This is a genomic window from Staphylococcus sp. HMSC65H10, from assembly GCF_001839185.1.
Lineage (GTDB): Bacteria > Bacillota > Bacilli > Staphylococcales > Staphylococcaceae > Staphylococcus > Staphylococcus simulans.
Window position 1 is genome coordinate 13,730 of the sequence record NZ_KV840375.1, and the last position, 57,671, is coordinate 71,400.

The 57,671-nt window shown below is 36.1% G+C and carries 57 protein-coding genes, 1 tRNA gene and 1 CRISPR repeat array (1 of these 59 cut by a window edge); of the genes, 11 read left to right on the plus strand and 47 right to left on the minus strand.

Translation table 11 applies throughout. From position 1 onward, the window contains the following. A CRISPR array of direct repeats spans positions 1 to 230; the repeat unit is 33 nt; unit sequence TTACTTCATTCTAAAAGATCACAATTCTAAAAC. Positions 231 to 280: 50 nt separating this feature from the next. From HMPREF3270_RS09535 to bshC, 25 genes are all read right to left on the minus strand, one after another. After that, positions 281 to 1,132 carry a P-loop NTPase family protein gene (locus tag HMPREF3270_RS09535; RefSeq protein WP_070848773.1) on the minus strand — a complete coding sequence of 284 codons (852 nt, stop codon included), beginning with the start codon at positions 1,130 to 1,132 and terminating at the stop codon, positions 281 to 283. Continuing rightward, positions 1,129 to 1,446, minus strand: coding sequence for a CRISPR-associated endonuclease Cas2 (gene cas2, locus HMPREF3270_RS09540; protein ID WP_083326831.1), 318 nt, complete (start codon positions 1,444 to 1,446; stop codon positions 1,129 to 1,131). The genes HMPREF3270_RS09535 and cas2 overlap by 4 nt, the downstream gene beginning before the upstream one ends. 24 nt (positions 1,447 to 1,470) lie before the next feature. Next, on the minus strand, positions 1,471 to 2,346 hold the full coding sequence (cas1, locus tag HMPREF3270_RS09545) for a type II CRISPR-associated endonuclease Cas1 (protein ID WP_070848772.1): 876 nt from the start codon (positions 2,344 to 2,346) through the stop codon (positions 1,471 to 1,473). After that, positions 2,336 to 6,370 (minus strand): type II CRISPR RNA-guided endonuclease Cas9, encoded by a 4,035-nt coding sequence (cas9, locus tag HMPREF3270_RS09550; protein ID WP_070848771.1) that lies wholly within the window; start codon positions 6,368 to 6,370, stop codon positions 2,336 to 2,338. The genes cas1 and cas9 overlap by 11 nt, the downstream gene beginning before the upstream one ends. Positions 6,371 to 6,627: 257 nt before the next feature. Then, positions 6,628 to 7,545, minus strand: a complete 918-nt coding sequence (locus HMPREF3270_RS09555) for an RluA family pseudouridine synthase (protein WP_023015765.1) — start codon at positions 7,543 to 7,545, stop codon at positions 6,628 to 6,630. Positions 7,546 to 7,557: 12 nt separating this feature from the next. Next, positions 7,558 to 8,040 carry a signal peptidase II gene (gene lspA, locus HMPREF3270_RS09560; protein WP_002480607.1) on the minus strand — a complete coding sequence of 161 codons (483 nt, stop codon included), beginning with the start codon at positions 8,038 to 8,040 and terminating at the stop codon, positions 7,558 to 7,560. A 129-nt stretch (positions 8,041 to 8,169) separates the two neighbouring features. Next, complete coding sequence (locus HMPREF3270_RS09565; RefSeq protein ID WP_002480606.1) at positions 8,170 to 8,655, minus strand: CHAP domain-containing protein; 486 nt, start codon at positions 8,653 to 8,655, stop codon at positions 8,170 to 8,172. A 6-nt stretch (positions 8,656 to 8,661) separates the two neighbouring features. Further along, a complete protein-coding gene (locus HMPREF3270_RS09570; RefSeq protein WP_002480605.1) occupies positions 8,662 to 9,456 on the minus strand; it encodes a VOC family protein in 795 nt (264 codons plus the stop codon). Positions 9,457 to 9,634: 178 nt separating this feature from the next. Beyond that, positions 9,635 to 12,382, minus strand: a complete 2,748-nt coding sequence (gene ileS, locus HMPREF3270_RS09575; protein WP_057511002.1) for an isoleucine--tRNA ligase — start codon at positions 12,380 to 12,382, stop codon at positions 9,635 to 9,637. A gap of 234 nt (positions 12,383 to 12,616) precedes the next feature. Continuing rightward, positions 12,617 to 13,231, minus strand: a complete 615-nt coding sequence (locus tag HMPREF3270_RS09580; RefSeq protein ID WP_023015769.1) for a DivIVA domain-containing protein — start codon at positions 13,229 to 13,231, stop codon at positions 12,617 to 12,619. Positions 13,232 to 13,257: 26 nt separating this feature from the next. Next, positions 13,258 to 14,031 (minus strand): YlmH family RNA-binding protein, encoded by a 774-nt coding sequence (locus tag HMPREF3270_RS09585; protein ID WP_060803930.1) that lies wholly within the window; start codon positions 14,029 to 14,031, stop codon positions 13,258 to 13,260. Between the two features lie 71 nt (positions 14,032 to 14,102). Further along, positions 14,103 to 14,396 (minus strand): YggT family protein, encoded by a 294-nt coding sequence (locus HMPREF3270_RS09590; RefSeq protein ID WP_002480600.1) that lies wholly within the window; start codon positions 14,394 to 14,396, stop codon positions 14,103 to 14,105. Between the two features lie 11 nt (positions 14,397 to 14,407). After that, positions 14,408 to 15,010: a cell division protein SepF gene (locus HMPREF3270_RS09595; RefSeq protein WP_002480599.1), complete on the minus strand. Its 603-nt coding sequence runs from the start codon at positions 15,008 to 15,010 to the stop codon at positions 14,408 to 14,410. Between the two features lie 5 nt (positions 15,011 to 15,015). Then, entirely contained in the window at positions 15,016 to 15,690 is a 675-nt protein-coding gene (locus HMPREF3270_RS09600) for a YggS family pyridoxal phosphate-dependent enzyme (protein ID WP_070848770.1), read from the minus strand. A gap of 19 nt (positions 15,691 to 15,709) precedes the next feature. Beyond that, positions 15,710 to 16,498: a peptidoglycan editing factor PgeF gene (gene pgeF, locus HMPREF3270_RS09605; protein WP_070848769.1), complete on the minus strand. Its 789-nt coding sequence runs from the start codon at positions 16,496 to 16,498 to the stop codon at positions 15,710 to 15,712. A 222-nt stretch (positions 16,499 to 16,720) separates the two neighbouring features. Next, positions 16,721 to 17,887: a cell division protein FtsZ gene (gene ftsZ / locus HMPREF3270_RS09610; protein WP_002480596.1), complete on the minus strand. Its 1,167-nt coding sequence runs from the start codon at positions 17,885 to 17,887 to the stop codon at positions 16,721 to 16,723. Between the two features lie 29 nt (positions 17,888 to 17,916). Then, positions 17,917 to 19,335 (minus strand): cell division protein FtsA, encoded by a 1,419-nt coding sequence (ftsA, locus tag HMPREF3270_RS09615; RefSeq protein WP_070848768.1) that lies wholly within the window; start codon positions 19,333 to 19,335, stop codon positions 17,917 to 17,919. A gap of 102 nt (positions 19,336 to 19,437) precedes the next feature. After that, positions 19,438 to 20,367 (minus strand): cell division protein FtsQ/DivIB, encoded by a 930-nt coding sequence (locus HMPREF3270_RS09620; protein WP_057510999.1) that lies wholly within the window; start codon positions 20,365 to 20,367, stop codon positions 19,438 to 19,440. A 14-nt stretch (positions 20,368 to 20,381) separates the two neighbouring features. Continuing rightward, on the minus strand, positions 20,382 to 21,731 hold the full coding sequence (gene murD, locus HMPREF3270_RS09625) for a UDP-N-acetylmuramoyl-L-alanine--D-glutamate ligase (RefSeq protein ID WP_070867247.1): 1,350 nt from the start codon (positions 21,729 to 21,731) through the stop codon (positions 20,382 to 20,384). 3 nt (positions 21,732 to 21,734) lie between these two features. After that, entirely contained in the window at positions 21,735 to 22,700 is a 966-nt protein-coding gene (gene mraY / locus HMPREF3270_RS09630; RefSeq protein WP_057510997.1) for a phospho-N-acetylmuramoyl-pentapeptide-transferase, read from the minus strand. Positions 22,701 to 22,781: 81 nt separating this feature from the next. After that, positions 22,782 to 24,935 carry a penicillin-binding protein gene (locus tag HMPREF3270_RS09635; RefSeq protein ID WP_060803927.1) on the minus strand — a complete coding sequence of 718 codons (2,154 nt, stop codon included), beginning with the start codon at positions 24,933 to 24,935 and terminating at the stop codon, positions 22,782 to 22,784. After that, positions 24,916 to 25,314, minus strand: coding sequence for a cell division protein FtsL (gene ftsL / locus HMPREF3270_RS09640; protein ID WP_002480590.1), 399 nt, complete (start codon positions 25,312 to 25,314; stop codon positions 24,916 to 24,918). The genes HMPREF3270_RS09635 and ftsL overlap by 20 nt, the downstream gene beginning before the upstream one ends. Positions 25,315 to 25,334: 20 nt before the next feature. Beyond that, positions 25,335 to 26,270 carry a 16S rRNA (cytosine(1402)-N(4))-methyltransferase RsmH gene (gene rsmH, locus HMPREF3270_RS09645; RefSeq protein ID WP_070848766.1) on the minus strand — a complete coding sequence of 312 codons (936 nt, stop codon included), beginning with the start codon at positions 26,268 to 26,270 and terminating at the stop codon, positions 25,335 to 25,337. A 14-nt stretch (positions 26,271 to 26,284) separates the two neighbouring features. After that, positions 26,285 to 26,716, minus strand: a complete 432-nt coding sequence (mraZ, locus tag HMPREF3270_RS09650; protein WP_002480588.1) for a division/cell wall cluster transcriptional repressor MraZ — start codon at positions 26,714 to 26,716, stop codon at positions 26,285 to 26,287. A 143-nt stretch (positions 26,717 to 26,859) separates the two neighbouring features. Continuing rightward, positions 26,860 to 28,473, minus strand: coding sequence for a bacillithiol biosynthesis cysteine-adding enzyme BshC (gene bshC, locus HMPREF3270_RS09655; protein ID WP_070848765.1), 1,614 nt, complete (start codon positions 28,471 to 28,473; stop codon positions 26,860 to 26,862). Between the two features lie 148 nt (positions 28,474 to 28,621). Between bshC and HMPREF3270_RS09660 the strand changes: the two genes are divergently transcribed. Then, on the plus strand, positions 28,622 to 29,068 hold the full coding sequence (locus tag HMPREF3270_RS09660) for an N-acetyltransferase (RefSeq protein ID WP_002480586.1): 447 nt from the start codon (positions 28,622 to 28,624) through the stop codon (positions 29,066 to 29,068). 90 nt (positions 29,069 to 29,158) lie between these two features. On the opposite strand, the gene HMPREF3270_RS09665 is transcribed toward HMPREF3270_RS09660, so the two are convergent. Continuing rightward, positions 29,159 to 29,839 (minus strand): YjjG family noncanonical pyrimidine nucleotidase, encoded by a 681-nt coding sequence (locus HMPREF3270_RS09665; RefSeq protein ID WP_070848764.1) that lies wholly within the window; start codon positions 29,837 to 29,839, stop codon positions 29,159 to 29,161. 185 nt (positions 29,840 to 30,024) lie between these two features. Here HMPREF3270_RS09665 and HMPREF3270_RS09670 point away from each other — a divergent pair, with 185 nt between their 5' ends. From HMPREF3270_RS09670 to HMPREF3270_RS14235, 3 genes are all read left to right on the plus strand, one after another. Next, the gene (locus HMPREF3270_RS09670; RefSeq protein WP_070848763.1) at positions 30,025 to 30,924 is read left to right on the plus strand and encodes a hypothetical protein; all 900 of its coding nucleotides are present in this window, start codon (positions 30,025 to 30,027) and stop codon (positions 30,922 to 30,924) included. A gap of 134 nt (positions 30,925 to 31,058) precedes the next feature. Further along, a complete protein-coding gene (locus HMPREF3270_RS09675; RefSeq protein ID WP_002480583.1) occupies positions 31,059 to 31,238 on the plus strand; it encodes a hypothetical protein in 180 nt (59 codons plus the stop codon). 79 nt (positions 31,239 to 31,317) lie between these two features. Further along, positions 31,318 to 31,821 (plus strand): hypothetical protein, encoded by a 504-nt coding sequence (locus HMPREF3270_RS14235; RefSeq protein WP_023015780.1) that lies wholly within the window; start codon positions 31,318 to 31,320, stop codon positions 31,819 to 31,821. A gap of 40 nt (positions 31,822 to 31,861) precedes the next feature. On the opposite strand, the gene HMPREF3270_RS09685 is transcribed toward HMPREF3270_RS14235, so the two are convergent. Then, positions 31,862 to 31,935 (minus strand) — tRNA-Arg (locus HMPREF3270_RS09685). A 314-nt stretch (positions 31,936 to 32,249) separates the two neighbouring features. Between HMPREF3270_RS09685 and HMPREF3270_RS09690 the strand changes: the two genes are divergently transcribed. From HMPREF3270_RS09690 to HMPREF3270_RS09700, 3 genes are all read left to right on the plus strand, one after another. Next, positions 32,250 to 32,384 carry a beta-class phenol-soluble modulin gene (locus HMPREF3270_RS09690; protein ID WP_002480580.1) on the plus strand — a complete coding sequence of 45 codons (135 nt, stop codon included), beginning with the start codon at positions 32,250 to 32,252 and terminating at the stop codon, positions 32,382 to 32,384. A gap of 166 nt (positions 32,385 to 32,550) precedes the next feature. Next, positions 32,551 to 33,213: a 3'-5' exonuclease gene (locus tag HMPREF3270_RS09695; protein ID WP_023015781.1), complete on the plus strand. Its 663-nt coding sequence runs from the start codon at positions 32,551 to 32,553 to the stop codon at positions 33,211 to 33,213. 15 nt (positions 33,214 to 33,228) lie between these two features. After that, a complete protein-coding gene (locus HMPREF3270_RS09700) occupies positions 33,229 to 33,627 on the plus strand; it encodes a YkvA family protein (protein ID WP_023015782.1) in 399 nt (132 codons plus the stop codon). A gap of 86 nt (positions 33,628 to 33,713) precedes the next feature. Here HMPREF3270_RS09700 and HMPREF3270_RS09705 read toward each other — a convergent pair whose 3' ends face one another. Then, complete coding sequence (locus HMPREF3270_RS09705; RefSeq protein WP_023015783.1) at positions 33,714 to 34,157, minus strand: VOC family protein; 444 nt, start codon at positions 34,155 to 34,157, stop codon at positions 33,714 to 33,716. Between the two features lie 119 nt (positions 34,158 to 34,276). Here HMPREF3270_RS09705 and HMPREF3270_RS09710 point away from each other — a divergent pair, with 119 nt between their 5' ends. Continuing rightward, positions 34,277 to 34,651 (plus strand): VOC family protein, encoded by a 375-nt coding sequence (locus tag HMPREF3270_RS09710; RefSeq protein WP_070848762.1) that lies wholly within the window; start codon positions 34,277 to 34,279, stop codon positions 34,649 to 34,651. A 67-nt stretch (positions 34,652 to 34,718) separates the two neighbouring features. On the opposite strand, the gene HMPREF3270_RS09715 is transcribed toward HMPREF3270_RS09710, so the two are convergent. The 13 genes from HMPREF3270_RS09715 to zapA all read right to left on the minus strand — a co-directional run bounded on the left by HMPREF3270_RS09715 (position 34,719) and on the right by zapA (position 48,545). Beyond that, a complete protein-coding gene (locus HMPREF3270_RS09715) occupies positions 34,719 to 35,228 on the minus strand; it encodes a YfcE family phosphodiesterase (RefSeq protein ID WP_070848761.1) in 510 nt (169 codons plus the stop codon). Further along, positions 35,225 to 35,812: an XTP/dITP diphosphatase gene (locus HMPREF3270_RS09720; RefSeq protein WP_023015785.1), complete on the minus strand. Its 588-nt coding sequence runs from the start codon at positions 35,810 to 35,812 to the stop codon at positions 35,225 to 35,227. The genes HMPREF3270_RS09715 and HMPREF3270_RS09720 overlap by 4 nt, the downstream gene beginning before the upstream one ends. Positions 35,813 to 35,828: 16 nt before the next feature. Next, a complete protein-coding gene (racE, locus tag HMPREF3270_RS09725) occupies positions 35,829 to 36,629 on the minus strand; it encodes a glutamate racemase (RefSeq protein WP_002480573.1) in 801 nt (266 codons plus the stop codon). 113 nt (positions 36,630 to 36,742) lie between these two features. Next, positions 36,743 to 37,261, minus strand: coding sequence for a GNAT family N-acetyltransferase (locus HMPREF3270_RS09730; protein WP_060803923.1), 519 nt, complete (start codon positions 37,259 to 37,261; stop codon positions 36,743 to 36,745). 70 nt (positions 37,262 to 37,331) lie between these two features. After that, positions 37,332 to 38,141 (minus strand): succinate dehydrogenase iron-sulfur subunit, encoded by an 810-nt coding sequence (gene sdhB, locus HMPREF3270_RS09735; protein ID WP_002480571.1) that lies wholly within the window; start codon positions 38,139 to 38,141, stop codon positions 37,332 to 37,334. Further along, positions 38,141 to 39,937 (minus strand): succinate dehydrogenase flavoprotein subunit, encoded by a 1,797-nt coding sequence (gene sdhA, locus HMPREF3270_RS09740; RefSeq protein ID WP_070867248.1) that lies wholly within the window; start codon positions 39,935 to 39,937, stop codon positions 38,141 to 38,143. The genes sdhB and sdhA overlap by 1 nt, the downstream gene beginning before the upstream one ends. A gap of 52 nt (positions 39,938 to 39,989) precedes the next feature. After that, positions 39,990 to 40,604, minus strand: coding sequence for a succinate dehydrogenase cytochrome b558 subunit (locus HMPREF3270_RS09745; RefSeq protein WP_002480569.1), 615 nt, complete (start codon positions 40,602 to 40,604; stop codon positions 39,990 to 39,992). 487 nt (positions 40,605 to 41,091) lie between these two features. Next, positions 41,092 to 42,888 carry an excinuclease ABC subunit UvrC gene (gene uvrC, locus HMPREF3270_RS09750; RefSeq protein ID WP_070848760.1) on the minus strand — a complete coding sequence of 599 codons (1,797 nt, stop codon included), beginning with the start codon at positions 42,886 to 42,888 and terminating at the stop codon, positions 41,092 to 41,094. Positions 42,889 to 43,117: 229 nt separating this feature from the next. Next, complete coding sequence (gene trxA / locus HMPREF3270_RS09755) at positions 43,118 to 43,432, minus strand: thioredoxin (protein ID WP_002480567.1); 315 nt, start codon at positions 43,430 to 43,432, stop codon at positions 43,118 to 43,120. Between the two features lie 126 nt (positions 43,433 to 43,558). Then, on the minus strand, positions 43,559 to 45,907 hold the full coding sequence (locus HMPREF3270_RS09760) for an endonuclease MutS2 (protein ID WP_070848759.1): 2,349 nt from the start codon (positions 45,905 to 45,907) through the stop codon (positions 43,559 to 43,561). 10 nt (positions 45,908 to 45,917) lie between these two features. Beyond that, a complete protein-coding gene (gene polX / locus HMPREF3270_RS09765; RefSeq protein ID WP_070848778.1) occupies positions 45,918 to 47,630 on the minus strand; it encodes a DNA polymerase/3'-5' exonuclease PolX in 1,713 nt (570 codons plus the stop codon). Between the two features lie 117 nt (positions 47,631 to 47,747). Further along, positions 47,748 to 48,269, minus strand: a complete 522-nt coding sequence (locus HMPREF3270_RS09770) for a CvpA family protein (RefSeq protein WP_070848758.1) — start codon at positions 48,267 to 48,269, stop codon at positions 47,748 to 47,750. 9 nt (positions 48,270 to 48,278) lie between these two features. Then, positions 48,279 to 48,545, minus strand: a complete 267-nt coding sequence (gene zapA, locus HMPREF3270_RS09775; protein WP_002480563.1) for a cell division protein ZapA — start codon at positions 48,543 to 48,545, stop codon at positions 48,279 to 48,281. 270 nt (positions 48,546 to 48,815) lie between these two features. Between zapA and rnhC the strand changes: the two genes are divergently transcribed. Beyond that, positions 48,816 to 49,769, plus strand: coding sequence for a ribonuclease HIII (gene rnhC / locus HMPREF3270_RS09780; protein WP_070848757.1), 954 nt, complete (start codon positions 48,816 to 48,818; stop codon positions 49,767 to 49,769). A gap of 119 nt (positions 49,770 to 49,888) precedes the next feature. Here rnhC and pheT read toward each other — a convergent pair whose 3' ends face one another. From pheT to HMPREF3270_RS09805, 5 genes are all read right to left on the minus strand, one after another. Further along, the gene (pheT, locus tag HMPREF3270_RS09785; RefSeq protein ID WP_070848756.1) at positions 49,889 to 52,294 is read right to left on the minus strand and encodes a phenylalanine--tRNA ligase subunit beta; all 2,406 of its coding nucleotides are present in this window, start codon (positions 52,292 to 52,294) and stop codon (positions 49,889 to 49,891) included. Further along, positions 52,294 to 53,352, minus strand: a complete 1,059-nt coding sequence (pheS, locus tag HMPREF3270_RS09790; protein ID WP_002480560.1) for a phenylalanine--tRNA ligase subunit alpha — start codon at positions 53,350 to 53,352, stop codon at positions 52,294 to 52,296. The genes pheT and pheS overlap by 1 nt, the downstream gene beginning before the upstream one ends. Positions 53,353 to 53,687: 335 nt before the next feature. Then, positions 53,688 to 54,434 (minus strand): TrmH family RNA methyltransferase, encoded by a 747-nt coding sequence (locus HMPREF3270_RS09795; protein ID WP_057510370.1) that lies wholly within the window; start codon positions 54,432 to 54,434, stop codon positions 53,688 to 53,690. Between the two features lie 103 nt (positions 54,435 to 54,537). Continuing rightward, positions 54,538 to 54,711 (minus strand): 50S ribosomal protein L32, encoded by a 174-nt coding sequence (gene rpmF / locus HMPREF3270_RS09800; RefSeq protein ID WP_002480558.1) that lies wholly within the window; start codon positions 54,709 to 54,711, stop codon positions 54,538 to 54,540. 91 nt (positions 54,712 to 54,802) lie between these two features. Continuing rightward, entirely contained in the window at positions 54,803 to 55,351 is a 549-nt protein-coding gene (locus tag HMPREF3270_RS09805) for a YceD family protein (protein WP_002480557.1), read from the minus strand. A gap of 127 nt (positions 55,352 to 55,478) precedes the next feature. On the opposite strand from HMPREF3270_RS09805, the gene HMPREF3270_RS09810 reads away from it, so the two are divergent. After that, a complete protein-coding gene (locus HMPREF3270_RS09810) occupies positions 55,479 to 56,621 on the plus strand; it encodes a nucleotidyltransferase (protein WP_070848755.1) in 1,143 nt (380 codons plus the stop codon). Between the two features lie 14 nt (positions 56,622 to 56,635). Next, positions 56,636 to 57,586, plus strand: coding sequence for an ornithine cyclodeaminase family protein (locus HMPREF3270_RS09815; RefSeq protein WP_070626678.1), 951 nt, complete (start codon positions 56,636 to 56,638; stop codon positions 57,584 to 57,586). Positions 57,587 to 57,666: 80 nt separating this feature from the next. Here HMPREF3270_RS09815 and coaD read toward each other — a convergent pair whose 3' ends face one another. Beyond that, a protein-coding gene (gene coaD, locus HMPREF3270_RS09820) for a pantetheine-phosphate adenylyltransferase (RefSeq protein WP_002480554.1) crosses the window boundary here: on the minus strand, positions 57,667 to 57,671 show its end. It continues 481 nt past the right edge of the window; the window shows 5 of its 486 coding nt (coding positions 482-486); its start codon lies off the right edge, out of view; it ends in the stop codon at positions 57,667 to 57,669.

Consider the following 57,671-nt stretch of genomic DNA (forward strand, 5'->3'; position numbering starts at 1 on the left):
TTACTTCATTCTAAAAGATCACAATTCTAAAACTTCTGTCAGAGATAGGTTTATCTATTACAGTTTTACTTCATTCTAAAAGATCACAATTCTAAAACACATCAAGCAAAACTGATTTACTGCATACGTTTTACTTCATTCTAAAAGATCACAATTCTAAAACTATTGGTTATAATTAATCGTGAAAGGATGTGGTTTTACTTCATTCTAAAAGATCACAATTCTAAAACCTCAAACAACGAGAAATCAAGGTTTTAGAGACCTTTATAATGACAGTAAACTAATATTTGTTCATAAATTGAATGAAGAACTCATCATCAAGATATGGATGTTGGCAAAATTCATGATAAGCTATCATTTTACTTGTCTTATCTATATTAGTTATTGATTCTTTTTCTTTAAACAACAATAACTCTTCTCTTATTTGTTTCGTATTCACGGGTTCTCCATTCGTTTTAATAAGAGCTAATGTATCAGACTCTATAATAAAATAAGGATGGCTCGTAACAATAATACTAAACATATTTAGAGTTTGCAGATATTTTTTAAATGCCTTCATATCCGAAAGCCCTAAATGAGCTTCAGGGAATAACAAAACCAGCACATTTTCTTTTTCTGTTGATGTTAATGTGTCTATAAATAATTTGCGTTGCTCTATCGCATTTAAATCTTCTAAATCATTATGAAAGTCTGGTTTAAACATGCCAAGCAACTTTTTCAAAACAATATTAGAGGAATGAAAGTCAACTTGATAACTTTCATTCTTTATTTCTAATGAGTTTAAAAAACTTTCTATCGTTGACTCTACCTTATTATATAATAAATTAGTCGTTTCTTCGTTAAAAATTTGTTGTTCGAAACGATGATATAATGCTTCCTTGAATATTTTACTATCAAAGAGGTTTATATCACCGCACGGAACAATAATTAAGTTTACTTTATTAGGTAATATTGTTTGATAATCATCTGCTACAAGTCTAACGTTTTCATCATAATTTTTAGATTTAGACTGACTATACTTTATAAGTCCCTCAGTTAAAGCATTCAATTTACTAGTATTCTGAAAAGAAATCACATTTAATCTTTGCTTTGCTATTTCAATCGGTTTATTAAATTCTCCAACTAATTTCATAATTCAAGAATTCTTTCTGTTGTATTTATATCATATTTCGTTCTAGGTTCGCCAACTAGATAGGTCATGTCTGAAAATTGTTTTTCAGTGACAATTAACGATTGCACAATTCCATGTGCAGGTAAGTTTTGTTTAAGCTTACTTATTTGATGGTTTAATGTACCTCTATTTAATATCAATTTACAATAAATTGAATATTGGCTTCTGACATATCCTTCATTCAACAAAAATTTAACAAACTTTCTATATTCACGTCGTTCTCTCGAAGTTTCAACAGGTAAATCAAACATAATAAAAAGTCTCAAGAATCTCATATTACTCCTTTCAAACACTAATTTTTAAAAGTTGAAAATAGGCATTTTTATAAAGTTTACATCTCCACTTTCCAAAAATTTAAAAATCCCATCCAAATATATTTCAATCGCATTGACTAAAAAGTATTTCTTTTTGTTTAACTTAACTTTCTCATTAAACATGTTTAAAATTGCTCTTTTTTCGTCCTTTTCAAATTGATCGTACACATTTTGCAGAACCAAAAAATCTACCAACGGTCTAAAGACTTCCATAAAATCACATGCTAAGTTAAAAGGGTTAAATTCATTTTTATATTTTATGCCAATCTCAGTTAAATAACCTTTACTAACAATAGTTCGTACAAATACAGCTAATAATACTTGATAGCCATAATCCAGTCCTGCATTCACAAATTCATCTGAATTTCTAGAAACACCTGAATCTAATATAATATTGAAATAAGACTTTGCGGCTAGTCCCTCTCTATTTGTACTGTCATTTAATCTGGTTTCTTGAACACAGTTATCAAAGAATGAGGTATCAATATTTCTATAAAAATATTGAATCACTTGTTTTTGTTTAGCAATTTTATTTTTTATAATCCTCTGCCAAAGTAATGATTTATATTCCTTATTCCAGTTCAATTGTTTAGCAATATGCCTAGATTGTTTGTGATGCCCATAAATTGGCACCACAAACGATGAAGGTAAATGTTTTTTATCGCATAAAAGCGTAATAATCTTATTTTCAGACAAGGCATTTAATAAATGTCCAGTAATAGAAACGCTTGGATTTTCTATCACCAAGCATAGAATTTCTTGGAGTGGAATTTTATACAATTCATCAGCTTTTACTATTAAATGATTCATTCTCAAGGACAACTTTGATTCTTTAGTAATTATGACAGTCCTAAAGCTCATTTTTAGACTCCGCTAATTTGTAAATGGATTTAAGTCTTGTCTGCTTTAAACCAGTTATAGAGTTATACATTATCTTTGCTTTATTATTAATATCTATTAACGTATTCGGTGTTTGACTACCCCATCTAATTTTCAGTTTTACTGATCTTTCAGCTGATACTTTAGTCATCTTTAATACTTCCAAGATACATTGGATTAATGCTTCGTTAGATTTATCAGATCCATTAAATTGGTTTCTTATTAATTCAAGTTTTTCATTTCTAGTCTTAGCACCTAGGCTATTTTCATATTCCTGCACTACTTTTTCTGCGAACTGATTATAAACCCCTACTTTTTCTTGTTCTGTCATTTTATTATACGGACTTAAAGCCTGTTTTAGTCTACGTTGCATGTTTATATCAAATTCTAATTGTTTTCCATTAATACGTTCTTTTGCAGAAACAAATAAGAATGGATGTCCATTGACAAGTAGTGCATCGCCCTTATTAATACTAAACAAATATTGTGCTTTTTTAATGTCTAATTTAGGAAATGCTTTTCGAACAATTTTCAATGCACGTGTATTCATATCTACATCAGCATTATTTACATATTCGAATACCGTTTCATTAAATACGCCGTAACCTATTAACTCCTGATCTTTTTTGACATAAATGTAGCTAACTACGATACCACGTTTATTTTTCATTTCTTTATAAACAGCTGTTTTGCTTTTATCGGAGTCATACTGTGCAGTCGTATTTTTAGGAGAAAAAGCACTTTGTTTATAGAATGCACTTTCTGTGCTTTCTACTTTTCTTGAATAATTGAACTTAAAATTATCTAGATCAAATATCAATTTAGAAATCATACCTTCACCATATTCATTAATATAATTTTCCATACGCTTGAATAGGAAGAATTCTCTTTTCTTATTATTCTCAGTAAATTCACCTAATTGTCTCCATTTTTCACGTACTTTTTCCCACTTGAAGTTAAATTCAAATAGATTAACTTTAGGATAAAAGACACGAGCAGCTTGATATACGAAACCATTTAAATACGCATCTACCGCATGATGCCAATCGTTAAGTTGACGAATTTTAGGTATATCAAATTTACGTCTTAATTCAGAAACGACGTTTGCTTTCATAGGCACTACAGTTGTTGATGGATATTCTTCTGTTAAGAAGTCACTTACATGAGAAATAATCTGTCTTGTTTCAACAAGTTGTCTTTGAATAAAACCTTCTTTATCCAAATCATTAAATTCTTTCTTCATTAATTTTGAAAGCTTACTACTGCTAATTAGGTCGTTTTCATATAGCATCTTCCAAAATGGAACAAGTACATGATTATCAAAAATTTCTAGCGGCATTTTATCGCCTGATTTTTTCTGGTTAGCACTTTGTATAACAAGAACTTTATTGTTAATACTATCGTCCTTTACAAATGTTCTCGGTAAAATATGATCTATTTCATAGAGTTGATTATTCGTATCTGACATTAATCTTTCTAAATCTATCGGCTTCTTGGTATACATACATTTACCGTTTTGATGAATATAAAGCCATAATTTAGGATTAGAAAAATCTAAATCAGGATAAGCTTTTAGTTCTTCAAACAAACCTTTGAACTCTTTATTTCGTTTTAGGTTATTCTTTTTAACCAAATCATCCCAAAGTTCGCTACGTGACTTTTGGCGTTTACCTTTTACTTGATCTTCTGTCGCAAATTCAATAATAATTTTCTCTGGTGCACCAAATAAATCGCTAATTTCTCTTACCATTTTTATCGCGTTCCAAATACCCTTTTTAAGTGCAGGAGAAGTTCTTAATTCAGCAACATCTTTATAAGAAATTTTAGCATTTTTTACCTTATTACTATTTTTAATGAAACAATCAAATCCTAATGTTTTATCTGTGATAATTTCCATAAAGTTATTTTCTGTACTATACATCAAATCTATTAAAGAACGACCATTCACTTCTTTAGTTAGTAATTTTTCACTTAGTCTTCCCCATCCAGAATAATTCAGTTTAACAATTTGATTAAGTTGTTTCTCAGTGATATTTGGATACTTTTCACCAATTTTCTGTTTCAATATCGCTTTATCTTCAAAGATTGTAATCCATAAAACTAACTCTTCAATCATCTGTCTTTTGTTTTCAACAGAACCAAAAATAGCTTTCATATCATTATAAGTAGAGAGTTTTGACGCAAATTTAGAATCATTTTGCGTACCAAACACTTTTAATTTTTGACCACTTGTTTTGTTTAAAGTATTTCTATGTTCAGAGTTTTGTAGTAAAGTGATTAAATCTTTATGCGTGACATTCTTTTTCTTTTGGAACAGATTATGATAAATAAATTGTTTAACTTTAGGATCAAGTCTATGGATTCTATGCTTAGGTTCATTTTCTCCCCTAAGTTGCACATTATTAAGTTCATTGAGTACTTCCATCTCTTGGTATAACAGACTGTGTTTAGGTAATACATCTTCTTCTAACAAATAAGTACACTTACTTGTCATACGTCTAATGAATTTTTCAGCACTCTTAGATTTATCAATTACTTTGTCAAAGTTCCATGGTAAAGCTTGTTCATCTAATTTTCGAATCATCCACGCAAAATCAGATTGTCCATTTTTATTAGTGAGCGGACCTACATAGTATGGAATTCTAAATGAAATTAAATTGATAACTTTATCAATCATCTCTTCAGTAATTTCAGTATAATATTTTTGTTGATTTCTAAGTATATTTTCCGCTTCAAACACATTATTTTGATACGGTATACTCGCATTATCCGTCGTATTTTGGACCACTAAGAACTTTTGTTCATCTATTAAATTTAAAACCTCAGTATATTTTTTAGGCACTATCCCTTTTAAGTCCTTCATCAATTTCGCATACTGATCTTTAGGATGAATGAGATATTGATCAAACTTAGATAGCTTCCCGAACGTTTGCGCATCAGGGTTTTCTTGATATGCCCTCATATCTTCTTTACTTGTCACGAAAAACTCATGATATTTATCATACTTATTTTGATAAACGATATCTTTAATTAACTTCAATTGATTTTTGAAAATCTTATAATCTCTCACTTTGGCTGCAGAGATACTTGTTGCACCTTTTAATATTCTGTCTAACATAATACCCATAAAGAACGTATTAGCCGACTCAATAAAATTCAGTTGTTCGTCTGTAAGAAACTCTGATAAATTTTCATAATAATCATCAGATAACGAAATTGCATCACTACCTGTAGCACTTTCTTTTATATCTTCTGCATTTTCCATATTTTCAAATAAAATACTTTGCTTAAATTTAAGGCCAACTAACATTTTAAATAGCTCTGCATGAGTTTTTGACACATTTCTCTTTAATTCTTTAGATTTATCATTTCTTGTTAACTGATCATCTTTTAAAGTATCAACAATCACGTTAATATCTTTATTTGAAATAGAGTCTTCATATGGATTAATACTTTGATATTGTTCTAACAGCTCTGATAGTTGTGCTTCATTATCAATAGTTTTTCCTTTATCAAAACTTAAATTATTAAATAAGAAATGGCCACGGTACTTAACTAAGTGGTAAAGTGCTAAAAAAATTAATTCTGGTTCAAATTTCTTTTCGGGATGGTTCTGAATGTCTTGTTGTAAATGATAAATCGTAGGATAAGTTTTAGGATTCTTCCCTAAAGTTTTTAAGACTTCAGATAAACTGCGATGTTTAAAATCCTCATTTGAATTTTTCCATTTATGCAAGTTTAATAATTGGTAAAAATTAGGATTCTTTACTAATGGTGCTAAAACTTCCTGTAATAATCCAAGACGTTTAATTCTTCTATTTTTACGTCTTCTACTTGTTCTAAATCCACGCCTTTCAGCTGCTGTATCCGCACCTTCAAATGTAAGCACACCTATCGCATCTTTATCATGGTATTTTAAAATATTAAAATCTAAATCCATACAAGCATAACCAATACTTGCTGTTCCAATGTCTAAGCTAAGAATATATGGGTTTGTTTTCTTCATGTCATCACCTGTTGTCGTAATAATTTATATAAATTATCTCAAAATTCTTTTATTTTATAAAGTCCTATGTTAAGATGTAATAGAAGTTTACTTCATTCTAAAAGATCACAAATAAGTTAAAACAAGCTTAAAGCGAAAATGTAGCTTAAATGCTAACGTCTTACTGTGTCAGTAAGACTTTTTTTATGCAAAAAATCCCTTGAAACGAACACTTTCATTTCAAGGAATTTTCTATTAGATATTAAGTTTACTTTTATTTACGCATCTCTTGTGCGAATATCTTCAAGGATTTCCTCAAAGTAATCTGGAAGAGGTGCTTTTCTTTCGATGTATTCACCAGTTACTGGATGTGTGAAGCCGATGACACCTGCATGTAAGGCTTGACCACCAATGTCCATTGTTTTTTTCGGTCCGTATTTTGGATCGCCAACTAATGGATAACCGATGTATTTCATGTGTACACGAATTTGGTGTGTACGTCCTGTTTCAAGTTCACATTCTACTAATGTGTAATTGTTAAAGTGTTCTAACACATTAAAGTGTGTAATCGCATCTTTACCGTCATCAACAACATCCATAGCTTGACGGTCTACTTTATTACGGCCGATTGGCGCATCGATTGTGCCGTAGTCATGTGGAATATTACCATGAACTAATGCCGTATATTTACGCGTTACAGTTTTGTCCATTAACTGTTCCACTAAACCTCTATGCGCAATATCGTTTTTCGCAACCATTAATAAACCTGACGTATCTTTATCGATACGGTGGACAATCCCGGGTCTGATTTCACCATTAATACCGCTTAAATCTTTGATTTGGTACATTAAGCCATTTACAAGTGTTCCACTGTAATGACCTGGTGAGGGATGCACAACCATACCTTTAGGCTTATAAACAATTGCCACATCTTCATCTTCATAATAAATATCTAAGTCCAAATTTTCAGGTTGAATATCCGCTTCAACCGTCTCCTTCTCCGTCACTTGAACTTGATCATTCTTCTTCATTTTATAATTCGCCTTCACAACTTTTTGATTCACTTCAACTAAGCCTTCTTTAATCCAATCTTGGATTTGGCTACGTGACCAATCAGAGTTTTGTTCAGGCAAGAATTTATCTATACGTTGGCCAACGTGTTCATCTTCTGTAATCTGAAAATCAAATTGAGTCATTTCAACACTCCTTTACTTCACTTTATTTTTCTTCGAATCAAACAACAACAAAATCAAAATTAAAATGACACCTACAGTCAAACTAGAATCCGCAACATTAAAGATTGGGAAATCATAACCGAAAATATACGTATCAATAAAATCGACCACTTCACCATTTTTCATACGATCGATGAAATTACCTAACGCACCAGCAAATAATAAACTGATTGCCATCTGCATCCAGAAATGACCTCTTGCTTCTTTAACGTAGAAATAAGTAAGTAACCCTAATACAATAATCGTAACTAAAAAGAAAAAGCCCATCTTGCCGCTGAGTATTCCCCAAGCAGCGCCTGTATTACGGTGAGAGGTGATGTTTAAAAATCCTGGAATGACTGAATATGAGTCGCCTACTGACATTGTTTTAACAATATATGCTTTAGTAAATTGGTCTAAAATCAGTACCGCTAAGGTCACAAATAACGTGGCACCGATGAAATATGATTTTCTCATGTCTTCCTCCTTGAAGCAGCCAGCTCATCTATTGTGTTATCACAATGATGCATACTGACCTTTCACTTCTTCATAACAACATTGTATATTATAACAAATTGCCAGTAGAACAGATACTAAAATTATCAATTAAGCTTCTTTAGTATCTTGTGTCTTTGGATTCTCTTTTGGATGAATATAATGATAATTTTGAACTTGTTGTGGTTGAATCGTACGTGAAGTCACTTTATGAGGCGCAACGTAATTCATTTCAGTCACATATAATGAACCATCGTCATTCACATGTTCAATGTATGCGACATGACCTTCTTCACCTCTTGGTGATTGTAAGAGTGATGAAGCTTTAGGTTGTTGATTCACTGTGTAACCCGCTTCTTCAGCTTTGTCTGCCCAGTACTTCGCATCTCCCCAACTTTTGCCGATCATATTACCGTCGTCTTTGACCTTCTCAAACACATAATCCGTACATTCTCCATCATCGTACGGATTAAATGCCATAGGATCAGGTTTCATCTGTTCTATATAATGTTCAATCTCATCTTGATGGTCGACTGCCACATATGTTGCTCCACCAAGGACGACCAACATAACACCTGCTGAAATTAGTTTTTTCAATGATTATCAAACTCCTAGATAATTAAATCGAAATGCGATACCGTCCGGTCCTTTTAACCAAGTATGTGTCGTCTCTGGATAATGGAAATCTACTAATGTTAAACCATACGTATCATCATTTTCCATCCGCTGCATACTAGACATCCAATGATTGACAGCTAAAGTATGATGATAACCGTTTGATGACATAAAGAGCGATGATTTATTCACAAAAGAAGATTCTTCTAATCCAAAGTGTGCTAAGTAATAATCTTTCACTTCAGAAATACGTACCGTCTTCAAATGTAAATTACCAATCATACTGTCATCTGGAATACCTTGCCATCCATCACGTGAACGTAAGTTCATTAGTTTAGAGGCATATAAATGTCTTGTATCCATAATCACACGGTTCTCTTTATCAAAATCCCAAGTTTCTTCCGGTTGGTCCGCATAAAATTCAAAGCCATTACCTTCAGGGTCTGTAAAATATAATGACGTACTGACATTATGTTCCGCACCATTTAACGGGATTTCATGTTCCGTTAAGTGTGCCATTAAATCCGCTAAATGCGCGTGCGAACCTAAGCGAATACCGATATGAAATAATCCTGCTTCTGATACTAATGGCTCTCTGCCATCATCTATTTGATGTAAGGTAATGCGATGTTTTGAATCTCCTACTTCATATTGAATAGAAGTATACGTTTCATTAATCACATTAAATCCTAATATCTCTTCATAAAAGTGTTTTAAGTTTTCTTTATCTCTCACATTTAACGTCACACCATTGACGTAATGTTTTTCTCCTAATTGACGCAATGCCGTCGCTCCTTTCTGTCTATTTTCATTGACGTTCCATAAGCGTATTACTCATTATACCGAGTTTTCGACTCAATTACTCAGGATTGGCTCACAGTCTATACATTGAAAAAAGCACTCTGAGGGTTAGTCAGAGTGCTTCATTTTTACTTTAAGCTTTATTTTAACAATGTGTGACTTATAAAGTTTCTACAACTGCTTGGCAACGTGGACATAAGTGATCTAAGCCGTTTGCTGAACCAAGTTCAGTGCTGTAGTTCCAGCATCTTTCACATTTTTCACCGTCAGCGTGAACAACTTTGATATCGCCGTGATAGTATTCAGTACCATCTTCAACTTTATCTTCTACTTCCACTTGAGATACGATGAATAATTGTTGTAAGTTTTCAAAGTCTTTTAAGAAGCTAGTCGCATCGAAGTGTTCATTGCTTCCGATGATCACTTTCGCTTCTAATGATTTACCGATAACTTTGTCGTTACGTGCACTTTCTAAAGCACGGTTCACATCGTCACGCAATTTCATGAATGTGTTCCATTTTTCAAGTAATGCTGTGTCTGGTTCAACCACTTTAGGCATATTTGCTAAATGTACACTTTCTTCTTCTACGTGAGGGATATATGACCAAACTTCTTCAGCTGTATGCGCTAAGATTGGTGCTAATAATTTAGTCATGTCGACTAAGATTTGGTAAAGTACTGTCTGCATACTACGACGTTTTGGTGAATCTTGTTTTTCGATATACAAGATATCTTTTCCGTAATCTAAGTAGAAGTTACTTAATTCAACGTTGATGAAGTTTTGAACTTCTTGATAGATGTTTAAGTAGTCGAAGTTATCGTAGTGTTTGATGATATTTGCTGTGAATTCACGTAAACGATTTAATAAATAACGATCGACTTCTAATAAGTCCGCTTCATCCAAAGCATCTGTGCTTGGATTAAAGTCATTAACGTTACCTAACATGAAACGTAATGTGTTACGGATTTTACGGTAAACATCCGCAGTTTGTTTTAAGATTTCATCAGAAATACGTACGTCAGATAAGTAGTCTACACTGCTCACCCATAGACGTGCGATATCTGCACCTTTTTGTTTTACGATTTGATCAGGAACGATAACGTTACCTAATGATTTACTCATTTTCTTACCTTCTCCGTCCATTACGAAACCATGTGAAAGTAAGAATTTATATGGTGATTGGCCACGTGTCGCAACTGAAGTTGTGATAGAAGAGTTGAACCAACCACGATATTGGTCACTACCTTCTAAGTAAAGGTCAGCTGGGAATGACAATTCCGGACGTGTTTCTAATACACCACGGTGTGATGAACCTGAGTCGAACCATACGTCCATGATGTCTTCTTCTTTTGTGAATTCACCATTTGGACTGCCTGGATGTGTGAAGCCTTCAGGTAATAAGTCTTTCGCTTCACGGTCGAACCATACATTTGAACCATATTTTTCAAATAAGTTCGCTACATGATAGATGACTTCTTTATCCATGATGATGTCGCCATTTTCAGCGTAGAAGACTGGAAGTGGTACACCCCATACACGTTGACGTGAGATAACCCATTCGCCACGGTCACGGATCATGTTATAGATACGTGTTTTACCCCAGTCGACTTTGAAGTGTGTTTCTTCAATTGCGTCTAAGATATCTTGACGTACTTTACTGATTGAAGCGAACCATTGTGGTGTCGCACGGAAGATAACCGGTTTTTTCGTACGCCAGTCATGTGGGTAACTATGTGTGATGAATTGTAATTTTAATAAAGAACCATTTTCTTTAAGTAAGTCTGTGACAGCTTTATTTGCTTTGTCGTAGAACATACCTTCGAATTGGCCGCCTTCTTCAGTGAAGACCCCTTTATCATCTAATGGGCTGATAACAGGTAAACCATATTTTTGTCCGACAATATAGTCATCTTCCCCGTGTCCAGGTGCTGTATGAACCGCACCAGTACCAGCGTCAGTTGTAACGTGTAAGCCGTTGATAACTAATGATACACGATCAACGAATGGATGTTGTGTTTCAACATATTCTAATTCTTTACCTGTGAATGTTTTTTCAAGTTCGATTGCGTCTTTATCCCAATCTAATGCTTCAGCAACTTCTTCTACTAAGTCAGTACCTACAACATATTTTTCACCATTCACTTTATATTGACCATATTTCAATTCTGGGTGAACTGTGATCGCAACGTTTGAAGGTAATGTCCAAGGTGTAGTTGTCCAGATAATGAATTTCGCATCTTCATCTACAACACCTTTGCCGTCTTTAACGTCAAATGCCACATAGATAGATGGTGAACGTTTATCATGATATTCGATTTCCGCTTCAGCTAATGATGATTCACTTGATGGTGACCAGTAAACTGGTTTTTTACCTTTATAGATTAAACCACGGTCAGCCATTTCACCGAATAAACGGATTTGTGCTGCTTCATATTCAGGTTTTAATGTGATGTATGGATCGTTGAAGTCACCATTCACACCTAAACGTTTGAAGTCTTTCTTTTGAATATCGATTTGTTCTAAAGCGAATTCCTTACATAATTCACGGAATTCAGATACAGGCATTTCTTTACGCTTAACACCTTTTTTTGTTAATGCTTGTTCAATTGGTAAACCATGCGTATCCCAACCAGGAACATAAGGTGAATAGTAACCTTGCATTGATTTATAACGTACGATAAAGTCTTTTAAAATTTTATTTAAGGCATGTCCCATGTGTAAGTTACCGTTCGCATACGGTGGGCCATCATGTAAAATATAAGTTTCATTCCCCTTATTTTTTTCTAAGATTTTATGGTATAAATCTTGTTCGTCCCATTGTTTTTGGATTTCTGGTTCTTTCTTTGGTAATCCCCCTCGCATTGGGAAGTCTGTTTTCGGCATCAATAGCGTTTCTTTGTAGTTCATTAATTTTCACTCCTTAAAATATAAAAAAGAACTCTAAGTTCAATTAACAGGGACGATTAACCGCGGTACCACCCTGATTAACTCAACTTAGAGTTCTCTTCATTCTTACCTATATGATTGGATAAAACAGTGATATAAGAATTAAACATATATTAGGCTCGCACCATCCCTAACTCGCTGTTATGTTGATATGTTCACTTAATTCTTACGCGTCTGTTTTACAAATTTCAATTATTATTTTTGTTCTTTATCTGCTTCGTTTTGTGCTGGTGTGCCGTCTTGTGCTTCAGCTTGTTGCGCTTGCGCTTGTTGTTTCTCTTGTTCAGTCACATCATTTTGATGTAAATGTTGGAAGTTTTCTTCTGTGACTTGTTGTGCATCTAAGTCATAGTTTAATAAGTAATCCCAATCATCATTCTTCAATAAATCTAACTGAGCTTCCACTAACATGCGGAAACGAGAACGGAAAATCTTAGATTGACGTTTCATATCTTCTGTTTGGAAAGATAAACGTCTTGCTTTTTCCACACCGTCATTCACAATACGATCTGCTTCAGCTTTTGCTTTCGCAATAATCGCTTCTGCTTCTTTTGTCGCAGCCATTTTTGTTTCTTGGCTTGCTGATTGTGCTTGAACTAAAGCGTCACTTACTGATTGTTGTACTTCTTTGTACGCTTTTAAGTTGTTTTCTTTTTCTTCTACAACTGTTTCAAGTTGTTTTTTCTGTTCTTTTAAATGTTCAATTTCTTGACTGAGTTGGCTTAAATAATCAGCGACTTCAGTGGGTTCAAGGCCATTCTTAATTCTAGAAAATTCTTTGTTTTTAATTTCATTCGGTGTAAAAGACATCTTATATTGTCCTCCTTAATCATACACTATTTGAATAAAGTTTCATATACTATGCGCAGTTTGTCTTTCTTTGTTTTATGACCGATTTCAGTCACTCTCGCACGGCCATGTCCTTGTATCGACAGCAAATCTCCAGGTTCTAGTTGGAAATCTGGACGTTCAATAATTGTATGATTCACTTTGATACGTTTCTTTTCAATATATTGTTTCGCAATTGAACGTGATTTACGAATCATTTCCTTCAACACAACATCTAAGCGCATTGCGCTGACCGTTGCTTGATGGAGCGTCCAATCCTCTTTTGATTGTATCATATCTTCTAGTGGTACTTCATGCAGTTTGACCGGTACACCCTTGATTCGCTTTAATTCCAACATTATATACGATTTAATATTCTTTGTCAAAATAAACTGAATTTTATCGCCTACAATAATATCACCGAGTTGATCGCGTTCAATACTGAGTGACATCAACGTTCCAAGCACATTACGATGATCAATTGACGCAAACTTTTCAGGATACTCTAAATCAAACAGCACCAGCTCAAAATCTTCTTCAGTCGGTTCAAAGTAATCTGGCGCAATCACTGCACGCTTACGTTCACTAGATGGACTGCCGCCATTAAATGAAACCTGTAAATCATCGAAACTATTGACGATGACCTCTAAAATATATTGTGCTCTTGGATCTAGAAAGTGTGTTAACACCGGCGCATAATTGCGTTCTGCTTGTTGTACTTTATCCATCAACATAGTGATGATAGGTTGTTCTTCTCTTCTAAAGTGTTGATATATATCTATGTGAATTCACCCCTGACAAAAGAAAAAGGCAGCCTGATTCCAATGAAATTCGGCATACCTTTCATGATTTATTAAACTAATTGTTGCAGAATCAGTACGAATATCGCATGTAAGCCTCTTTGGAAGAATATCAACACAAAGATAGCGGCTAAACTTGAGATATCAATCATACCGATTGGCGGGATAATTTTACGAAATGGTGCTAAAAACGGTTCGTAAATCTTACGTAGGAAACGTCCAAATGCAGAACCTTGCGCATTCGGTATCCATGACATAAAGAAGTATAAAATCATACCCCAGTAATACACTGTCAACAATATCTCTATCGCATTAAATAAGAGCGCTAAAACATTAACTAAACTCATAGCTGGTTACCTCATTCATAATCAAATTCAGACGTATCAATATCTTCTGTAATACTGCCAGCGACTTCTACGTTATCTGGTGTACATAAGAAAATATCATTACCGACACGTTGGATGTCTCCGCCGATTGCGTATACTGTTCCGCTTAAGAAATCAATAATACGTTTCGCAGAAACATTGTCAATACGTTGTAAATTGACGAGTGTCGCACGTCTATTCTTCAACTCATCCGCAATATCTTGCGTATCTGAGAAGACACGTGGCTCGAATAAACACATTTTTGAACTTTCGTGCAAGTTCCCAGCGTTCATATTGACTACATTTCTTGAAGGGTCATTGTTTGTGTGATTAGCCATTTGATACTTCCTTTCATTGGAAGACGTCTGCAATCGATTGCTTTGTGTTTGACGTTTAGGGACAGTCTTAATTGCTCGCTGTCTTTCATTATAGTAATTATTATTATTTGTTGATTGCGTTTGCTGCGCTGTTGTAGTAGCTTGTGTTTGAGGTTCTGGTTCAGCTTGTGCAGTATTTTTTGTAGGTTGCTGACGATCAGCAACTTCCTCTTCTTCTTCTATGACAAAAAAATTGTTAAATAGGTCTTTTAAAGCCAATTGGCTCACTCCTCTTTCCCTACTAGTTTAGTACCGATTCGTATGAAGGTTGCGCCTTCTTCTGCAGCAATTTCATAATCATTACTCATGCCCATAGATAATTCAGTGCATGGCGCATAATCTAATTGTTTTGCTTGAATTTCATCACGTTTATGTCTTAGTGTTTCAAAAATCTGTCTAATTTCTGCTTCATCTTCTGTATAAGGTGCCATTGTCATCAGACCCACGACTTGAATGTTCTCATATTGTTCAAGTAATTCGATAAATGCATCTACTTCTTCTAAAGCAAGACCATGTTTACTTTCTTCTTCAGAAACATTCACTTGAACAAAACATTTAACGACATGTGATGCGCGTTTATTGATTTCTTTCGCTAAACTTTTACGGTCTAATGCATGTAAGTAATCAATGTCATCAATGACTTCTTTGACTTTACGTGATTGCAATGTACCGATAAAGTGCATTACCACGTCATCTGGCAATGCTTCTCGCTTAGCTTGGAAACCTTCCAAACGATTTTCCCCAAAATGTCTGATGCCAGCATCATATGCTTCTTTAGCTCGCTCTATTGTAACATATTTTGTTACAGCAATCACGTTCGGTCTGGTGTCACGATGGACTTTCTCAAGACTTTTCGTAATATGTTCGTTGATTTGTTCTAGATTTTGTTTCACATTCATTCCAATTACTCCTTACTTCTTACTGTCCGATAAATGCCAACATACGGCCAGTCTTACTTTTTTCTACCCTATATGAAAAGAATAAGTCCAAATTCTCAGAAGTCGCATAATCTGTTACGTCAATATTTTCACTCGGTACACCTGCTTGGATGAGTAATTGACGATTCGCTTCTTTTAAATCGATGCCATGACGATCTTCGCCACGTGTGTCAATAAATGTTGATGCATCAACAGGTAAGGCTTCAAATTGCGCTTTAATGTCATCATTAATTTCATAACTATTTGAAGTCGCAGGACCTATCACAACTTGCAGGTCTTTCAAATCAAAAATGATATGTTCTAAAATTTCTTCTGAAATACGGCCAACTGTACCTTTCCAACCTGCATGTGCTAATGCAATAAAATGATGTTTTGGACTATAGAAATAAACAGGTACACAATCGGCATAGCACATCGTTAATAATACATCTGAATCATATGAGTACATACCATCTACTCCATGCAAAGCATCTGTTAATGTATCAATGTTTGTATTCGCGTCATCTGTTGTCACTTCAACGACATTTGTGCCATGTGTTTGAATCGGGAAGATCCATTGTTTTCTATCATAACCAATGGCATCAGCAATGATACGTTGATGGGCATGTACATTTTCAGCAGCATCATCGATATATAATGCCATATTAAACGCGTTTTCTGGATACGGACTCTGTCCACCTTCTCTGGTAGTGAATCCTAAAGTAATCCCTTCTGATTTCGCACCAGTATGTTCTAAATAATGTGGTTGTTTGCTAAAATTCTCTGGCATAATAATCTCTCCTATTTATAGATTGATGCCTTTTAAACTAGGTTGTTAATTTAATAGTAAAGCTAATTGCGCTTATATTCAAATATATAAAAAGTGTCATCAGATCAATCGATCTGATGACACTTTAGATTATTGTTCTCACTAGACCACTCGATGACCTGTTGCATCTAATCTTGCGTGATAATATGGTTGATTGCTCAATGCAAACTTTATAGAAAGAGATTAACGTCTAGTTCTTCTTGAACGTCTTTCTTCTCTGTTTCTGATGAAGCTTGGAATATCATCTTCTTTAGTAGTGTGTGTTCTTGATTCGCTTGATGATTCAGAACTATGAGATCTTGGCGCATGACCGATACCTTCGTCGCTTGAAGCACTTGTGCTTGTTGCGCTAGATCCGAAACCTGTATTAGATTGTTTACGTGCATGAGTTGCTGGTTTGTCTTCGAAACCAGTCGCAATTACAGTAACTACGATTTCATCTTGTAATTCAGGGTTGATAACAGTACCGAAGATCATGTTTACATCTTCATCTGCTGCATCTTGTACAATGTCAGCCGCTTCTTGCGCTTCGAATAAAGATAATGATTCTCCGCCTGTAATGTTCATTAGGACACCTTGTGCACCAACGATTGATGTTTCAAGTAATGGAGAAGAAATAGCTTTTTTAGCTGCTTCAACTGCACGGTTTTCACCAGAAGAAACACCGATACCCATTAATGCAGAACCTTGGTTAGACATGATTGTCTTAACGTCTGCAAAGTCAAGGTTTACTTCACCAGATACTGCGATTAAGTCTGAGATACCTTGTACACCTTGGCGTAATACGTTATCCGCTTCTTTGAACGCTTCCATCATTGGCGTAGATTTGTCAACGATGTCTAATAAGCGGTCGTTTGGAATTACGATTAATGTATCAACAGCTGCTTTCATTGATTCTACCCCTGCAGCAGCTTGAGTTTGACGTTTACGTCCTTCGAAACTGAATGGGCGAGTTACAACACCAACTGTTAATGCACCCATTTCTTTCGCGATCTTAGCAACAACTGGTGCAGCACCTGTACCAGTACCGCCACCCATACCAGCAGTTACGAATACCATATCAGCACCTTGGATAGCGTCTTCGATTTGCTCGCGAGATTCTTCTGCAGCTTTTTTACCAATTTCTGGGTTCGCGCCAGCACCTAAACCACGTGTTAATTTTTCACCGATTTGGATTCTGGACTCAGCTTTAGATAAGTTTAATGCTTGACCGTCAGTGTTGATTGAAATAAATTCAACATTGTTCATTCCGTGGTCAATCATTCGGTTAACAGCGTTGTTACCTCCGCCGCCGACACCAATGACTTTTAACGTCGCTAAATGATTAAATCCTTGTTCAAATTCTAACATTTAAATTTCCTCCTAGTTTTAATGGGCAATCAATCAAATAGAGATTTCAATAATTTTTTAAATTTACTTTCTTCTTGTTTCTCATGAGATTGGTCTGAGTTATAATCAGTTTCTTGCTTAGTATTGTGTGTTTCTGGTGTTTCAGAAACTTCGTCTGTTTCAATTGATTCACCTGAAGCAGGTGTTTCATGAGTCGGTTTAGCTTGTTTTTTCTTGAACCAGTCGAAACCGCTTGCTTTTTCAGTATGCGGCTTAGGTTCTGACTCGATTACTTCCTCTTCAAATTCTTCATTATCATGATTACTAATTGTAACATAATCTAATAATTCATCAAAAGTGATACTGCTAGAAATCGTTGAAATTGCAGATGAGAATTCAGGTTTTCTGATTCCCATTTGTGAAGGTGTATGTATTCTTACCTTCTCATTAACCATATCTTGCAATAATTCACGAACACCTAACAAGTTTGCTGAACCGCCTGTTACCACAAATCCGCCGTTGACTTTCGTCAATCCTAATTCTTGCAGTAAATCAAAGACATTGAAGAAGATTTCTTCTACACGTGCTTCGATAATATCTGCTAAATCTTTTTGCGTGAATTGTGCATCTTCATCACTATCGATTTGTTCAACAGAGAAAACATCTTGATCTGATGCTGAGTTATAGAATGCATGACCATATTGATGTTTCACTTTTTCTGCTGTCGCATAAGATGTATTAAGGCCTTGCGCAACATCATCAGTGATATCACGTCCGCCCATTTCGAATGAATCAGCGTCAACTAACTCGCCGCGTTCGAAGAATGCTACTTGCGTTAAATCTTGGCCAATGTCAATCACACATGCGCCTAACTCTTTCTCAGTCGGTGTCAAGATTGAGCCATAGTTGTATGCATCAGAATAAACATCTAATACATCCACACCGCAAGCTTCTACACATTTAATCAAGTTAACAAGAATTGATTTTTGAATCGCAATAACACCTGATTCAACTTTTAATGAATGTCTTGCAATCAATTCTTTCGGATCAGAAACTTCGTTGTCGCCATCTACGATGAAACGAATTGGGAATGTATCCACCACTTCAGTTTCTTCAACGTCGTTTTTATCTCTGATGCCTTCTAACACAGTTTCAATGTGTCTTCCGTTTATTTCAGTATCTTCATAAAATTCGATTTCATTGGTTTCATCATAAACTTCAGTAGCGACAATCGGCAATTTCAAGAATACTTCTTTAATATCAACGCCTGACGCGATTGAAGCTTTCTTAATTGTATCTTTAACAGCTTGTTTAGCTAAATCGAAATCATCGATCAAGCCATTCTTAATTCCGCTTGTATAGGTTTGTCCTGTACCTATCACATTAATTCCATTATGAAATTTTTCGCCTACTATTGTTTTTACACTAGATGAACCAATATCTACACTTACATAGTAATGTTCCCCCATAGATAGGCACCTCCTGACAATTTCTTTAAAAAATACACTATAGTTAGTTTACAATACGTTTCTATGGTTGTGAACTATAAACACATGATATTCAAGACTTTTTTAATTATTTGTACTACTTTCTTTCTGAGAATTATCTTTTGTTGTCTTATCGTCTTTCATTTGGTCATTAATTTTGTTCAAAGTATTCTGCAATTCATCTTTCGCTTTATCTTCCATTGCTGTACCTTCTTTCAATTTCACACTGCTGTCTGATGATGTTGATGAAGAAGATTTGTATGGAATAAATGAAGCACCGACATATAAATCAATATAACCTGATTTTTTCAGTTCACCAGAGTCATCACGTTCTAGTGCGCTGACCATTTCAGGATAATATTTTAATTTATCGGCAATCGTGCGTATATTGCCGATGACTTGAATGCCATCTTTCATATACAATCTGATTTTATTGCGGTTGTCTTTATCATCCGCATATTCTACTTCAGAAATTGATTGTCTGATTTCTGTCGGTATTTCCGATAAAGCTTGAATCATTTTATCGCGTCGTGATTCACTAAAACCTGATATCACTGGCGCATCATTCGGTACTTGTCCTTTATAATCTTTTAAAATATGATCATTTGAAAGCACTGGATGATATTTGCCCTTATCTTCTAACAATCCGACCAATTGATACTCAGAAACATTCACCTCTAAATTATTCGGCAATTTTCTCTTGATCTGTACGTCTTTAACGAAAGGATTTTCTTTCATTTTGTTGATGGCTTTCCCTTTGCCGAACATGTAGATTTTAGTATCTCTCTTTAAATCCAAAGCTTGTTTCGCTTCTTTATCAGAAAGATAATGGTTGCCTTTAACCTCTACATGGTCAATATTACTAATTGGCGTGAACATATACAATACTATCAGAATAATTAACGCTATGAGTGTTCCAAATATTATAAGTTGAACGCGCCGCTGTTTTGCTCTGCGTTTTCGGCGTTTTTCTTTTAAGTACTCTGAATCAATTTTTCGTACTTTGTCTGCCATCCATCATCACCCTCCTACTTCGAAGGGAGATGTGAACGAAAACTGTCGATGAAAACATCTCCTCGTTCTTCAAAAGTATTGTATTGATCCCAACTTGCACATGCTGGTGATAATAAGACCACATCATTTGGTTCAATAATATCTTGGACTTTCTCCACTGCGTCTTTAACATCTGTTGCACGTACCACATACTTGCCTTGGCTTTCACCAAGCTTCGTCAACTTATCTTGTGTTTCACCAAAGGTCAACATCACACGCACATTCTTCATGTATGGAATCAATTCATCAAATCCATTTCCGCGATCTAACCCGCCGCACAACCAAATGATCGGTTGTTCGAATGAATTCAACGCAAATTGCGTTGCTAAAGTATTCGTTGCTTTCGAGTCATTATAATATTTGTTCGTTTTGTTCGAACCAATATATTGCAGACGGTGTTTGATACCTGAGAATGTTGTTAGCGTGTGAATGACCGCATCAATAGAAACACCTGCTAACATTGCTGCAAGTACAGCAGCTAAAATGTTTTCTAAGTTATGTTCACCAGGAAGCACAATATCATCTTTATGAATAATACGTAAACCATTCAAGACGATATATCCGTCTTTCATATAAATGCCGTTAACTTCTTGATTTGTAGAGAAATAATATGTTTTGGCTTTTAAGCCTTCTGTTTCAATCAAATGACGCTGACTGTAATTACAAATCAAGTAGTCATCTTCAGTTTGATTTTTATAAATACGTCGTTTCGCATCACGATAGTTTTCTAAAGTACCGTGATAATCTAAGTGCGCTGAATAGATATTCGTAATAATCGCAATATGTGGACGATACGTATCGATACCAAGCAATTGGAAAGATGACAACTCAGTAATTAAGTAATCTTCAGCTTTTGCTTCTTGTGCAACTTTAGATGCTACAAAACCGATATTGCCTGAAAGCAGACCTTTTTGTCTGCTATTGTCGAACATATCGCCAATTAACGAAGTCGTTGTTGTTTTACCATTTGTCCCAGTTACCGCAATAATCGGTGCTTCTGAAATCAAATAACTCAATTCGACTTCCGTTAAAATTTTCAAACCACGCTTTTCTGCTTCTTCAATCAATGGCACAGTATAGGGAATACCTGGATTTTTAACAATGATTGGATAGTCATCCAATAAAGATAATGGATGATGTCCCCCGATGACAGTTAAACCCATTTCTTTTAAATCTTTCGCATGCGGATCTTTGGAAAGGTCCCCGCCATCATTGACAGTAACTTCTGCACCAAGATGGTGTAGTAATTTAGCCGCTTCATATCCGCTTTTCGCTAATCCAACTACTAATACATGTTTTCCTTCTAATCCTTTATATTTAAGCATTGATTAATGCACTCCAATCCATAAACCTATCAAGCCTGTGATGAGTCCTGTAATCCAAAATACTGTCACAACTTTCCATTCATTCCAGCCGCATAATTCAAAGTGATGATGTAACGGACTCATCTTGAATATACGTTTGCCTGTCAATTTGAATGAAGCGACTTGTAAAATAACTGATAATGTTTCAGCAACAAATACAAATCCGATGAACAATAATGAAATTTCCGCGTTTAACATAATTGATACAGTTGCGATGATACCACCTAAAGCTAAGCTGCCTGTGTCTCCCATGAATACTTTTGCTGGGTTGACGTTATAGAATAAGAAACCAAGCAATGCGAAGACCATAATAATACAGAATGTACCTACTGCATGATTACCAAGCATAAAGCTCATAATCGCATACATAGAAAATGCAATGATAGATAAACCTGTCGCTAAACCATCTAAACCATCTGTTAAGTTGACCGCGTTAGAGAAGCCGACTTGCCAGAAGACAATGAAGACGACATAAACGACAGAAAGCGGAATTTGTACTGTTGTAAACGGAATGTGAATGCCTGTCGCAAAATGAATCATGTTAAATGTATCACTCAAGATAAAGAAGATAACCGCAATCGCAATTTGTGCTAAGAATTTTTGCTTACTTGTTAATCCTTGGTTATTCTTCTTCACGACAATGATGTAGTCATCGATAAAGCCGATTAAACCAAAACCGACTGTCACAAATAACAATAGAATAAACGGATTCGGATTATCTGAGAAGATAATCGCAATTAATGTTGCGACGATAATACTGATTAAGAACGTTAATCCACCCATCGTCGGTGTACCTGTTTTCTTCATGTGGCTTTTCGGGCCTTCTTCACGGATACTCTGTCCAAACTTCATCCTTTTTAATGTTGGAATCAGTATGGGTACTAATACTGCTGTAACTAAAAATGCGACAATTGCTAAAACATAAACCATATTGTTCTCCTTGTGTATCTTAATTTAATTTTATATGTAAGATGAGGGATGGATACCAAATGTATCCATCACCTCTTGATGCTAATCTGCTTGTGGTGCGGACAATTTCACTTCTACTTCTTTTTTATCTTTCAACGACGTATTCGGGCTGATAGATTGTTCAGAAACAAAGCCATTACCTTTCATTTTAACACGAATTCCTGTTAATGATTCGAAAGCTAAGACATCATCTTTACTCCAATCTTTCATATCAGGCATTGTCATGTCACCATCTGTTTTCATAAAGACTTTACTGTGCAGTAATGTCTTTTCATCAGCTTGCGGTAATTGCTGTGCAACCGTATCGCCTTCACCGATGACTACTGGTTTCAAGTCTTTGTTTTTCACAGCTTCTTCAGCTTGATCCACAGTTTCGCCTGAAACATTTGGCACTTTGCCGAATGAATCTTTAGTTGCTTTTTCATTATCTTTACCGACATTTAAATACTTCAATGTATTTTCCATAATTGGATTAAATGCCGAGCTGACATTCATTTCATAAGCTTCTTGTTTATTTTTCTGAGCTAAGCTCATCCCAGCATAAACAATAATTTCAGGATTTTTGCTTGGCGCATGTCCGATAAAGCTTGAGAAGTATGGATAAGGACCTTTAACGTAACCGCCGTTTTCAGGGTCAGCTACTTGGGCAGTACCTGTTTTACCACCAATACGATACCCTTTGACTCTGAAGTTTTGCGCATGACTTTTCTTGCTGTTAACAACTAAGTCCAATTCTTTTTTCACTTTGTTCGCGGTATCTTCAGTAATTGGTTTGCCCGCAAATTCTTTCTCACCTTTATATAGTGTATCGTTTTTAACCGGATTGTCTATACTACTTACGAACCAAGGTTTAACCATATTCCCTTTATTAAAGAATGCAGTTTGTGCTTGCAGCATTTGGATAGGAGTGACTGTTGTAGATTGTCCGAATGCTGTTGTTTTTTGTTGTAATTCATTATCCCAAGCAATACCGCCCGCTGCTTCACCATCGAACATACCGCCTGTTGGTTTACCGAAACCGAATTTCTCATACCATGATTTCATCTTGTCAGATCCAACCATATCTTGAAGCTGCATCATCAAGGTGTTAGATGAATAAGTGAAACCAAGACTCATTGGAATTTTACCCCAACCTGTATTGTTCCAGTCAGAGATTTCAGAACCCATGATATCTCGATGACCTGATTTATATTCCTTATCTGGTTTGAACTTACCTTCTTGAATCGCTGCGGCTAAACCATACGTCTTGAAGGTAGAACCCGGTTCATACGTATTTTGATATAGGTCATTCGCCCACTTCTTACCGAAGTCTTTTCCTGTTTCAGGGTTGAATGTCGGACGTTGACTGAAGGCTAAGATTTCACCTGTATGTGCATCCATAACTACCGCAAAGGCATCTTTTGGTGCGAAACGATCATCTAACTTATTCAAGGCTTCCTCTACAAAGACTTGGATGTTTGAGTCAATCGTTAAATGCACATCATCTCCACGTTGCGGTGCTACTTCTTGTTTAGAATTTGGTGCGATATAGCCCCAAATATCATGTACATAAGATAACATCCCACGCTTACCGGATAAATAGCTGTCGAAGATTTTTTCAACACCCATGGCACCTTTTAATTCTCCATTATCTGGATTCTTTTGTGCCATTCCAATTAAGTGAGAAGCAAAGTTTCCATTAGGATAGAAACGTTCTGTTTCAGGATATAACGCAACACCAGGCAATTTCATTTTTTCGATTTTGTCTTTTTGTTGGTACGTTAAGTTGCTGCCCTTACGGCCGAACTCAACTTGGAACGCTTTTTTGTTATCTAACATTTTTTCAATTTCTTTAGGTTCCATATCGATGACAGTTGCGAGCTTCTTAGCCGTTTCTTTCTTATCAACCACATGACGTGGTTTGTCTGAACCTTCATCAGCTTTCTTACTGACAACTGCTGTCAGTTTAAAGCGTTCAACGTCTTCTGCGAGGACTTTGCCATTACGGTCATAAATCTTTCCTCGTTCTGGTTGTTGTTGTGTTTGAACTAAATATTTTTCATTGGCTTTCATCACTAAGTTTTGTCCTGAAGAATGCCCCGTCAACATGACAAAGGCATACCTTAAAACCAATAGAAAAAAGAGCAGTCCGAACAAGCTGACGAGGAGGACTGCCCCTATTTTATTTTTTTTAATTTTAATTTTTCGCTTCGGCATTATTACGCACTACCTTTACATTATCGTTCTTTAAGCTCATGCCTTGTTTTTGAGCTTTATCGTAAATGCGTTCATAAGAAGAGTTCTTTTTGATTTCTGATTTTAATGCGCTGTTCTGACTTGATTGTTGTTCGATTTTATAATCTAAATCAGCAATTTTACCCTTAGTATCATAAGCATCCATTTTTAATGAAAGTATATAAATACTGATCATTGCAATCACTGCGACTAAAGATATGTATAATACCTTCTCAAATTTAGTGAGTTGTACGACAACCTTGCGCTTAACTTTCTTAGTCGGCGATGGATTGACTTCTGGGTTTTGTCTGGCGGGTTCATATTGTTCGGTATAAGGTTCATAGATTCTTTCTACAGCCATAGCAGTTTGTCACTCTCCTATCATTTTAAAATCTCTGCTACACGCAATTTCGCACTGCGAGCGCGGTTATTTTCTGCTAAATCATCATCGGTTGCTGTAATCGGTTTGCGGTTAACACGTTTTAGTTTCGGTGTATATTCCTCTGGAATAATAGGTAAACCACGGGGAACTTCAGGGCCTTTTTCATATTCTTGGAAGATTTGTTTGCATAAACGGTCTTCCAACGAATGGAAAGTAATCACTGAAATGCGTCCGTGTACTTTGACTCTTTCAATTGCTTGCTCTAATGAGTCCTCGAAAGCTTTCAATTCATCATTTACAGCAATTCTGATAGCTTGGAAGACACGCTTCGCAGGATGCCCGCCTTTACGTCTTGCTTTAGCAGGAATACCTTCTTTAATAACGTCAACCAGCTGTAAAGTTGTTTCAATGGGTTCATGTTCTCTTGTTTTTTCAATTCTTCTGGCAATCTGTTTAGAGAATTTCTCTTCACCATAACGATAGAAGATTCTGACTAAACTTTCATAAGGCCAGTCATTCACAACTTCATAAGCTGATAAAGGTTGTGCCTGGTCCATACGCATATCTAATCTAGCATCTTGGTGATAACTGAATCCTCGCTCCGGCACGTCTAACTGTGGGCTTGAAACGCCTAAGTCATAATAAATGCCGTCTACTTTGTCAATGTTCAAATCATCAAGGATTTGATTGATTTCTCTGAAATTACTGTGCACAAAAGTGACACGATCTAAGTGGTCCTTTAAGACCTCTTTCGCATTTTCAATTGCTGTCATATCTTGGTCTATCGCAATCAAATGTCCTTTGTCATTGAGTTGATTTAATAAATAAAGGGCATGGCCTGCTCCACCAAGTGTACAGTCTACATACACACCATCTTCTTTTATATTTAATTCGTCAATGGTTTCTTTTAACATGACACTTACGTGATGAAACACTTTCATTCCTCCATTTAAAAATCAAAGTCTATCAAATCTTCAGCGATATCTTCAAAACTGTCTTCAGATTCTTCATAGAAAGCGTTCCATGTAGATCTGTCCCAAATTTCGATGCGGCTAGAAACACCGATCACTGTACATTCTTTAGTTAAATTAGCGTACTCCCTTAAATTTTTAGGGATATTAATACGCCCTTGTTTATCAAGTTCCACTTCAACAGCACCTGAGAAGAACATACGCATAAACTTACGTGCGTCTCGTTTTGTCATCGGTAATGACTTCATTTTCTCCTCAATATTCTGCCATTCTTCCATAGTGTAACCGAACAAACATTTATCAAGGCCTCTGGTAATAATAAAACGTTCATTCAATTCGTATCTGAATTTAGATGGTACAATCATGCGTCCTTTTGCGTCTAATTGGTGTTCGTACTCACCCATGAACATTTATATCACCTCACCTTATTTATAATTTACCACAACTCACCACTATCCTCCACTATTTATGTGAACATATCGAAAAAAATTCATTTTTAGCATAAAAATAGCCCGTGCTTAAGACTGCGAGCACGGGCTAAACCCTTGATTCCCTAAGGTTTGATAATAATTTGATTTAAAGTGTAACGAAGTGGTGGATAGGTGGAGGGACTAAACACATCCATCCCAAAATCATTCATAATTTGTAGCGCATTCCAGATTCTTTCTTGAAGACCGCCCATTGGGTGGAGGGCATCGTTAATTTCTCTAAAATGTTTCATGCTGATCGCATTTTCCCTCTCGATATTATGGAAATAACGTTTTCTAAGATAATCATACTGCGTATGATGAATTTGATTATTTTTAATCACTAAATTCTTATTATCTTCATTATCTTTTACTTCAGCTAATAACTGCTTATAGACTTCTTGCTGATTCTCTTGAAGCGCGTCTAATTGTTCTAGGAAATTATCAGATGCATGCGCTCTGATAAACTTATCTTTCTCATCATCAATACCATTGGTAATCACATCTTCAGTATTAATTTCATAGCGATTCAATAGTTTTTCAACGCGTGGTGTTAAATAAGTTATTTTCATACGTGGCAAGACAATCGGCATGTCTACATCTAAGACATCAAATGCACCTTTTAATTCTGCCCAGTATTTAATTTCACTTGGACCACCGATAAAGCTGAGCGTATTGAACAACCACTCTTCCATAATCGGTCGTGTCACCACGTTGTTTGAAAAACGTTCAGGTTCTTGTTCTAAGATTTCAAATAATTCCGCTTCTGTATACCCAGTTTGAGACTTACTTGTATAGAACTTACCATCTTCAAAAGTCAATAATTGACGCATGTCTTCTTCATGTAAGAATAGATGCACATTCGTGTCAGTTTGAATCATCTGACTGAACCCTGCTTCTACTGTACGTGCTTGTTGTTGTCTAAAGGCATTATCTACCGCTTCATGTTGTTTCAACATTTCTTTTAATATCGGTTGTTCAAGCTGACGCAATTTCGGTTCTTGCGCATCAATGAATAGTACACCGTAATCTTTGAAGACTGTGTGTAATAACGCTTTGAAAATATCCGTCCACGTTTCATATTTTTGAATTAGAGACAACATCGTCTCATGCAGTACTTTCGTATGTTCTGTTTCTTGAAGCTGCCCCATAAATTGATCTAATGCTTCAATTAAAGCTTCCTTATCAGGCGTATAGCGTGAAACGTTACTTTCAGGCGGTGTCATAGTATGATACTTTACCTTCTGCAACATCGCTTTTTTTGGATTAAAGACATACGTGTGATTCACTTCATCGAAGTCGTGGTCCTCTCCGGCTATCCAAAAGACCGGCACCACTTCTTTTTGATATTCATCTTCTACTTGAAGACTTAAATTAACAATCGATAATATTTTATGAAAAGTATACAGCGGTCCCCCGAACAACCCTGCTTGTTGTCCACCGATGACTACTTTAGCTCCTCGACTTAATTTATCAATACTCTCTCTTTGTTGATCAGATAAATCTAAATCTGACATATATTCACCTATAATAGAAGCTAATGCTTTCTCCCTACCGTTGCTTGGCTTGTTTAAAGCTTCTTTAAAGCTTTCAGGAGACATCGCATCATATTGGTAAAATGAATTAAGCACTGAATCGCTTGATTTTAATTTTGTCAGAAACTGATCATTCTCATTGATATTTGCGGTTAAACAATCCATACACTTTTCTCCTTAACTACTGTGTTTTCTCAATCATAGTATAATGTCTATTTCTATATAACACAATTTAACGGCTTATCGTATTCAATGCGTGTAAGCGCTATTTAATATATAATATACTTAAGAAAACAAAAGGGGGAGAAATAAAATGGGCAACATAAAACACTTAGATATTAACTATAAGACGGATGAATTGTTTGAGAACTTTAGAGAAACAAGTAATCCTAACCTCGCCTTTATTGATGAATTTGCGGGTGAAATGATTGACGCAAGTTCAGAATCACCATTTTACGGCATTTTTGTCGGGGAGAAAATTGCAGCGAGAATGGCGTTATATGAAAATGGCGAAGTTGAAGAACAATACTTCCCTGACTACGATCATTACTTAGTATTATGGAAACTTGAAGTATTACCTAATTATCAATCAAGAGGACTGGGCACAGAATTAGTAAACTTTGCGAAAGAAAAACACTTACCAATTAAAGCTATCGCAAGAAACCAATCTAAAGATTTCTTTATCAGACATGGTTTCAAAGATGTCGAAGCAAAGAACCCAGAAGGTTATGATGTATTGATTTGGGAACCAGGCCACTAAGATACACAAACAACCTTGGCATTTAATAAAAATCACTATTAAAACATAAAAATACGGTCTTGCATGTGGTGATGCAAGGCCGTATTTCTATTATAAAATCGATTTGATTTCATTTAAGTTTTTAATTTCATAGTCTGGCTGAATCTGCGTTGTATTTTCTTTACCTCTATAGTTAAACCAGCATGTCGCAACACCTGCATTAATACCACCTTGGATATCAGATGTTAGCGAATCACCGATAATCAATGTACGCTCACGATCCGCATCTATACGGTCAAATACATAATCAAAGAATTCCGGCATCGGTTTTTGGAAACCTGTCACTTCTGAAATAAAAATATCATTAATCATCGATTCAAGCGGTGTTTGGGTCAGTCTGCGTAATTGCGTATCTTCAACACCATTCGTCACGATATAAAGCTTCGCATGATCTGCCATATATTGAATGGCATCTAAAGTATCAGGAAAATACTTTACCGGTGCTGTCGCAAGACCATCGCGGAACATCACATCCGCTTCATGTCCATTTACCTGCATCCCAAAACGATTAAAATAATTAATAAAACGCTCAGTCAGTACTTCTTCTTTTGTTAACTTATTCTCTTGAAACGCTTCCCAATGCGCTTGATTCACTTCTTTAAATAACGCTAAATTTTGATATGTCGGATCAAGTTGATATTCTTTGGCTAAATGAAAGAATGCTTGGTCTTCTGCATCATGAAAGTCCACAATCGTATCATCAAAATCTAACAGTATCGTTTCATACTTCATTGTTTCACCCCCATTATTCCTCATGGTAGTTGAATTTATAATATCTTGCAATAGCACTATACGTCTCTTACAAGATTTAAGCAATTAACCCATCCAACATTTAATTGTGAAACTATATTTTGTTAGATATACTAAAGAATATAAACAAACATCACTCACCTATTTGGGTATGGGAGGATAAAAATATGACCTTCACCGCGACTACCTTTTTAACTTTATGGCTGCTATTCACACTTATCTTTATTATTTTTTTATTCTTTACATTAAACGCTTTAGGTAAACAAGCTCGATACAAATTCAAATTGACTATTACATTGAGTTCTTTATTGTTAGGTCTCATTTGTTTTGTGGGTATTTTCACGGATCAATCACTCTACAAAAACATCAATACAAAGTTTTCTTTCAAAGATAAACTGTCCTTCTTAGACAAAAGAGATAAACCAAAACCTGCACCTCAACCAAAACAAGACACAAGTCAAAATCAAGATACAGAACACCACTATTCTCGTGATGAGATAAAATCTAAAGGATACGAATATGAACATGACTATTTCCCGGTCGATTTTAAACCTACAACTGCTTCAGGCAAAACGATCAAATCAAAAGCTGAAGCATTAAAAGTAGGCCAAGACATTGAGCCTGGATATTACCGTATTACTCCTACCAGCAAATCGTCGTCTGGAATTATCACAATGAAAAACCCTTTTGATAAGGAAGCAGAGAGTCAATTCCTTTCAAAAACTTCTGGTCCCTCTTCATTTACAACGTATCTTGTCGAAGGTCACACGCTCGTATTGAATGAAAAAGAAAAAGCAAATCACACTGAATATATCATCGCACCAGAAAAACATAAGATGCGCACAAGTCTCACACCCGGTACTTATATCGTCGGTACCGATGTTAAACCTGGTAAGTATAAAATCAAATCAGATAACAGCGGGAACTTTATCGTGACAAGCAATAAAAAAGATGGTCCTAAATATAATGAAATCTTAAAAAAGAACTTCACCAAGTCTGTTTCACTCGATAAAGGAGACATTATTTATATTAAAGGACGTCCTATAGTGAAACTCTCACCCCAATAGCTCATTTGCCTATCGTTTATACCTGGCGTATAATTAAGTTCGCATGTATTTAAATCACCCTTAGACTATAATCAATGGATTAAGGGTAAATACATTATAAGAGATGTATTAATGTTTAAAGGGAGTTGAATTCAATGAATCCACGTTTAAAACGCGCGTATCAGTCATACATTGAGAAGTTTGGTGAACAACCACCAAAACCTTATATGAGTACTTTAAGTGAATACGAACAAGAAGAAGTCATCAACCAACGTATCAGAACAAACACAAAATTCTCTGATGATAAGTACTATAAAAAAATACCAGTGAGATAAATTCGATCTATTAAAAAGATGTACCTTAGTTGGTGCATCTTTTTTTAAAATATACTCATATCAATTAGGAGGTATTAAGATGGAACAATTAGGATTTCGAGAAAGCTTCATTGAAGGAAGCATTCTTGCAGAACTTGATAAAAAACAGAAAAAACAATGGAAAGAATTGAGTATTGAAGATAAGCGCCACTTTATAAAGCTTTACAAGGAAATCTTTAAATTTAATAAAGAAAAGTTTTATCAAGACTTGGAACATATATTTCAAGAAAGAGGAATTTTAGGTGAGGAAAAGACACCAGAACAAATACAACATGATAAATTGATTGATTTCTTTAGAACACAAGGTATACCTAATCCAACCGAAACAACAATAGAAGCATTTAAGTTCCAACAAATTTTCGCTAATTTCGATAACTTCTATCATGTAATGGGACAATTCACTTTCAATATAGAGAAACAAGCACAATTTAACTACTACATGTCTCAACAAAAGCAAAATTTTATACACATCGCGCAAAGAGACAAGATAATCAAACAAAATGATGAAATCATAGAATTACTTAAAAAAATTGCTGATAAATAAGAAAAAACCCATAACCACAAAGGTTACAGGCTTTAAATGACGTCCTGGGAGGGATTCGAACCCCCGACCGATGGCTTAGAAGGCCATTGCTCTATCCAGCTGAGCTACCAGGACATAATTTTTTAACACAAGAATTATTATATCTAATTAAAGTATTTAAATCAATACCATTCATAATAATTTCTGTTATGATTTTTCACTTTAGAAGTTGTATTGCACTTATCATGACAAGTATATCACTTTTCTCAAGTAGAGAACAGTTAGGAATGCCTAAGTGTCAAGAATCTGTCAGATATACCACGGGTATGCATAGAACATTGTGAGTTAAGGAATTTAGCCCAATTAGATAAAAGATGATTGTATAGTAGAGATATCAAAGGTTGGTATTCCACTTAACCTTAAACAATACAAATATTGAGGTGACAATCATGGAAGGTTTATTCAACGCAATCCAAGCTACAATTGAAGCAGCTCAAAACGGCCAAAACTTAGAATTAGGTAAAAACATCGTAGACATCATCACAAACGGTGCTAGCATTGTAAGTAAACTCTTTGGTATCTAATATAAAGCCAAACATTTACCATATTGTTTTAGCGAGAAGATCTAATAAGGTCTTCTCTTTTTTGTGTTCGAATTTATGGATTACTTTTCTCACGACCTTAATCTAAGCACCCTCCTACTATTTTATTGTAAAATAGTTATACACTTTAACTGATGGAGGTGGCGATGTGGATCAAGAAGAAGAATTGAAACGTTTAAAAACAGAAAATGAATTACTTGTCATGAAATTAAGACTTAAAGAAAAGTATATTAAAGAATTAGAAGCTGAATTAAAACAACGCAAAAGATTGCCGATTCATTATATAAAATCACAAACACTTGCGGACCACTTTGTCACACTCAAAATTGAAACAACCGGTTTAAGCTCTGATTTTCATGATGCTTTTCAAATCGCACTCGTCGAATTTAAAAATGGTCAAATGATAAACCAATATATGAAATACTTTCGACCTACACGCTTATTAACAAGAAAAGTGATACAAATGACAGGTGTTACGAATGAGTTCTTAGAAGACAAAGATTTTATTGAAAAAGAAGATATAGAAGCCATTCGTACATTTATTGGAGATAAACAAATCGTAGCGCATGCGGCAACTTTCTCTATGAAATTCCTATTACGTTATTTCGACGACTTTAATATAGATATGCCTGAATATACTGTACTAGATACACTCCCTCTTGCGAGAAAGTTAGTGAAAGATACACCTAATCATAAATTCGACACTTTAAAGACATACTTTAACTTAGAAAACTATGAATCTGAAGATGCTTTAACCGATGCGATAGTAACAGGTCAACTTGCTTTGAAGCTAAATAAACTAAAACAATAAAGAGAGACTACATTTATGAATATCAATTTCTTACCTGCTTTGAAATCATTTGTCGCTAAAATGAACCAAGAACTGCTAGTACTCTATTTATCATCGAAGGATCAACGCACACCATTGACCGTTAAAATACTTGCAGTCTGTATCGTTGCTTATGCATTAAGTCCGATTGATTTGATTCCTGATTTCATCCCTGTTTTAGGTTATCTAGATGATATTATTATTGTGCCATTAGGTATTGCCTTGTGCTTAAAATTAATACCTGAACCTATTCTTCAAGATAATCGTCGAAAAGCATCAGAACTCAATAAAAATATCCTTTCACACAATTGGTATGCGGGTGTTTTGATTATCATCTTGTGGATAATTGTTATCAGTGTGATTGGATATTTTATTCTCAAAAACTTTTTCTGGTAATTATCATACCTTTAACAAAAATAAGCATCCATGTCCGTTTTATTAAGACATGGATGCTTATTTCAGCTTTTATCTATTATTTTCTTTTATTGTTTTGAATGATCTTGTCCGTGCAACATCCAACGTACATTATATTTATCTGTAAATGAACCCATTTTACCGCCCCAGAATTGTTCTGCTAGTGGCATATCTACATGGACAGATTCATCATCTTTTACTTTGTCATATAAAGCTTCTACACGTTTTGCATCCGCTTCATCATTAATATCATAATCAATTAATAAAGAAATACCTTCGTTGATTTGAACATCTTTACCGAACGCATCTGATGCGTATAATGTCACACCCGCAATGGTAAATTCAGAATGCATTGTTTTATTGTCCGCTTCTTCTTCACTCACACCAAAGTTTTCAGCTTGTGATGGATCAACAGCTAAACGTTGAATATCAGTTGCGCCAAAAACCTCTTCATAATATTTTAATGCCTCTTTAGTATTGTTAAACGCTAAATATGGATATAATTGAGTCATAATCAATCCCCTTTTTATTTAATGTACTGCATTCTAATCATACCTTTTATTTGTAGTTTCAAACAACAAATAAGCGGAGATATGATGATAAGTTAAAAAAAGAAACTCGAGGTGTTAAAATGATTCAACGTTTAGACGAAGTCATGTTATATGTGAATGACCAAGAAACAGCCAAAGCTTTTTGGACAGAAAAATTAGGTTTCACTGTTTCATCCGATACAGAACAACATGGTATGCGTACTATTGTACTGCGACCATCAAGTGACGCACAAACAGCCATTGTCCTCCACAACAAGCAAAAGATACAATCATTAGATTTAGGCATTAGTACAGAAACACCTTCTTTAATGTTTGCGACAGAAGATATTGAACAACTCTATCAAGATTATCAAGACAAAGACAACACAGTCGGTGATTTAGTCGACATGCCTCAAGGCAGAGTCTTCAACTTTGCGGATGATGAAAATAATTATTTCGCAGTCAAACAAATCTAATAAAAAAGATGCTGGAGAATGAAAATTTTCACCCTTCAGCATCATTATTTTTAGTTATTTTTCAATTTTAACCGTTTACTTTAAATTCAACTGTTTCAATAATGTCATGATTTCTATTTCTGAAATTCAATGTGACATTTTGAAAGTCTACTAAAAGTTCAGCATAAGTTTCTTCCATCATACTTCTTGATTGTGAAATACTGCCTGGATTAATCACATGTACCCCTTCTATTTCTTCATAACGAGCAATATGTGTATGTCCATAAAAGGCTAACTGACAATTTTCTTCTTTAGCTTTTTCAGCTAGAAGTTGACGTGTCGTATTCACTCTGTATAAATGTCCATGTGTATAGAAAGCACGCAAACCTTCATCACTGATGACATTTTCATTTGGAAACTCTGGATAGAAATCACAGTTACCTTTAACGCGATGGTATAAACTTAATTCTGTATCATCATATTGGAACTCTGAATCACCTAAATGCAACGCAACATCAACTTGGTCATAGTGGTTCACCACTTCAAATAAAATACCAGACTCTGTGTGGTTGTCACTTACAATAATCCAACGTCTCAAATTTGATCACCCTTTAAATAAGCTTTTAATTTATCAATTGCTTGACGTCTATGGCTGATTTCACCTTTTTCTTGATCCGTTAATTGTGCCATTGTTTTATGCATTCTTGGTACATAGAATATCGGATCATAACCGAAACCATGTTCACCTAATTTTTCCATTGTAATTACACCGCTGACTGTGCCTTCAAATGTCACAGTTTCTTCGCCTGGTGCACTCATGCTGATGACACAAACGAATTCTGCCGTACGGTGGCGGCTGTTACCTTTTAATTTCTCTAATAACTTTTCAATATTCGCATTATCATCTTTATCTTCTCCAGCATAACGCGCTGAATAAATACCAGGTTCCCCATTTAACGCATCCACTGTTAAGCCGCTGTCGTCTGCGATGACACGTTTGCCTAACGCTTGAGCTGCTGCCTCAGATTTTAATTTTGCATTTTCTTCAAATGTTGTCCCTGTTTCTTCGACATCAAAGTCTGAAATTAATTCACTGATACCAATCACATTGTATTCAGGAAAGATGACTTTAAAGTCGTTGATTTTTCCTTTGTTGTTTGTCGCAATTACTAAATCTTCCATGTCCTTCACCTCAATATTAATCCACTTTCACATGTGTTACTTCAACATTATCTATTTTTAACCATTGTCCAATGATGTATTGGATATGTTTTGTATCCCCTGTCGCAAAGAAGCGATGTTTCGGATGTGGGGTATAATGCGCATGTTCATGACTGAACGTCAATAACGCACTGACCTCACGTGCTGTTTCTAAACCAGATGATATCACAGTTTTATTACCACCGAAATAATCATAAATCGGTTGGAAGAGTAACGGATAATGCGTACATCCTAAAATTACCGTATCAGCATCATTATTTCTATATTGTTTTAACGTCTGATGAATCACAATATTTGTTGCGACGGGATCATGATAACGCATTTGTTCCACTAAAGGTACAAAATCCGGACATGCAACTCCTGTGACTTCAACATGCGGATTAATCGCTTGTATATGTTTTGTATAAGCTTCTGATTTAATTGTCCCTTCAGTACCCAACACCATTACTTTATTATTTTGTGTCGTCATAATCGCAGTACGCGAGCCAGGTTCAATTACACCGATTACCGGAATCGGTAATAAGGCTTTCAACGTATCTAATGCGACAGCCGTTGCGGTATTACATGCGATAACCAACATTTTAATATCATATTCCATTAATTTATTCGCAAGCTGTACCGTGAAATCACATACTTGCTTGCCATCTCTTGGTCCATATGGACATCTGGCGCTATCACCAAGATAATAGATCGTTTCATTTGGCAGCTGACGTATTATTTCTTTGGCTACAGTGAGGCCGCCGACTCCTGAGTCAATTACTCCGATGGGTTTATTCATGTCTTTTTCATCCTCACACTAAAGCATTCTTAGACTATATTTTATCATAACCCTGAATTAGATTGCATGAATGGTTATTTGGTTTCACGAGACAAAATGTAGACGAAAACGCTTTAAAGATTAAAAGCTTCAGAATAATGTACCTCTCCACTCATATTCATTAGCACATTTTCCTTCAATTCCAAAATCATTAAATAAGGTTCCATCTCTTTCATTGGTCCAAAAATATGATAAGCCGCAGCCAGTTCAAACCCGAACTTCTGGTAATAAGTTGGGTCACCTAAAACTACAACTGATTGATAACCTAGTTGTCTTGCGGTTTCTAATGCTGTTTCAACCAACTTCGTTCCTACGCCTTGTCTTTGATAATTCGGCGCTACACTTAATGGTGCAAGCGCTAATGACGGCGTTTCAAACCCAATAGTAATCTTAGACATCATAATATGACCGATAATCTCCTCTTGTTCTGATAGAGCGACCAAAGAGAGTTCAGGTACATAAGCGGTACTTTTTCTTAAACGTTGGACTAATAGATGTTCCGTCTGATCACTCATCTCAACAGTATCAAAAGCTGCTTGAATCAATCGTTCTATAGCTTGTTCATCATTTGATTGTTCTGTTCTGATTTTCATCTTCGACTTCCTTTCTTCCACTAAAAAAGAGGCTAGGAGTCGCACTCCTGCCTCTTGATTTATTATCAAATTATTGTACTTGGTGGTCAGAACCAAAGAATGATTTGAACATGTAGAATGAAGTTTCTCTGTTCAACGCTGCGATTGAAGTTGTTAAAGGAATACCTTTAGGACAAGCATTCACACAGTTTTGTGAGTTACCGCATTCTTGAAGTCCGCCGCCGCCCATTAAAGCGTCTAAGCGTTCGTCTTTAGTCATTGAACCTGTTGGATGCAAGTTGAATAAACGTACTTGTGAAATTGCTTGTGCCCCTACGAATTCGTTTTTACTTGTTACGTTAGGACAAACTTCTAAACACACACCGCATGTCATACATTTAGATAATTCATACGCTGTTTGACGTTTTTTCTCAGGCATACGTGGTCCAGGACCTAAGTCATACGTACCGTCAATCGGTACCCATGCTTTCATACGTTTTAAGTTATCGAACATACGAGAACGATCAACTTGTAAGTCACGTACGATTGGGAATGTGCTCATTGGTTCTAAACGGATAGGTTGTTCTAATTGGTCTACAATCGCTGAACATGCTTGACGTGCATGACCATTGATAACCATTGAACAAGCACCGCAAACTTCCTCTAAACAGTTCATGTCCCATGTTACTGGCGCAACTTTTTCCCCTTTTGTATTATACGGATTACGTCTGATTTCCATCAAACAAGCAATCACGTTTAAATTCTCACGATAAGGAATTTCAAATTTTTCTTCATATGGCTGTGAGTCCGCAGTATCTTGTCGCTTAATGATTAAAGTTACAGTTTTAGAGCTATTTTGAGCTGGTTGTTGAACCGCTTCATCTTTAACTTCTTCTGCCATTATGATTTGCTCCCTTCTTCCTTACTTGAATCTTCTTTACTAGATTTTGATTTAGATGAGTAGTCACGTTTACGTGGTGGAATTAAGCTGATATCCACATCTTCGTATTCGAATCTTGGTGGATTATCGATACCTTCGTAAAACGCTTTTGTTGTTTTTAACCACTCTTCGTCGTTACGATCAGGGAATTCTGGTTTGTAGTGTGCACCACGTGATTCATTACGGTTATATGCACCGATTGTAATCACACGAGCAAGTACTAACATATTCCATAATTGGCGTGTGAAGAATACAGCTTGGTTACTCCAAGTTTGTGTATCTTCCATGTCAATATCTTGATAACGTCTCATCAACTCAAGAATTTTTTCATCTGTTTCTAGTAAACGTTTGTTATCACGAACTACTGTTACGTTTTTCGTCATGATTTCACCAAGTTCACGGTGAAGTTTGAAGGCATTTTCTGTCCCTCTCATGTTTAATAAATCGTCAAAACGTTTTTGTTCTTTATCGATTAAGTCTTGGTAAAGACTGTCGTCTAATTCAGTATATGAATGTTCAACAGTGTCGATATATTTTACAGCGTTCGGTCCAGCTACTGTACCGCCATAAATCGCTGATAATAATGAGTTTGCACCTAAACGGTTACCGCCGTGTTGTGAGAAGTCACATTCACCTGCTGCGAATAAACCGTCAATTGTAGTCATTTGATCATAGTCTACGTATAATCCACCCATTGAATAGTGAACTGCTGGGAAGATTTTCATTGGTACTTTACGTGGGTCATCGCCTGTGAATTTTTCATAAATTTCGATGATACCGCCTAATTTAACGTCTAATTCATGCGGATCTTTGTGTGATAAATCTAGGTATACCATGTTTTCACCATTGATACCTAATTTTTGGTTCACACATACGTCGAAGATTTCACGTGTTGCGATGTCACGAGGTACTAAGTTACCGTAATCCGGATATTTCTCTTCTAAGAAATACCAAGGTTTACCGTCTTTATAAGTCCAAATACGTCCACCTTCACCACGTGCTGATTCACTCATTAAACGTAATTTGTCGTCACCAGGAATCGCTGTTGGGTGGATTTGGATAAATTCACCGTTCGCATAAACTGCACCTTGTTGATACACGATAGATGCTGCTGAACCTGTATTGATCATTGAGTTTGTAGTTTTACCGAAGATAATACCAGGACCGCCTGTTGCCATCACTACTGCATCAGAACGGAATGCATCGATTTTCGCATCTGTTAAGTTTTGTGCGACGATACCACACGCTGCGTTGTTTTCGTCTTTCACAACACCTAAGAATTCCCAACCTTCGTATTTTGTCACAAGACCGTCTACTTCGAACTTACGAACTTGTTCATCTAATGCATATAATAACTGTTGACCAGTTGTTGCACCGGCATATGCCGTTCTGTGATGCAACGTACCGCCGAAACGACGGAAGTCAAGTAAACCTTCAGGTGTTCTGTTGAACATTACACCCATGCGGTCTAATAAGTGAATAATTTTCGGCGCTGCATCCGCCATTGCTTTAACTGGTGGTTGGTTCGCTAAGAAGTCCCCGCCATAAACTGTATCGTCAAAGTGGATCCAAGGTGAGTCGCCTTCACCTTTTGTATTAACCGCTCCGTTAATACCCCCTTGCGCACACACAGAGTGCGAACGTTTTACGGGTACTACTGAGAATAAATCAACATGTACACCTTGTTCTGCTATTTTAATTGTTGACATCAGACCGGCAAGTCCTCCACCGACAACAATAACTTTTTTCTCTGCCATATAAATGTCACTCCCTGAAAATATAACCTTTATTTACGCTATGCTATTGCTCTTATACGAACGCTAAGATTGCACTTACACCGATGTAAGAAACAATAACGAATACTACTAATGATACCCATGTAAATACGCGTTGTGATTTAGCTGATTGTAAGGCACCCCATGTTACTAGGAATGACCATAAACCGTTCGCAAAGTGGAAAATTACTGCTACTGTTAAAACAAGGTAGAAGATTAACCAGAATGGATTGCTTAAGTAGTCTTGCATCATGTTGAATCCTAGTTCTTTATGCCCTAACCACATTTCCACTTTTGTTTGATAGAAGTGGATTGCGATAAAGATAAACGCTAAAACACCTGTGATACGTTGTAATAAGAACATCCAGTTTCTGAACCATGAATAATGGCCGACGTTCTCTTTAGCCGTGAATGCAATGTGAATACCGTATAACGCATGATAAAGAATTGGTAAGTAAATTAAGAAGATTTCAAGTGCTAACAAGAATGGTAATGATTCCATAAATCCTGCTGCTTGGTTGAAAGCTCCTGCTCCTTTAGTCGCTTGGTGGTTAACTGTCAAATGCACTAATAAGAATGCACCGATCGGAATAACCCCTAGTAACGAGTGTATGCGTCTTAAATAAAATTGATTCTTAGTATAACCCAAAAGGAAGTCCCCCCTGTGAAACAAATGATATTAATTGATTTCATTTTCAGGTTTGTTGAAATGCTCCAAATGCTCACAAAATTAAGTAAAATCAATACAAATGACTCAACCACCAACGAACAGCCCTGCTGGGAGTTGTAAAACACTGCAATCAGCACGGCAGCTCAGCGCCATTTTTCTCTATGTATGGACCCCTATCTTAGCTGTATATGCTGAACCGATGACCGCTGCAATCCCTTACAATCGAGGCAATTGTATTCAATTACACATTAAGTGAGAATCGTTTTCATTTAGAAAGCGTTTACAAACGCACCTAAAAAAATAAAATCTCGTTAACGATATTGTAACATTTTTTCACAGCCTTTTGGGCATGAGAATTATTATCAATGGATTTTTTTCAATCTTAGTTTAAATTCAGCTTCAAATAGACTTAAAATTAAGCTGAAAGCGGCACCTCCTTCAGCTTTCACTTCAGAATATACCGCTTCTAACTTTTTTGTTCTTCCTTATTTAATTCTTGTAGTAAATTCTCAGCTATTTTTTTAGGAAAACCAATTTCTTGAAGCTCCGCAACCGTGGCTGCTTTCATTTTCTTCACAGAACCAAACGTTCTTAACAACTTCGTTTTACGTTTTGGTCCGATACCATCAATATTATCCAACACAGATGTCAAACCATGTTTTTGTCTTGTTTGTCTATGGAATGTAATCGCAAAACGGTGGACTTCATCTTGAATTCGTTGCAGTAAATAGAACGCTTGACTGTTCTTCTTAAGCGGAACTACTTCTGCGTTTACACCATACAACAGTTCTGACGTTCTATGCTTATCATTTTTACGTAAGCCTGCGACAGGAATATCTAATCCTAATTCATTCTCAAGTACATCAATAGCTACAGACATCTGTCCTTTACCGCCATCGACAATAATAAGATCAGGTAACGGTAAACCATCGTTCAATACACGTGTATAACGTCTACGGATCACTTCTTGCATGGATTTATAATCATCCGGGCCATCAACCGTTTTAATTTTATATTTGCGGTATCCTTTTTTATCTGGTTTACCATCAACAAAAGTAACCATCGCAGACACTGCATCAACACCTTGAATGTTAGAGTTATCAAACGCTTCAATACGAATCGGCGTTTGAATTCCCATTTGTTCTCCAAGCTCTTCAATCGCTTTGATTGTTCTAGACTCGTCTCTCGCAATCAATTCGAATTTATTTTCTAATGAAATTTCAGCGTTATGATTCGCCATCTCAACTAAATCTTTCTTTTGGCCTCTGACTGGTTGCACAATTTTTGTATCTACAACCGATTGAATCATGTTAGCATCCAAATTTTTCGGCACATGCACTTCTTTCGGTAAAAGATGTTGATTCAATTGATAGAATTGACCGATAAACGTATAGAACTCCTCTTCTTCTGTTTGTTGAAGTGGAATCATTGTTGTATCACGTTGAATCATATTCCCGTTTCTGACGAAGAAGACTTGAACACACATCCAACCTTTCGACACACTATAACCAAATACATCACGTGCTTTATTATCTGTCGACATGATGTTTTGTTTTTTCGTCAAGTTATGAATATGTTGAATCAAATCACGATACTCTTTGGCTTGTTCAAAGTCTAATTGTTCACTCGCTGCCATCATGCGATCTTCTAAGTTCTTAAGAATTGTTTTATCTTCACCATTTAAGAACTCAGTCACTTCTTGAATCATTTGCGCATATTGTTGTTCATCTACGTCATAGACACAGGGGCCTAAGCATTGACCGATGTGATAATACAAACATAATTTATCCGGCATTTTATCACATTTACGGAATGGATAAATACGGTCTAACAATTTTTTCGTTTCTACTGCTGAATATGCGTTTGGATAAGGACCAAAGTATTTACCTGTCCCTTTTTTAACAGTTCTTGTAACCAACAAACGTGGATATTTTTCTCTCGTAATTTTAATGAAAGGATAGCTCTTATCATCTTTCAACAAGATATTGTAACGAGGTTGATATTGTTTAATTAAATTCAGCTCTAACAATAACGATTCCGTTTCACTATCTGTAACGATAAATTCAAAATTACGGATTTCTCCTACTAAACGTGTCGTCTTCGCATCGTGCGCACCTGTGAAATAAGAACGCAATCGATTACGCAGACGTTTAGCTTTCCCGACATAAATGACTTGACCGTTGCGGTCTTTCATTAAATAACAGCCAGGTTCAAACGGAACCACTGATAGTTTCTGTTTAATCTTTTCTTTATAGTCTTCCAACGATTAACCTCCTTTCTCCTAAAGTTTGATAGATTTACTATGAAATTCAATTTACTATTATAACAAATACCAGCTTATACGAGCGACTGGCTTGCTTAACCAACGCTTTAAATTTCCATATGAAAAAGACCAGAACACTATATTCTGGTCTCGCATTATTGTAATGATTGATTCGATATTTAACGTGAAGTTTCAACCATAATCGCCGAAACTCGGCATTATTTTAAAATTATAGGTGTTTGTTTAATACTTCAGCTAAGTTTTCTTTAGGTTGGAAACCTACAACTTTATCAACAGGTTCTCCATCTTTGAAAACGATTAGAGTTGGGATACTCATTACTTCGAATTTAGCTGCAGTGTTAGGATTTTCGTCAACATCTAATTTTAAGATGTCAGCTTTACCGTCGAAATCTTGAGCTAATTCTTCTAATACAGGTGCAATCATTTTACAAGGTCCACACCAAGTTGCCCAGAAATCTACTAATTTAACACCATTTTGAACTTGTTCGTTAAAGTCTGAATCAGTAACTTTAATTAATGCCATAAATATCGTTCCTCCTTAGGAATTTTAATGATGAACAAAGTATATCAGATACGATTTGTAATTGCATCGGCTTTGCTCATAACCACATTCTTTTTTATATTTCTTCATATTATTTTCATAATCGTATTATTTCAACGTCGCAACTGTTACACCGAAGCCACCTTCACTTGGTGTACCCGTGCGGTAAGAGGCAATATTTTTATATCGTTTCAAATGTTGTTGCACTGCCTTCTGCAATGCTCCTGTTCCCTTCCCGTGAATAATATAAACATTCTCGTAGTTGCTGAGCATGGCTTGATCTAGGTACTGATCTAAAGCTGTTACCGCTTCATCATAACGATAACCTCTTAAGTCTAACTCCATTTTCACTGGAGAACGGTTCGAACGTGATACCATTTTCGTTTGTGGTTCTTGTGTCTTTTGTTTCTTCTCTAAGTCGGCAATCGGTAATTTCATTTTAATGATGCCCATTTGAACCACTGCTTCTTCATCATCCAAGATTTCAAGCACTTCACCTTTTTGACCATAGGTTAAGACTTTGACTTCGTCGCCAGCTTTAATCTCATCCCATTTTTTCTTCTTCACATTTTGTTTAAGGTCAGTTGCTTCATATTGCTCATCTAAGTGTTTACGTTTTTCAATCAACTCGTGCTCTTTCACATCAGCGTTTTTCTCATCTCTTAACTGACGTAAATCTGAAATAATTTCTTCTGCTTCTTTTGTCGCAGCTTTAACACGTTGATTGGCTTTCGTTTTCGCTTCATCCATCAATTGTTTTTCGTAATTTTGATATTGATCATATTTCTGACTCAATTGACGGTGTAAATCTTGTGCTTCTCGTAATAATTGTTCTAATTCAATACGTTGATTATCTACGCGTTTCGTATTCTTCTCTAGTGAAGCAATCATATTATTGATTTCTTGCTCATCTTGTCCAATCATCGCTTTCGCATCACGAATAATTTTGCCGTTCAAACCGAGTTTACTTGAAATTTCAAAGGCATTTGAACGTCCAGGCACACCCATTAATAATTTATACGTTGGGCTGAGCGTATTCACATCGAATTCCACACTGGCGTTCATGACACCCTCTCGGTTATAACTATAGGCTTTTAATTCAGGATAGTGTGTCGTAGCCATCACTAATGCACCACGTTTTTGTACATTATCTAAAATACTCATTGCGAGTGCTGCCCCTTCACTTGGGTCTGTACCAGCACCAAGTTCGTCAAAGAGAATCACACTGTTGTGATCTGCATGTTTTAAAATCTCTACAATATTCTTCATATGAGAAGAGAACGTTGATAATGATTGTTCAATCGATTGTTCATCACCGATATCACAATAAACATTATCAAAGACACCGAGTTTACTACCGTCTAATGTTGGAATTAATAAACCTGATTGTGCCATCACGATGATTAAACCTAACGTTTTCAATGTGACAGTTTTACCACCAGTATTCGGACCCGTAATAATCACAGTTTGAATGCCATCTACAAATTCAATAGTATTCGCAACAACCGTTTTTGGATCTAATAATGGATGGAATGCTTTTGGTAAATACACCTTACGTTCTTCTGTAAATTCAGGTTTCGTCCCTTTAATAGAACTGCCGTATCGTGCTTTCGCAGTTAAGAAGTCGATTTGTCCCATCACAGACTCTGCAATTAAACAAGCATCCGCTTCACCAGCAACTTCTAACGTCAACTCCGTCAAAATACGTTCGACTTCTGCTTTCTCATCATTACGGAGTCGGCTGATCTTGTTATTCATTTCTACCACAGCAGAAGGTTCAATATATAACGTTTGACCTGAAGATGATTGGTCATGAACGATACCATTGAAATCTTGACGATATTCCGCTTTTACTGGAATTACATGTCTATCATTTCTGACTGTAATAATCGAATCTGATAATTTCTTTTGGTTCGATTGACTTTTAACCACACGGTCTAAGTTTTGTTTAATGCGTTGTGACGTACTATGAATGCGACTTCTGATACTTTGAAGTTCATAGCTTGCATCATCAAATAAATCATAAGCATCACATTTTTGTTTAATTTCTTGATACAAATCCGAAAGAATCGGCAATTGAGTCATACGCTCATCTAAAATCGGATAATTGATAGCTTCCTCTTCTTCTAAGAGTTGACTGTAGAATGTTTTATATTGATTTTGAACTTGAATCAAACGCTTAATCTGGTTCAATTCACGTACGTTCAACATACTGCCGATTTTCGCACGATGAATAAGCGGTGACACTTTAGATAAACCACTCAAACTCGGTAAACGATGCTTATTATAAATTTGAGATATTTCATCTGTTTCATCTATTTGATGAACAACAGTTTGATAATCAGAAGCTGGTGACATTGACGCTGCTTTTTCTCGTCCTAAGTCACTGACAGCTTCTTTTTCTACAAGTGCTTTGATTTTATCGAAATCAAGCACATCTAATGTCTTCTGTCTCACTGACATCCCTCTATTTCTTTAGCTTTTTATTATTTTTTATAAATGATTTGAAATCTTCTCTGCTCATAGTGTTCAACACACGTGATTTATCAATAAAAGCTTTTTGCGCTGTCGCGATACCATATTTCATCAACTCTAAGTTATCGATATGGTGTGCATCCGTATTGATGGTTACCATAATATCTTGATGATGACGTAACGCTTCTGCACTTAAATCTAAACGTAATGGATTCGCATTGATTTCTAAAATGGTGCCTGTTTCTTTCGCTAGCTCGAATAATCGATCCATATTAACTTTATAGCCGTCACGGCGACCGATAATACGTCCTGTTGGATGTGCAATATGACGCACATAAGGATTACGGCATGCTTGTTCTAAGCGATGCATAATTTGTTCTTCCGTTTGATTAAAGCTTTGATGAATCGATGCGATAACATAATCAAGCTGGGCTAATATCTCATCTGGATAATCTAATGTACCATCTGCTAAAATATCCATTTCAGTTCCAGAGTAAATATCAATTTCATCATATTCCTCATTCATCGCTTTAATCTCTTCATTTTGACGTAATAAACGCTCAATTTCTAAACCATGTGCTACACGTAAACTACGTGAATGATCTGTAATAACCATATATTCATAGCCTTTTTGAATATTAGCTTCAATCATTTCACGCAAACTAAAGGCACCGTCACTCATGGTTGTATGCATGTGCACATCGCCTTTAATATCATCTAACGTCACAATATTAGATAAGTCTCGGTCAAATTCACTGCCGTCTACACGCATTGGCGGCGCAATCCATTCATGTCCGAAATGTTCATAGATAGCTGCTTCACTGTCTAATTGCAGTAAAGAACCATCTGGCTGTTCAATGCCATATTCACTGACTTTTTCACCGCGTGCTTTCGCAAGTTGACGAATACGGATATTATGATCTTTTGATCCAGTAAAATGTTGCAGCGTATGATAATATGCGCTTGGTTCAACAATTCTGAAGTCGATTTCAATTGTTTCATCTTCAAATTCAACTTCTACCGATACTTTCGTTAATCCTACTGCCACATCTTTGACTTTATGCGGCACCTTTAATAAGGCTTGTTGCACAGTCTCAGGATCATTTGTACTCATTATATAGTCTAAATCTTTACTCATTTCCTTCACTCTGCGGAAACTGCCTGCGACATGATATTGTTCTAACGCATCAATCGTCTCTAAATATTCTTCAATTTCTTGATTCAATTTAATCAATAAGTTGATAGGATAACGTTCTTTACGTGCACTTAGCACTTTGACACCCGCTAAGATATTTTCTTCAGTCTTTTTACCGAAACCACTTAACGCACTGACTTCTTTATTTTCACAAGCACGTGCAAGCTCTTCTTTATTCGTAATGCCAAGCTCTTTATAAAGTTTATGAATCTTTTTACTGCCAAGACCTGGAATCTTCAATAATGGCACTAAACCTTCAGGCACTTCTTCTTCTAATGCTTTAAGTGTTTCAGATTCACCTGCTGCTAAATATTCATTGATAACTTCGCCAACACCTTTACCGATGTTTTTAAGCTTTGTGACATCTTCAATTTCATCCATCGTACGTTCATCTGTTTCTAAACTTTGCGCTGCTTTACGATAAGCAGACACTTTGAATGTATTTTCACCTTTTAACTCCATGTAAGTGGCAATCTTCTCTAATAAACGCACAACATCTTTCTTTGTAATATGTTGACTCACTTTATTCACTCCAATTAAAAAGAGGAACTTGATGGCATTCGTATATCTGTAACAGATTGGCGAATGTGTCAGCCTCCTCTTTGTTTAGTCTTTGTATTCATTGAATTATAATGCCATCACAAATGATGACAGATATGGGGTATGAAAGAGTATCAAATTTGCGATAATCGATTGTGCAAATTGCTGCTGAATCGAAAAGCTCGGATATAAGCTGCACAAGTATAATACGAGCAAGACAATGACCACAGAGCTGATCAAGCTAAGCAGTACACCGAAACTTCGATTCAAGATAGATATGGGTTGTGTCACCATTATTTTATCAAACGCAGATAAAATAAGGTATAAAATAAACTTGCTGATTAGAAATATCATGATAAACGCGACAATATATTCAAAGCGCAGATGAATATCATCATATTGTATAAAATAATGTGTTTGTGCTGCTTTCGTTTTAGGAAACGGAACATATAATTCTAACTGCTTCGCAATCGGTGCGTACCATAATGCCGCAAAGATAAACGCAGCGACCGTACTTATAAAATGAAGCAGACTCCACCAAAATCCTCTGCGAAACCCCATAGTGGCAATCAAAATAAAGACAAAAAAGATGAAGAAATTTAGCAGCATAGGCAGACCCTACTGTTCGTCATGCTTTAAACGATTCAACTCTTGTGTCAAACGACGGTTTTCTTCTTCTAATAACACCTTTTCATGCATAATGTTAACCGCAGTTAATACTGCTTTACGTGTGGTATCTAACCCTGCACTCTTACGACCTAATTCTTGAATTTTTTCATCTACTAGATGCGCAACATAACGTATATGCTCAGGATTATCTTCGCCGACTATTGTATAATTTTTGTTATTAATCGTAACATTGATTCTATTTTTAAATTCGCCCAATTTGATAACTCCAATCTTGCTTATTTTCACTCATTCACCACGACAACTGATGAGTGTATCTCTTATATTAATCGTAACTGATTTTCACACTGATTTGTTGAAAACCACTCTATTTATTCATCACGAACCATTATACACGAGTGCCATTTATTATGTAAGTAGTGTACGCTTTTTGCCAATGTTATGTAAACAGACTGTAATATATAACCTTTTATTGCGACAGGCACCTATAGTAAAATAAGAATACTACTACAAGTAAGGAGCATCCCTATGGCGAACGTCGTATTAAAATTAACAGAAGAACAAATTCAACAATTACTTAGCAAAATCAACGCAGACACAACGAATCTTCCCAAAGGCTCACGCGCACGCGCAAAATATCAAGGCACAACAATTCATATTTATAATTCCAACAAAGTCATGTTTCAAGGCACTCAAGCAGAAGCAGTTTCACAACAATTACTAGGTAATGCTGCCTCAACGTCTAAAGCACCCTCAAAGAAGAAGAAAACAACAATCATCAATTCCAGTGATTATCCATTTAATACATCCAACTGTATCGGCAGTGATGAAGCAGGCAGCGGCGACTATTTCGGTCCGCTTACTGTTTGTGCGGCTTATGTGTCAAAAGAACATGTCGAAGTATTAAAAACGTTAGGTGTCGATGATTCTAAAAAATTATCAGATGATAAAATTGTTAAATTAGCTGAGCAATTAGTGACATTCCTTCCCCACTCACTACAAACATTAGATAACAAAAGATATAATGAACAAAAACAACTCGGCTGGTCACAAGTTAAAATGAAAGCGGTCTTGCATAATCATGCCATTGAAAACGTGGTAGACCGTATCGAAGCACAAAACTTCCCTTTAGACTATATTGTAATTGACCAATTTGCGGTACGCGGTGTTTATCAAAATTACGCACTGACAGCTATGCCTTATCCAGACAAAACTTGTTTCGAAACAAAAGGTGAATCCAAATCTTTAGCCATCGCAGCCGCAAGTATCCTTTCCCGTTATGCTTTCGTGAAACATATGGAGCATATGGGCAAAAAAATAAACCAAACGATTCCAAAAGGGGCAAGTCAAACAGTAGATTTATTTGCGGCTCGTTTAATTGATCAATACGGTACAGAGACATTAGACTCTATATCAAAAGCTGACTTTAAAAATAGAGACAAAGCCTTAGACCTTTATCGCAAAAAACAATTTAACAACTAATCACCTTAACAGGTTGCTTACACTTTATATATAAATAAAATGAAACAAGCTCCTTCCACACATGTTCCGTGTAGAAAGAGCTTGTTTTTTTATATTTCATTTTCTTCAAATGAACCGAATTAACGAATCACTGCACCTTCTGCAGTTAACGCATTCACGATTTCATCATGAACCGCTGTCACTTGTTCGTCTGTTAACGTATTTTCTGTATCTAAATAAGAGATACGGATCGCAACTGATTTCTTACCAGCTTCCATATGTTCGCCTTCATAGACATCAAAAACTTGCGCATCTTGTAAGATTTTACCGCCATGTGCTTTGATTGTGCTAATAAGTTCAGCAGCTGACACTGTTGTATCTACTTCTAATGCGATATCTCTCGTTACACCAGGATATTTAGGGATTTGTTCATAATTGATGTAACCCACAGAAACATTCATCAATTTATCGTAATTTAATTCAAAGACATACGTACGTTGTTTCAAATCATTTTCTTCAGCTAATTGCGGGTGTAATTCACCGATAAAGCCGATGACTTCGCCATTTAATAAAACATTTGCCGTACGTCCTGGATGTAAACCATCCATTTGCGTTGCCTCGTAATCAAATGTAACATCTAATTTTTCCGCAACTGCATCTAAGACACCTTTCGCAAGATAGAAATCTGTTAATTCTTTTTTACCTTGCCATTGGTTGCTGCTATATTCACCAGTTAAAATACCACTTAAGTATTCAACCTCATCTGGTAATTCACCTTTGCCATTCGCAAAGAAGACGCGACCGATTTCATATAAGAATACATTTGTGTTTTTACGTGCCACGTTATAAGCCACCGCATCAATTAAATGTGGTAATAAACTTTGACGTAATACTGCGTGTGCTTCACTCATCGGCATTAACAATTCAATGTTTGGTTTGTCACTCACTGAGAATGCTTTACCACGTGCACGGTCTACTAATGAATACGTAATTGCTTCACTTAAACCTGCACCTTCTAATGTACGTTTTAAAATACGTGTTTTTGATTGACGGTCTGTCAATTGACCGCTTGTAACTTGTTCGAAGACTGGTAATGTTGATGGAATTTCATCATAACCATAAATACGTGCCACCTCTTCGATTAAGTCTTCTTTGATTTTGACATCTCTACGACGTGAAGGAACATAGACTGTTAAGTTACCTTCATTATTTTCAGTTTTGAAACCAAGTTGACTTAATGATTTCACAATCGCTTCAACTGTCATTTCTGAACCGATTGTATTATTAATTTTATCAACTGTAATTTCGATCGGTGTAATAAATTCGCCTAAGTCACCTGATGCGACGCGATCTGATAATACTTCACCTTGTGCGTAATGTTCTAATAAGTAACATGCACGGTCTACAGCTTGGTCTACAAATTCAGTCGCAATTCCTTTTTCGAATCGGCTTGAAGATTCACTACGTAAGTTAAGACGACGTGATGTATGACGAATGCTGACAGGATCGAAAATTGCACCTTCAACCACGACATTTTGTGTTTGTTCAGTAACTTCAGAGAAGTCTCCACCCATCACACCACCAAGCGCAATCGGTTCTTTGCCGTTTGTGATAACGATATCTGACGCTAATAATTCACGTTCTGTATCATCTAACGTTGTCATTTTTTCGCCTTCTTGAGCTTGGCGCACGACAATTTTGTCAGACCCGATATGATCTTGGTCAAACATATGAAGTGGTTGGCCGTATTCTAATAACACATAGTTTGAAATATCTACGACATTATTAATCGGACGAATACCGGCTTTCATTAATCGTGCTTGCATCCACATTGGAGATGGGCCGATTTTAACGTTTTTAACGACACGCGCACTGTAATAAGGTGTTTTATCTGGATTTTCAACTGTTACTGAAATTTCTTCAGATGCTGAAGTTTCAGTCGTGTCAGGTTGTGTTTCTGGTAATGTTAACGGTGCACCATAAAGTGCTGATGTTTCATAGGAAGCACCTACCATACTTAATGCATCCGCACGGTTCGGTGTTAAGTCGAATTCCATTACTTGATCATTTAAGTATAATGCTTCTAATGCATCAGTACCTGGTTTAACTTCATTCGGGAAGTTATAAATTCCTTCTTCAAATGCTTTAGGTACCACGTTGCTTTGAACGCCGATTTCTTGAAGTGAACAAATCATACCTTCAGAAACTTCACCACGTAATTTCGCACGTTTAATTTTAACGCCGCCTGGTAAACGACCGCCGACAGTTGCGACAATCACATATTGTCCAGCATCAACGTTAGGTGCACCACATACGATTTGTACGGGTTCTTCTTCACCGATATCCACTTTACAAATATTCAATTTATCTGCGTTCGGATGTTGTGTTTTACTTTCCACATAACCTACGACTAATTTTTTAATTTCAGCTGTGTAATCAATGATGTCATCGACTTCAATCCCTGTACGTGTGATACGTTCAGCTAATGATTGAATCGGTTCATTAACCGCAACTAAAGATTCTAACCATTCTTTTGATACAAACATTATGCTTCACCTCTATCTTCAACAGCTTTGAATTGATCTAAGAAACGGACATCATTTGTATAGAAGTAACGAATATCTTCAATACCGTATTTCAACATTGCGATACGGTCAGGACCCATACCGAATGCGAATCCAGTGTATTTAGAAGAATCGAAACCAGCCATTTCTAAAACATTCGGATGCACCATACCGGCACCTAAGATTTCAATCCAGCCTGAACCTTTACATACGTTACAACCTTTACCGCCACATTTGAAGCAAGACACATCGACTTCTACTGAAGGTTCAGTGAATGGGAAGTAACTTGGACGCAAACGGATTTCACGTTCTTCACCGAATAATTTTTTTGCCACAAGTTCAAGCGTACCTTTCAAGTCACTCATTTTAATATTTTCTGCCACAACTAAGCCTTCAATTTGTGTGAATTGGTGACTGTGTGTCGCATCATCTGAGTCACGACGATATACTTTACCAGGACAAATAATTTTAACTGGTCCTTGACCATTACGTTTCTCAAGTGTACGTGCTTGTACAGGTGAGGTATGTGTACGCATTAACGTTTCTTCTGTGATATAGAATGTATCTTGCATATCACGTGCTGGGTGTGATTTCGGTAAGTTTAATGCTTCGAAGTTATAGTAATCTTGTTCTACTTCATAACCATTCACAATTTCATAACCTAAACCTAAGAATAAATCTTCAATTTCTTGAATCGTACGTGTTAATGGGTGTGCTGCACCTTGTTTGATTTGGCGACTTGGTAAAGTCACATCAATTGTTTCTTCTTCTAATTGTTTATTTAAACGTTCTTGTTCAAGCACTTTTTTACGTTCAGCAATTGCTTGTTCAATCGCTTGGCGTACTTCATTGACTGCTTGTCCGAATTTTGGTTTTTCTTCATTTGATAAATCTTTCATTTGTTTCATTAAACCTGAAACAGAACCTTTTTTACCTAAGTATTTAACTTTAACATCTTGTAACGCTTTCTCATCTGACGCTTGTGACACATCGGCCAAAGCTTCTGATTTCAGCTGATTCATTTCTTCAGTTTGAATCATATCTGCCCCTCCTAAATAATATTGCCAATAAAAAAAGACTTCTATCCCTGAGATATGGGACGAAGTCTTCCGTGGTACCACCCAAATTTATGCATACGCATACACTTGATTTATCATAGATAACGGTGATGAACCGACTTAAATTTCTTTAAGTTGCCAAAAAGGTGAAAAAAAATTATCGCATTCTGGAATAACTTTCAGTCACGGTTATTCTCCCTAAACAGTCTGCTTCTGATAATTTACGTCTTTTTATAGGCAAAGTATTAATTTATCTGTTTGAGTCATCTGCTCAAACTCTGAATCACATTTAATTATAAGTAATCCCTTCCGACCGGTCAACCTTTTAATTTATAGATTAAGATACTGCCTGCAATCGCTACATTCAGACTTTCAGCAGCCCCGTACATCGGAATTGTTAAACGTTTCGTCGTGTGACTTAATAATGCTGGATCGACACCTTGACCTTCGTTACCAAGCAATAACGCGAAAGATGATTGTGCATCCTCTTCATTAAAATTCACCGCATCTTCTAATGCAGTGCCGTATACCGGCCCATCAAATTGATTAATAAATTCCTCAATCGGCTGAGTGACAATCGGTAAATGGAAGACACTGCCTTGGCTTGAGCGTAATACTTTATCTTGATACGCGTCGGCTGTTCCTGGTGACAAGACAATCAAATCCAACGCAGCTGCATCAGCTGTACGAATCAACGTACCAAGATTACCTGGATCTTGAATGCGATCAAGCAGTAATACTTGTTTAGCCTCTGCGATACGTGAAGCAACCTCTGGTTTTTCAATGACCGCAAAGATACCTTGAGGTGTCACAGTTCCTGACAAACTTTCTGCTACTTTGAAGTTTATATGGAACGCTTCTTCAGCAGCTTCAATTAATTGTGCATCAAAGCGTTCAGGTTCAACGACAAAAAGTTGTTTTACTGATAATTGGCTTTGAACCGCTTCTTCAATCAAATGTGTCCCTTCTACCAACAACAGTCCTGTTTTATCTCGTTCTTTTTTCTTCTTTAATTTATTCGCTTGTTTCACCTTCGTATTTTGCGGTGACGTAATTTGTTCCATAGTCGGTTACCTCATTTACGATTTTTCCTTATTTTATCATGTTGCTTCTCACAAACAAAAATGAGACCTACCGTTATATACGATGGGTCTCATTATTCATCAATTATTTTGAAACGACTTCTTCACCGTTGTAAGAACCACAGTTTTTACAAACGCGGTGAGATAATTTGTATTCACCACAGTTAGGGCATTCAGTCATACCTGGTACTGATAATTTAAAGTGAGTACGACGTTTATTTTTTCTAGTTTTAGATGTTCTTCTTTTTGGTACTGCCATGATTTAATCCTCCTTAAATTTCAAACACAAAAATCTTTGTTACTGTGCGATTAAGATGTTAATTACAATACTATCTATTGTACATCAACTTCTATTGCTTTTCATCATAAAATTGTTGCAATTTTTGAAGCCTTGGATCGACTTTCTTAGAAGAGATTTCTTCTGCTTGTTCACTTTCTTCTAATTCGTCTTCGTCAATAACTTCCCAACCTTGACCGCTCTGCAGCATGTCTTCTAAACTGCTGTCTTCAGCCACTGCTCGGATAGGCTTTTCTATGATGACAAGCTCTTCTGCGATATCACGTAAATCAATCATTCCGTTTGTAGCAAGATGATAATGTTCATCATCTTCTTCACTATCACTAAACTCATGACCTTCTAAATCAAATATTTCTGTTGTTTCCACATCAATCGGCACTTCAACCGGTTTTAATGTACGCGCATCTTCCATCGTGTACGCACCAGTTAAGTGGATATCAGCGACAACTTCATTTGATTTGACATCAAGTTTGCCCTTCACTCGGATATCAGATAAATCTATAAGTCCTAATTTATCAATTAAATGATTATAATTTACTGTTTGATCAAATTCAAAAGGCTGACCTTGATATTTTCTTAATTGCGTTATTGACCATTTCATATGGCTTCACCTCTAACAAGCACAAAATTTATTTTAACTTTCTAGCGTTAAGTTGTCAAGATTTTTTCTTAACATCTTGACTTTTTGATACAATAATCATAATGAATTCTGAAAGGACGGATTGCAAATGAAATGCGCTGCACTGATTACAGAGTATAACCCCTTCCATAACGGGCATGTCTACCATGCAGAACAAGCACGTCAAATCGCTGATGCAGATATCACTGTAGCTATTATGAGCGGTCAATTTGTGATGCGCGGAGAACCCGCAATCTACAACAAATTTTTACGCACACAATTGGCACTCTCTGCTTGCGACCTTGTCGTCGAGCTTCCTGCTTATGCAGCGTTATCTGCTGGAGAATACTTCGCAGAAATGGGTGTCAAAGTTGCTGACTATCTTAATTGTGATGCACTCGTGTTCGGAAGTGAATCCGGCAGCATCAAAGATTTCGAACATGTTGCCATGCAACTCAACCATATCGAAGAACATCCAGAATTTCAAACAAAGCTGCACGAAGGGAAAAATTACCCTAGAATCATCCATGAATTATTAGATGAACCTGCTTTACTGCAGACACCTAATAATATCTTAGGTCTCTCTTATGTACAAGCTATTCAACACTATGCAGCACACATCACACCTTTGACATTACAACGACACCAAACGAACCATCATAACCAAACCATAGACAACCAAACTTTCGCAAGCGGCAGCGCAATCAGAAAGGCGCTCAAAAACAATGATGCAAGCTTTGAAACAGTAGTTCCATCATCAGTTAAACACTTGTATACATCACCGCAATTAACGTTAGATGAAGTGTTCCCTTATCTGAAATTTACATTATTACGCGCCTCTCTTGAAGAATTACGTGAGATGCATACGGTTAGTGAAGGGTTTGAGTATCGTTTAAAAGAAAAAATCCAATCTGCACACAACTTCGATCAATTGATGCAACTGCTTAAAACTAAGCGCTATACGTATACCCGTATTCAGCGTATGTTAATGAACTGCTTGTTAAACTTTAAACAAGCAAATAAACAAAATGAAATTGACGCTGTACGCATCTTAGGTATGAATGAAAAAGGACAAGCGTACTTAAAACAATTGAAGAAAGAATTTCCAGATCGACACTTTATTACGAACGTTAATAAAGCGACCGCAAGTTATTTTGAACCAGAAATCAAAGCAACTGAAATTTATAATGCACTGTCTGGTCAAACCGCTAATGATTTCAATACACCTGTAATTAGGGTACAGTCACAATAAGGGGGTAAATCAACATGCAAGTTTATTCAGAATCGGAAGTAAAAGAACGTTATCATATGAAAGATGCGATTACAGCGATTGAAGAAAGTTTCAATAAGCTGAACCAAATCAAAACTGCACCACGCACGGTGATTCCTACAGGTGATGGTGCAAAATCTATGTTATACATGCCTTGTGTTGACTTAGCCAAACAACTCGGCACAATCAAAATTACATCTATCACACCAGAGAATCCAAAACAGCAACTACCTACTACACAAGCACAAATCGTGATTACTAATCTTAAAAATGGTGAAACGAAGGCGATGTTAGATGGCAGTTACCTGACTAGATTGAGAACTGGTGCACTGAGCGGTATTGCGACTAAATATATGAGCCGTGAAGATGCGACAACTTTAGGTATGATTGGGACAGGTGGTATGGCTTACGAACAATTCTTAGGTAATATCGAGGTCCGCCCTATTGATACAGTCTTGCTTTACAACCGTACAACAGAAAAAGCACAAGACTTTAAAACACGTATTTTAAAAGATTATCCAGATTTAAATGTTCAAGTATTAGAAGATGTATCAAAACTGGTCAAACAAGCAGATATTATCAACTGCCAAACACCTTCCACGCAGCCTGTCTTTAACGCTGAAGATGTACAACCAGGCACACATATCAACGGTATTGGCTCTTACCAACCGGATATGAAAGAACTAGATGCAAATATTTTCACGCAAGCAGAAAGTGTCGTTGTAGATGATCTTGAAGGGGCTAAAGAAGAGTCAGGAGAATTGATTGAAGCGAATGAAAATAAAACATTCACTTTCGAAGAAATCAATGATGAACTCAAAACACTTTCACAACAAGGGACTCTATATCGTAAAAATAATGACGCCATCACTGTCTTTAAATGTGTTGGTGCAGCTTACTTTGATTTAGCTGTTGCCATCGGTGCTTATGAAAAGTTAAATCAATAACTACAAAACATTTAATATCAAATAAAAAACACGTTTCAACACCTTTTGTATGATACAAATAGACGTTGAAACGTGTTTTATTAGT

What these genes read in the sequence shown, in the direction of transcription:
- pheT (WP_070848756.1), bottom strand. Translation starts at nt 52,294, where the DNA reads ATGTTTGTATCAAAAGAATGGTTAGAATCTTTAGTTGCGGTTAATGAA.
- HMPREF3270_RS09675 (WP_002480583.1), top strand. Translation starts at nt 31,059, where the DNA reads ATGAATCCACGTTTAAAACGCGCGTATCAGTCATACATTGAGAAGTTT.
- bshC (WP_070848765.1), bottom strand. Translation starts at nt 28,473, where the DNA reads ATGGATTGTTTAACCGCAAATATCAATGAGAATGATCAGTTTCTGACA.
- HMPREF3270_RS09720 (WP_023015785.1), bottom strand. Translation starts at nt 35,812, where the DNA reads ATGGAAGATTTAGTAATTGCGACAAACAACAAAGGAAAAATCAACGAC.
- HMPREF3270_RS14235 (WP_023015780.1), top strand. Translation starts at nt 31,318, where the DNA reads ATGGAACAATTAGGATTTCGAGAAAGCTTCATTGAAGGAAGCATTCTT.
- HMPREF3270_RS09705 (WP_023015783.1), bottom strand. Translation starts at nt 34,157, where the DNA reads ATGACTCAATTATATCCATATTTAGCGTTTAACAATACTAAAGAGGCA.
- HMPREF3270_RS09635 (WP_060803927.1), bottom strand. Translation starts at nt 24,935, where the DNA reads ATGCCGAAGCGAAAAATTAAAATTAAAAAAAATAAAATAGGGGCAGTC.
- HMPREF3270_RS09580 (WP_023015769.1), bottom strand. Translation starts at nt 13,231, where the DNA reads ATGTCTTTTACACCGAATGAAATTAAAAACAAAGAATTTTCTAGAATT.
- pheS (WP_002480560.1), bottom strand. Translation starts at nt 53,352, where the DNA reads ATGATTCAAACTGAAGAAATGAATCAGCTGAAATCAGAAGCTTTGGCC.
- HMPREF3270_RS09590 (WP_002480600.1), bottom strand. Translation starts at nt 14,396, where the DNA reads ATGAGTTTAGTTAATGTTTTAGCGCTCTTATTTAATGCGATAGAGATA.
- lspA (WP_002480607.1), bottom strand. Translation starts at nt 8,040, where the DNA reads ATGAGAAAATCATATTTCATCGGTGCCACGTTATTTGTGACCTTAGCG.
- HMPREF3270_RS09805 (WP_002480557.1), bottom strand. Translation starts at nt 55,351, where the DNA reads ATGAAATGGTCAATAACGCAATTAAGAAAATATCAAGGTCAGCCTTTT.
- mraZ (WP_002480588.1), bottom strand. Translation starts at nt 26,716, where the DNA reads ATGTTCATGGGTGAGTACGAACACCAATTAGACGCAAAAGGACGCATG.
- trxA (WP_002480567.1), bottom strand. Translation starts at nt 43,432, where the DNA reads ATGGCATTAATTAAAGTTACTGATTCAGACTTTAACGAACAAGTTCAA.
- cas2 (WP_083326831.1), bottom strand. Translation starts at nt 1,446, where the DNA reads ATGAGATTCTTGAGACTTTTTATTATGTTTGATTTACCTGTTGAAACT.
- HMPREF3270_RS09535 (WP_070848773.1), bottom strand. Translation starts at nt 1,132, where the DNA reads ATGAAATTAGTTGGAGAATTTAATAAACCGATTGAAATAGCAAAGCAA.
- HMPREF3270_RS09815 (WP_070626678.1), top strand. Translation starts at nt 56,636, where the DNA reads ATGCAAGTTTATTCAGAATCGGAAGTAAAAGAACGTTATCATATGAAA.
- HMPREF3270_RS09770 (WP_070848758.1), bottom strand. Translation starts at nt 48,269, where the DNA reads ATGCTGCTAAATTTCTTCATCTTTTTTGTCTTTATTTTGATTGCCACT.
- HMPREF3270_RS09660 (WP_002480586.1), top strand. Translation starts at nt 28,622, where the DNA reads ATGGGCAACATAAAACACTTAGATATTAACTATAAGACGGATGAATTG.
- rpmF (WP_002480558.1), bottom strand. Translation starts at nt 54,711, where the DNA reads ATGGCAGTACCAAAAAGAAGAACATCTAAAACTAGAAAAAATAAACGT.
- HMPREF3270_RS09810 (WP_070848755.1), top strand. Translation starts at nt 55,479, where the DNA reads ATGAAATGCGCTGCACTGATTACAGAGTATAACCCCTTCCATAACGGG.
- murD (WP_070867247.1), bottom strand. Translation starts at nt 21,731, where the DNA reads ATGCTTAAATATAAAGGATTAGAAGGAAAACATGTATTAGTAGTTGGA.
- HMPREF3270_RS09730 (WP_060803923.1), bottom strand. Translation starts at nt 37,261, where the DNA reads ATGAAAATCAGAACAGAACAATCAAATGATGAACAAGCTATAGAACGA.
- sdhB (WP_002480571.1), bottom strand. Translation starts at nt 38,141, where the DNA reads ATGGCAGAAGAAGTTAAAGATGAAGCGGTTCAACAACCAGCTCAAAAT.
- HMPREF3270_RS09555 (WP_023015765.1), bottom strand. Translation starts at nt 7,545, where the DNA reads ATGACTCAATTTGATTTTCAGATTACAGAAGATGAACACGTTGGCCAA.
- HMPREF3270_RS09620 (WP_057510999.1), bottom strand. Translation starts at nt 20,367, where the DNA reads ATGGCAGACAAAGTACGAAAAATTGATTCAGAGTACTTAAAAGAAAAA.
- HMPREF3270_RS09710 (WP_070848762.1), top strand. Translation starts at nt 34,277, where the DNA reads ATGATTCAACGTTTAGACGAAGTCATGTTATATGTGAATGACCAAGAA.
- HMPREF3270_RS09665 (WP_070848764.1), bottom strand. Translation starts at nt 29,839, where the DNA reads ATGAAGTATGAAACGATACTGTTAGATTTTGATGATACGATTGTGGAC.
- ftsA (WP_070848768.1), bottom strand. Translation starts at nt 19,335, where the DNA reads ATGGGGGAACATTACTATGTAAGTGTAGATATTGGTTCATCTAGTGTA.
- HMPREF3270_RS09600 (WP_070848770.1), bottom strand. Translation starts at nt 15,690, where the DNA reads ATGAATGTGAAACAAAATCTAGAACAAATCAACGAACATATTACGAAA.
- racE (WP_002480573.1), bottom strand. Translation starts at nt 36,629, where the DNA reads ATGAATAAACCCATCGGAGTAATTGACTCAGGAGTCGGCGGCCTCACT.
- ftsL (WP_002480590.1), bottom strand. Translation starts at nt 25,314, where the DNA reads ATGGCTGTAGAAAGAATCTATGAACCTTATACCGAACAATATGAACCC.
- ileS (WP_057511002.1), bottom strand. Translation starts at nt 12,382, where the DNA reads ATGAACTACAAAGAAACGCTATTGATGCCGAAAACAGACTTCCCAATG.
- cas1 (WP_070848772.1), bottom strand. Translation starts at nt 2,346, where the DNA reads ATGAGCTTTAGGACTGTCATAATTACTAAAGAATCAAAGTTGTCCTTG.
- sdhA (WP_070867248.1), bottom strand. Translation starts at nt 39,937, where the DNA reads ATGGCAGAGAAAAAAGTTATTGTTGTCGGTGGAGGACTTGCCGGTCTG.
- HMPREF3270_RS09690 (WP_002480580.1), top strand. Translation starts at nt 32,250, where the DNA reads ATGGAAGGTTTATTCAACGCAATCCAAGCTACAATTGAAGCAGCTCAA.
- ftsZ (WP_002480596.1), bottom strand. Translation starts at nt 17,887, where the DNA reads ATGTTAGAATTTGAACAAGGATTTAATCATTTAGCGACGTTAAAAGTC.
- HMPREF3270_RS09670 (WP_070848763.1), top strand. Translation starts at nt 30,025, where the DNA reads ATGACCTTCACCGCGACTACCTTTTTAACTTTATGGCTGCTATTCACA.
- cas9 (WP_070848771.1), bottom strand. Translation starts at nt 6,370, where the DNA reads ATGAAGAAAACAAACCCATATATTCTTAGCTTAGACATTGGAACAGCA.
- rnhC (WP_070848757.1), top strand. Translation starts at nt 48,816, where the DNA reads ATGGCGAACGTCGTATTAAAATTAACAGAAGAACAAATTCAACAATTA.
- mraY (WP_057510997.1), bottom strand. Translation starts at nt 22,700, where the DNA reads ATGGTTTATGTTTTAGCAATTGTCGCATTTTTAGTTACAGCAGTATTA.
- HMPREF3270_RS09795 (WP_057510370.1), bottom strand. Translation starts at nt 54,434, where the DNA reads ATGGAACAAATTACGTCACCGCAAAATACGAAGGTGAAACAAGCGAAT.
- pgeF (WP_070848769.1), bottom strand. Translation starts at nt 16,498, where the DNA reads ATGCCAGAGAATTTTAGCAAACAACCACATTATTTAGAACATACTGGT.
- HMPREF3270_RS09700 (WP_023015782.1), top strand. Translation starts at nt 33,229, where the DNA reads ATGAATATCAATTTCTTACCTGCTTTGAAATCATTTGTCGCTAAAATG.